This window comes from Bordetella genomosp. 7, assembly GCF_002261415.1.
GTDB lineage: Bacteria > Pseudomonadota > Gammaproteobacteria > Burkholderiales > Burkholderiaceae_B > Bordetella_A.
The window spans coordinates 391,090-446,934 of record NZ_NEVI01000017.1 but is presented as its reverse complement, the minus strand read 5'-3'; the positions used below and the strand labels follow the sequence as shown (position 1 = coordinate 446,934).

55 protein-coding genes and 3 tRNA genes (2 of these 58 cut by a window edge) are annotated in these 55,845 nt (G+C 66.4%); 29 read left to right on the top strand and 29 right to left on the bottom strand.

The annotated features are described in order from the left end of the window. Positions 1–442, bottom strand: the beginning of a protein-coding gene (locus tag CAL18_RS13845; protein WP_026638637.1) for a thiamine pyrophosphate-binding protein. Its footprint begins 1,220 nt before the window's first position; 442 of the gene's 1,662 nt are visible here — the first part of the coding sequence; the start codon lies at positions 440–442; its stop codon lies beyond the left edge, outside the window. Between the two features lie 146 nt (positions 443–588). Here CAL18_RS13845 and CAL18_RS13840 point away from each other — a divergent pair, with 146 nt between their 5' ends. The 5 genes from CAL18_RS13840 (at position 589) to CAL18_RS13820 (ending at position 4,955) form a co-directional block, all read left to right on the top strand. Next, positions 589–1,335 (top strand): GntR family transcriptional regulator, encoded by a 747-nt coding sequence (locus tag CAL18_RS13840; RefSeq protein ID WP_094797096.1) that lies wholly within the window; start codon positions 589–591, stop codon positions 1,333–1,335. A 23-nt stretch (positions 1,336–1,358) separates the two neighbouring features. Next, positions 1,359–2,282 carry an NAD(P)-dependent oxidoreductase gene (locus CAL18_RS13835; RefSeq protein WP_094818070.1) on the top strand — a complete coding sequence of 308 codons (924 nt, stop codon included), beginning with the start codon at positions 1,359–1,361 and terminating at the stop codon, positions 2,280–2,282. Beyond that, positions 2,279–2,629 carry a RidA family protein gene (locus CAL18_RS13830; RefSeq protein WP_026638634.1) on the top strand — a complete coding sequence of 117 codons (351 nt, stop codon included), beginning with the start codon at positions 2,279–2,281 and terminating at the stop codon, positions 2,627–2,629. The genes CAL18_RS13835 and CAL18_RS13830 overlap by 4 nt, the downstream gene beginning before the upstream one ends. Positions 2,630–2,658: 29 nt before the next feature. Continuing rightward, positions 2,659–3,888 (top strand): pyridoxal phosphate-dependent aminotransferase, encoded by a 1,230-nt coding sequence (locus CAL18_RS13825; protein ID WP_026638633.1) that lies wholly within the window; start codon positions 2,659–2,661, stop codon positions 3,886–3,888. A gap of 77 nt (positions 3,889–3,965) precedes the next feature. Continuing rightward, positions 3,966–4,955, top strand: coding sequence for a Bug family tripartite tricarboxylate transporter substrate binding protein (locus CAL18_RS13820; RefSeq protein WP_026638632.1), 990 nt, complete (start codon positions 3,966–3,968; stop codon positions 4,953–4,955). A 33-nt stretch (positions 4,956–4,988) separates the two neighbouring features. Here the strand turns inward: CAL18_RS13820 and CAL18_RS13815 are convergent, their stop codons facing one another. Next, on the bottom strand, positions 4,989–5,705 hold the full coding sequence (locus tag CAL18_RS13815) for a GntR family transcriptional regulator (protein WP_094797095.1): 717 nt from the start codon (positions 5,703–5,705) through the stop codon (positions 4,989–4,991). A 182-nt stretch (positions 5,706–5,887) separates the two neighbouring features. Between CAL18_RS13815 and CAL18_RS13810 the strand changes: the two genes are divergently transcribed. The 5 genes from CAL18_RS13810 (at position 5,888) to CAL18_RS13790 (ending at position 10,912) form a co-directional block, all read left to right on the top strand. After that, the gene (locus CAL18_RS13810; protein ID WP_026638630.1) at positions 5,888–6,919 is read left to right on the top strand and encodes an ABC transporter substrate-binding protein; all 1,032 of its coding nucleotides are present in this window, start codon (positions 5,888–5,890) and stop codon (positions 6,917–6,919) included. 87 nt (positions 6,920–7,006) lie between these two features. Next, complete coding sequence (locus tag CAL18_RS13805; RefSeq protein ID WP_141217771.1) at positions 7,007–7,291, top strand: hypothetical protein; 285 nt, start codon at positions 7,007–7,009, stop codon at positions 7,289–7,291. A gap of 42 nt (positions 7,292–7,333) precedes the next feature. Then, positions 7,334–8,737 carry an ABC transporter permease gene (locus CAL18_RS13800; protein ID WP_283163501.1) on the top strand — a complete coding sequence of 468 codons (1,404 nt, stop codon included), beginning with the start codon at positions 7,334–7,336 and terminating at the stop codon, positions 8,735–8,737. Between the two features lie 10 nt (positions 8,738–8,747). Continuing rightward, positions 8,748–9,833, top strand: coding sequence for an ABC transporter ATP-binding protein (locus CAL18_RS13795; RefSeq protein WP_170940349.1), 1,086 nt, complete (start codon positions 8,748–8,750; stop codon positions 9,831–9,833). Positions 9,834–9,856: 23 nt separating this feature from the next. Further along, positions 9,857–10,912, top strand: a complete 1,056-nt coding sequence (locus tag CAL18_RS13790; RefSeq protein WP_094797092.1) for a mandelate racemase/muconate lactonizing enzyme family protein — start codon at positions 9,857–9,859, stop codon at positions 10,910–10,912. Positions 10,913–10,925: 13 nt separating this feature from the next. Here the strand turns inward: CAL18_RS13790 and CAL18_RS13785 are convergent, their stop codons facing one another. Further along, positions 10,926–11,651, bottom strand: a complete 726-nt coding sequence (locus tag CAL18_RS13785; RefSeq protein WP_094818066.1) for a GntR family transcriptional regulator — start codon at positions 11,649–11,651, stop codon at positions 10,926–10,928. A 190-nt stretch (positions 11,652–11,841) separates the two neighbouring features. Between CAL18_RS13785 and CAL18_RS13780 the strand changes: the two genes are divergently transcribed. The 9 genes from CAL18_RS13780 to CAL18_RS13740 all read left to right on the top strand — a co-directional run bounded on the left by CAL18_RS13780 (position 11,842) and on the right by CAL18_RS13740 (position 19,896). Further along, complete coding sequence (locus CAL18_RS13780) at positions 11,842–12,720, top strand: fumarylacetoacetate hydrolase family protein (protein WP_094818065.1); 879 nt, start codon at positions 11,842–11,844, stop codon at positions 12,718–12,720. After that, positions 12,713–13,708, top strand: a complete 996-nt coding sequence (locus tag CAL18_RS13775; protein WP_094818064.1) for an ornithine cyclodeaminase family protein — start codon at positions 12,713–12,715, stop codon at positions 13,706–13,708. The genes CAL18_RS13780 and CAL18_RS13775 overlap by 8 nt, the downstream gene beginning before the upstream one ends. Before the next feature lie 74 nt (positions 13,709–13,782). Further along, positions 13,783–14,880, top strand: a complete 1,098-nt coding sequence (locus CAL18_RS13770; protein WP_094797091.1) for a cupin domain-containing protein — start codon at positions 13,783–13,785, stop codon at positions 14,878–14,880. 78 nt (positions 14,881–14,958) lie between these two features. Beyond that, the gene (locus CAL18_RS13765; RefSeq protein ID WP_026638623.1) at positions 14,959–15,447 is read left to right on the top strand and encodes an aromatic-ring-hydroxylating dioxygenase subunit beta; all 489 of its coding nucleotides are present in this window, start codon (positions 14,959–14,961) and stop codon (positions 15,445–15,447) included. A 22-nt stretch (positions 15,448–15,469) separates the two neighbouring features. Next, positions 15,470–16,738, top strand: coding sequence for an aromatic ring-hydroxylating dioxygenase subunit alpha (locus tag CAL18_RS13760; RefSeq protein WP_026638622.1), 1,269 nt, complete (start codon positions 15,470–15,472; stop codon positions 16,736–16,738). Positions 16,739–16,740: 2 nt separating this feature from the next. Further along, positions 16,741–17,061 (top strand): non-heme iron oxygenase ferredoxin subunit, encoded by a 321-nt coding sequence (locus CAL18_RS13755; protein ID WP_026638621.1) that lies wholly within the window; start codon positions 16,741–16,743, stop codon positions 17,059–17,061. Next, positions 17,058–18,299, top strand: coding sequence for an NAD(P)/FAD-dependent oxidoreductase (locus CAL18_RS13750; RefSeq protein ID WP_094818063.1), 1,242 nt, complete (start codon positions 17,058–17,060; stop codon positions 18,297–18,299). Before CAL18_RS13755 ends, CAL18_RS13750 begins: the two co-directional genes overlap by 4 nt. Positions 18,300–18,322: 23 nt before the next feature. Then, on the top strand, positions 18,323–18,745 hold the full coding sequence (locus CAL18_RS13745) for a nuclear transport factor 2 family protein (protein ID WP_051423656.1): 423 nt from the start codon (positions 18,323–18,325) through the stop codon (positions 18,743–18,745). 167 nt (positions 18,746–18,912) lie between these two features. Next, entirely contained in the window at positions 18,913–19,896 is a 984-nt protein-coding gene (locus tag CAL18_RS13740; protein ID WP_094797089.1) for a Bug family tripartite tricarboxylate transporter substrate binding protein, read from the top strand. 6 nt (positions 19,897–19,902) lie between these two features. Here the strand turns inward: CAL18_RS13740 and CAL18_RS13735 are convergent, their stop codons facing one another. Continuing rightward, positions 19,903–20,370, bottom strand: coding sequence for a CopD family protein (locus CAL18_RS13735; protein ID WP_026638617.1), 468 nt, complete (start codon positions 20,368–20,370; stop codon positions 19,903–19,905). Between the two features lie 145 nt (positions 20,371–20,515). Between CAL18_RS13735 and CAL18_RS13730 the strand changes: the two genes are divergently transcribed. Both CAL18_RS13730 and CAL18_RS13725 read left to right on the top strand, forming a co-directional pair. Continuing rightward, positions 20,516–20,998, top strand: coding sequence for a YajQ family cyclic di-GMP-binding protein (locus CAL18_RS13730; RefSeq protein WP_026638616.1), 483 nt, complete (start codon positions 20,516–20,518; stop codon positions 20,996–20,998). Positions 20,999–21,096: 98 nt separating this feature from the next. Continuing rightward, positions 21,097–21,480 carry a COG4315 family predicted lipoprotein gene (locus tag CAL18_RS13725; RefSeq protein ID WP_038852036.1) on the top strand — a complete coding sequence of 128 codons (384 nt, stop codon included), beginning with the start codon at positions 21,097–21,099 and terminating at the stop codon, positions 21,478–21,480. Between the two features lie 34 nt (positions 21,481–21,514). On the opposite strand, the gene CAL18_RS13720 is transcribed toward CAL18_RS13725, so the two are convergent. The 7 genes from CAL18_RS13720 to CAL18_RS13690 form a co-directional block, all read right to left on the bottom strand. Continuing rightward, a complete protein-coding gene (locus CAL18_RS13720; protein ID WP_094818135.1) occupies positions 21,515–22,309 on the bottom strand; it encodes an EamA family transporter in 795 nt (264 codons plus the stop codon). A gap of 141 nt (positions 22,310–22,450) precedes the next feature. Then, positions 22,451–23,578 (bottom strand): methyltransferase, encoded by a 1,128-nt coding sequence (locus CAL18_RS13715; protein ID WP_094797087.1) that lies wholly within the window; start codon positions 23,576–23,578, stop codon positions 22,451–22,453. A gap of 105 nt (positions 23,579–23,683) precedes the next feature. After that, positions 23,684–23,938: a formate dehydrogenase subunit delta gene (locus CAL18_RS13710; RefSeq protein WP_094797086.1), complete on the bottom strand. Its 255-nt coding sequence runs from the start codon at positions 23,936–23,938 to the stop codon at positions 23,684–23,686. A 5-nt stretch (positions 23,939–23,943) separates the two neighbouring features. Beyond that, complete coding sequence (fdhD, locus tag CAL18_RS13705) at positions 23,944–24,777, bottom strand: formate dehydrogenase accessory sulfurtransferase FdhD (protein ID WP_026638612.1); 834 nt, start codon at positions 24,775–24,777, stop codon at positions 23,944–23,946. Positions 24,778–24,785: 8 nt separating this feature from the next. Then, positions 24,786–27,662 carry a formate dehydrogenase subunit alpha gene (gene fdhF / locus CAL18_RS13700; RefSeq protein WP_094818062.1) on the bottom strand — a complete coding sequence of 959 codons (2,877 nt, stop codon included), beginning with the start codon at positions 27,660–27,662 and terminating at the stop codon, positions 24,786–24,788. A gap of 16 nt (positions 27,663–27,678) precedes the next feature. After that, the gene (locus CAL18_RS13695; RefSeq protein ID WP_094797085.1) at positions 27,679–29,247 is read right to left on the bottom strand and encodes a formate dehydrogenase beta subunit; all 1,569 of its coding nucleotides are present in this window, start codon (positions 29,245–29,247) and stop codon (positions 27,679–27,681) included. Then, a complete protein-coding gene (locus tag CAL18_RS13690) occupies positions 29,244–29,804 on the bottom strand; it encodes a formate dehydrogenase subunit gamma (RefSeq protein ID WP_094818061.1) in 561 nt (186 codons plus the stop codon). The genes CAL18_RS13695 and CAL18_RS13690 overlap by 4 nt, the downstream gene beginning before the upstream one ends. 153 nt (positions 29,805–29,957) lie before the next feature. Here CAL18_RS13690 and CAL18_RS13685 point away from each other — a divergent pair, with 153 nt between their 5' ends. Both CAL18_RS13685 and moaA read left to right on the top strand, forming a co-directional pair. Beyond that, complete coding sequence (locus CAL18_RS13685) at positions 29,958–31,073, top strand: substrate-binding domain-containing protein (RefSeq protein ID WP_094818060.1); 1,116 nt, start codon at positions 29,958–29,960, stop codon at positions 31,071–31,073. 7 nt (positions 31,074–31,080) lie between these two features. Then, positions 31,081–32,193: a GTP 3',8-cyclase MoaA gene (moaA, locus tag CAL18_RS13680; protein WP_026638607.1), complete on the top strand. Its 1,113-nt coding sequence runs from the start codon at positions 31,081–31,083 to the stop codon at positions 32,191–32,193. A 188-nt stretch (positions 32,194–32,381) separates the two neighbouring features. Here the strand turns inward: moaA and CAL18_RS13675 are convergent, their stop codons facing one another. The 5 genes from CAL18_RS13675 to moaC are packed head-to-tail and all read right to left on the bottom strand — an operon-like array spanning position 32,382 to position 35,319. Then, the gene (locus CAL18_RS13675; protein WP_094818134.1) at positions 32,382–33,587 is read right to left on the bottom strand and encodes a molybdopterin molybdotransferase MoeA; all 1,206 of its coding nucleotides are present in this window, start codon (positions 33,585–33,587) and stop codon (positions 32,382–32,384) included. A gap of 8 nt (positions 33,588–33,595) precedes the next feature. Continuing rightward, a complete protein-coding gene (gene moaB, locus CAL18_RS13670) occupies positions 33,596–34,117 on the bottom strand; it encodes a molybdenum cofactor biosynthesis protein B (protein ID WP_026639737.1) in 522 nt (173 codons plus the stop codon). Then, on the bottom strand, positions 34,114–34,602 hold the full coding sequence (locus CAL18_RS13665; RefSeq protein WP_026639736.1) for a molybdenum cofactor biosynthesis protein MoaE: 489 nt from the start codon (positions 34,600–34,602) through the stop codon (positions 34,114–34,116). Before CAL18_RS13665 ends, moaB begins: the two co-directional genes overlap by 4 nt. Beyond that, complete coding sequence (locus CAL18_RS13660; protein ID WP_026639735.1) at positions 34,599–34,850, bottom strand: MoaD/ThiS family protein; 252 nt, start codon at positions 34,848–34,850, stop codon at positions 34,599–34,601. The genes CAL18_RS13665 and CAL18_RS13660 overlap by 4 nt, the downstream gene beginning before the upstream one ends. Further along, positions 34,831–35,319 (bottom strand): cyclic pyranopterin monophosphate synthase MoaC, encoded by a 489-nt coding sequence (moaC, locus tag CAL18_RS13655; protein ID WP_026639734.1) that lies wholly within the window; start codon positions 35,317–35,319, stop codon positions 34,831–34,833. Before moaC ends, CAL18_RS13660 begins: the two co-directional genes overlap by 20 nt. Before the next feature lie 129 nt (positions 35,320–35,448). On the opposite strand from moaC, the gene CAL18_RS13650 reads away from it, so the two are divergent. Continuing rightward, positions 35,449–38,916, top strand: a complete 3,468-nt coding sequence (locus CAL18_RS13650) for a DUF748 domain-containing protein (RefSeq protein ID WP_094818059.1) — start codon at positions 35,449–35,451, stop codon at positions 38,914–38,916. A 36-nt stretch (positions 38,917–38,952) separates the two neighbouring features. Here the strand turns inward: CAL18_RS13650 and CAL18_RS13645 are convergent, their stop codons facing one another. Continuing rightward, complete coding sequence (locus tag CAL18_RS13645; RefSeq protein WP_094818058.1) at positions 38,953–39,369, bottom strand: hypothetical protein; 417 nt, start codon at positions 39,367–39,369, stop codon at positions 38,953–38,955. A gap of 195 nt (positions 39,370–39,564) precedes the next feature. Between CAL18_RS13645 and CAL18_RS13640 the strand changes: the two genes are divergently transcribed. Further along, positions 39,565–40,068, top strand: a complete 504-nt coding sequence (locus tag CAL18_RS13640; protein ID WP_094818057.1) for a peroxiredoxin — start codon at positions 39,565–39,567, stop codon at positions 40,066–40,068. Positions 40,069–40,147: 79 nt separating this feature from the next. Beyond that, on the top strand, positions 40,148–41,581 hold the full coding sequence (locus CAL18_RS13635; protein WP_094818056.1) for an MFS transporter: 1,434 nt from the start codon (positions 40,148–40,150) through the stop codon (positions 41,579–41,581). Positions 41,582–41,929: 348 nt separating this feature from the next. Here CAL18_RS13635 and CAL18_RS13630 read toward each other — a convergent pair whose 3' ends face one another. Together CAL18_RS13630 and bioB are read right to left on the bottom strand one after the other, a co-directional pair. Beyond that, entirely contained in the window at positions 41,930–42,802 is an 873-nt protein-coding gene (locus CAL18_RS13630) for a hypothetical protein (RefSeq protein ID WP_094818055.1), read from the bottom strand. Beyond that, positions 42,799–43,764 carry a biotin synthase BioB gene (bioB, locus tag CAL18_RS13625; protein WP_094818133.1) on the bottom strand — a complete coding sequence of 322 codons (966 nt, stop codon included), beginning with the start codon at positions 43,762–43,764 and terminating at the stop codon, positions 42,799–42,801. Before bioB ends, CAL18_RS13630 begins: the two co-directional genes overlap by 4 nt. 425 nt (positions 43,765–44,189) lie before the next feature. Between bioB and CAL18_RS13620 the strand changes: the two genes are divergently transcribed. Genes CAL18_RS13620 through CAL18_RS13610 form a run of 3 tightly spaced genes read left to right on the top strand, consistent with a single transcriptional unit; the run spans position 44,190 to position 47,785 of the window. Further along, positions 44,190–45,215 carry a Bug family tripartite tricarboxylate transporter substrate binding protein gene (locus tag CAL18_RS13620; protein WP_094818054.1) on the top strand — a complete coding sequence of 342 codons (1,026 nt, stop codon included), beginning with the start codon at positions 44,190–44,192 and terminating at the stop codon, positions 45,213–45,215. Positions 45,216–45,222: 7 nt separating this feature from the next. Continuing rightward, positions 45,223–46,800: a choline-sulfatase gene (betC, locus tag CAL18_RS13615; protein ID WP_094818053.1), complete on the top strand. Its 1,578-nt coding sequence runs from the start codon at positions 45,223–45,225 to the stop codon at positions 46,798–46,800. A gap of 10 nt (positions 46,801–46,810) precedes the next feature. After that, positions 46,811–47,785: a Bug family tripartite tricarboxylate transporter substrate binding protein gene (locus CAL18_RS13610; protein WP_026639727.1), complete on the top strand. Its 975-nt coding sequence runs from the start codon at positions 46,811–46,813 to the stop codon at positions 47,783–47,785. A gap of 35 nt (positions 47,786–47,820) precedes the next feature. On the opposite strand, the gene CAL18_RS13605 is transcribed toward CAL18_RS13610, so the two are convergent. The 10 genes from CAL18_RS13605 to CAL18_RS13560 form a co-directional block, all read right to left on the bottom strand. After that, entirely contained in the window at positions 47,821–48,732 is a 912-nt protein-coding gene (locus CAL18_RS13605; RefSeq protein ID WP_026639726.1) for a LysR family transcriptional regulator, read from the bottom strand. Positions 48,733–48,843: 111 nt separating this feature from the next. Continuing rightward, the gene (locus CAL18_RS13600; RefSeq protein ID WP_038852345.1) at positions 48,844–50,970 is read right to left on the bottom strand and encodes a TonB-dependent receptor; all 2,127 of its coding nucleotides are present in this window, start codon (positions 50,968–50,970) and stop codon (positions 48,844–48,846) included. Then, positions 50,967–52,586 (bottom strand): PepSY-associated TM helix domain-containing protein, encoded by a 1,620-nt coding sequence (locus CAL18_RS13595; protein ID WP_038852344.1) that lies wholly within the window; start codon positions 52,584–52,586, stop codon positions 50,967–50,969. The genes CAL18_RS13600 and CAL18_RS13595 overlap by 4 nt, the downstream gene beginning before the upstream one ends. 7 nt (positions 52,587–52,593) lie before the next feature. Then, positions 52,594–52,908: a hypothetical protein gene (locus CAL18_RS13590; protein ID WP_051423762.1), complete on the bottom strand. Its 315-nt coding sequence runs from the start codon at positions 52,906–52,908 to the stop codon at positions 52,594–52,596. Next, positions 52,898–53,191 (bottom strand): hypothetical protein, encoded by a 294-nt coding sequence (locus CAL18_RS13585; protein ID WP_094818052.1) that lies wholly within the window; start codon positions 53,189–53,191, stop codon positions 52,898–52,900. Before CAL18_RS13585 ends, CAL18_RS13590 begins: the two co-directional genes overlap by 11 nt. Positions 53,192–53,447: 256 nt before the next feature. Continuing rightward, positions 53,448–53,524 (bottom strand) — tRNA-Asp (locus tag CAL18_RS13580). Positions 53,525–53,552: 28 nt separating this feature from the next. After that, a tRNA-Glu gene (locus tag CAL18_RS13575) sits at positions 53,553–53,628 on the bottom strand. Positions 53,629–53,663: 35 nt separating this feature from the next. Next, a tRNA-Ala gene (locus CAL18_RS13570) sits at positions 53,664–53,739 on the bottom strand. Between the two features lie 180 nt (positions 53,740–53,919). Beyond that, entirely contained in the window at positions 53,920–55,560 is a 1,641-nt protein-coding gene (lnt, locus tag CAL18_RS13565) for an apolipoprotein N-acyltransferase (protein ID WP_094818051.1), read from the bottom strand. Beyond that, positions 55,557–55,845 carry the final stretch of an HlyC/CorC family transporter gene (locus CAL18_RS13560; protein ID WP_026639722.1) on the bottom strand. It continues 611 nt past the right edge of the window, so only the last 289 of its 900 coding nucleotides appear in the window; the start codon falls outside the window, past its right edge — the gene reads right to left on this strand; it ends in the stop codon at positions 55,557–55,559. Before CAL18_RS13560 ends, lnt begins: the two co-directional genes overlap by 4 nt.

Here is a 55,845-nt window from a genome sequence, read left to right as displayed (position 1 = left end):
CCCGGGCCACGAGTTCCGGGATGCGGTCGGCGCGGTCGATCTCTACCACCCACTTGGCCATGCCGCCGAACATTGCGCGGTAGTCCACTTCCTGGAAGGCTTCGCGTTCGCGCATCGACCGGTCTACCTGGCCGATGAACAGCAGCATGGGCGTGGAATCCTGCATGGCGATATGCACGCCGTGACACGCATTGGTAGCGCCGGGGCCGCGGGTCACGAAGCAGACGCCGGGGCGGCCGGTGAGCTTGCCGTAGGCTTCGGCCATCATCGCGGCGCCGCCCTCGTTGCGGCATATGACGACCTGCACGCCGCCGTCGTACAGCGCGTCTAGCGCGGCCAGGTAGCTTTCGCCCGGCACGCAGGTCACGCGTTCGACGCCCTGGCAGCGCAATTGGTCGATCAGTATCTGCCCGCCGGTGCGGACGCTGGGGCTGGTGGCCATGTTCGGGTTCCGTGTCTGAGAAAAGCAGCGCCGGGGGCGCGGATAGAAAGGCGCAGGCAGCATAACACTTGACTGTATACAAAACAATATTCATCATATGTCCACACTTGGGTGTGCAGCTTGCCGCCCGCCCGTCCAGCCGGCTTATGAACACCGTCCTCGCACCCCACCCCGCCACAGCCGCCCAGGTTTACGAGCGCATCAAGGCCATGGCCACCACGTTCCGCCTGCGCCCGGGCGAACGCGTCAACGAGTTGGAACTGGCGCGCCGCCTGGGCGTCAGCCGCACCCCCGTGCGCGAAGCGCTCAACCGCATCGCCGCGGAAGGTTTCCTGCAGGCCACGCCCAACCGTGGGTATACCGTGCGCCCGCTTGACGCCCAGCAGTTGATGGCGCTTTATGAATACCGCGCCACTGTCGAACTGGGGGTGGTGAAGCTGGTGTGCGAGCGCGCCTCCGACCAGGCCCTGGCAGACCTTGCCAGCTACGTTCAGGGCAGCCGCGACGAAATCGAAACCGATGCGCAGGCGCTGCGGCTGTTGTCGCGCGACGAGGCGTTTCACGAACGTCTGGCGGTACTGTCCGGCAACCCCGAATTCGTGCGCTCGGTGCGGTCCCTGAATGAACGCATCCGCTTTCCGCGCTGGATCGACCTGAAGGCCCGCCGCAGCCACACCCGCAACGACCATCCCGATATCGTGCGCGCCCTGCAGGCGCGCGACGTGGCGGCCGCGCAGGCCATGATGAGCCAGCACATCGACAAACACCTGGACCACGTCGTAGACCTGGCGCGCGCCGGCTTTGCCGAAATCTACATGGGCAATGCGCTGGCCGATTACGCCGAATCGCTTTTCACGCAGGCCGCCGAACCCGGCCTGGACCGATCTCTCTGAACCCCTGAACAGGAAGCTGCTTTATGAAAGCCATTTTTGTAGACGCCAACCCCACTTTGTCGGCCGTGGCCGAGCGGCTGCATCGCGCGGACGACCTGCCGCTGGTGGTCAACCGCCAGCCCGACATCACGCCCGAGCAATTGCCCGGGGTGCTGGGCGACGCCGAGATCGCCATCATCGACCATACGCACTTGCCCACCGATATCGCGCGCCAGTGCAGCGGCCTGAAGCACGTCGTATTTCTGGGTACGGGCGCGCGTTCGTACATGAACCCCGAAGAACTGGCGCAGGCGGGCATCGACGTGCACATCATCAAGGGGTATGGCGACACGGCGGTGGCCGAATGCGCCTTTGCCCTGATGTGGGCGTCGGCCAAGGGTTTCAGCCGCATGGACCGCGGCATGCGCGCCGGCAACTGGCTGCGCACCGACGCCATGCAGCTTACCGGCAAGACGCTGGGCCTGGTGGGTTTCGGCGGCATCGCGGCCGAAGTGGCGCGCCTGGCCAATGGCGCGGGCATGGAAGTCATCGCCTGGAACCGCAGCCCGAAGTCGCATCGCGGCGTGCGCTTTGTCGAACTCGACGAATTGCTGGGCGCCAGCCATGTCGTGTCGCTGCACCTGCTGCTTACCGATGAAACCCGCGGCATCATCTCGCGCGAACGCATCGCGCGCATGCGCGACGGCGCCATTCTCATCAACACCGCGCGGGGCGCGCTGGTGGACGAAGACGCCATGATCGAAGCGCTGCAGTCCGGCAAGCTGGGGCATGCGGGCCTGGACGTGTTCGTCACCGAGCCCATGCCACAGGACCATCCGCTGACCAGGCTCGACAACGTCACGCTGTCGGCGCACTCGGCGTTCCGCACGCCCGAGGCCAGCGACAACCTCATCCAGGCCGCGCTGAACCACTGCCGCCGCATCTCGGGCCAGGGAGAGCAACAATGAGCGCCATCACACGCCTGGACCAGAATACGCGCCGCTCGCGCGCGGTCATCCATAACGGCACGGTGTACCTGGCCGGCCATACCGCCGATGACCGCAGCGCCGACGCGGCCGGCCAGACGCGCCAGGTGCTGGCCAAGATCGACGAAATGTTGAAAGCCGCCGGCACCGACAAGTCGCGGCTGCTCAACGTCACCATCTGGCTGCAGCACATGTCCGACTTCCAGGCCATGAACGAAGTCTATGACGCCTGGATTGTGCAGGGCCAGGCGCCCGCGCGGTGCTGCGGGGCGCTGGAGCTGGCCGCGCCGGACATCCTGGTCGAGATCATGGTGGTCGCCGCGCTATAGCGCGCGCATTTCAGGAGCCCAGGCAATCTATGAATACCGATACATCACAGGCGCCGGCATTGCGGCGCGCCAGCCGTATCGCCAGCATCGCGGTGTCCGAAATCCTGCGCATCGGCGCGCGTGCCGCGCAGCTCAAGCGCGAAGGGCGCGACGTCATTGTGCTGGGGGCGGGCGAACCCGACTTCGATACCCCGGATAACGTCAAGCAGGCAGCCGTGCGCGCCATCGAGGAGGGCCAGACCAAGTACACGCTGCTGGACGGCACCCTGGCGCTCAAGGCGGCCATCGCGCGCAAGTTCGAAAGGGAAAACGGCCTGTCGTATGCGCCGGACGAGATCACGGTGGGGGCGGGCGCCAAGCAGGTGATCCACAATGCCCTGATGGCCACGCTCGACGAAGGCGACGAAGTCGTGGTGGGCGTGCCGTACTGGACGTCCTACGCCGACATGATCGCCATCGCCGGCGGAAAAACCATTGAAGTGCCATGCAGCGAAGAAAACGGGTTTCGCATGGCCGCGGCCGATCTCGAGCGTGCGATCACGGGGCGCACGCGGTGGGTCATGCTGAACTCGCCGTCGAACCCCACCGGCGCGGCCTATTCCGAGGCGCACCTGCGCGAACTCGCCCAGGTGCTGCTGCGTCACCCGCACGTCTGGCTGATGTGCGACGACATCTACGAACACCTGATCTACGGCGACTTTGCGTTTCGCACCATGGCGCAGGTCGAGCCGCGCCTGAAGGCCCGCACGCTCACCATCAACGGGCTGTCCAAGGCCTATGCCATGACCGGCTGGCGCATTGGCTACGCCGGCGGGCCGAAACCCCTGATAGGCGCGATGGCCGTCGTGCAGAGCCAGAGCACGTCCAACCCGTGTTCCATCAGCCAGGCGGCCGCCATCGAGGCGCTGGACGGGCCGCAGGACATCCTGGCCGAGCGCCGGCGATCGTTCCAGGCACGCCGCGACCTGGTGGTGGACGGCCTTAACGCCATTGCCGGGCTGTCGTGCCGCCGTCCGGAAGGGGCGTTCTATACCTATGCGAGCTGCGCGGGGGTCATGGGGCGGCGTACGCCGGGCGGACAGGTTTTGCATACCGATATCGATTTTTGCCAATATCTGCTTCAGGATCACGATGTGGCCGTGGTGCCGGGCACGGTGTTCGGGCTGGCGCCGTATTTCCGCATCAGCTATGCGACCTCGCAGGCCCAGCTGCAGACGGCATTGGAACGCATCGGGCGGGCGGTGGCTCAATTGGTTTAAGTCATATTCCGCCGGCCGCCGGTACGCCGGCCGCCGGCGGTTTTTCGCAGCAACTTTCACAAGGGGAAAAATCCATCATGTTGCGCATCCTCAGCATCGCCGCGTTCACCGCGGCCACATTAGCGGCCGCAGCGCCGGCAGCCGCGCAAGACAAATGGCCATCGCGGCCGATCACCATCGTCGGGGGCTTCCCGAACGGATCCGGCGTGGACCTGTACGCCCGCAAGCTGGGGCAGGGCCTGACCGGAACACTGGGCGTGCCCATCGTCGTCGAAGCCCGCACCGGCGCCGGCGGCAACGTTGCGTCCGACGTGGTGTCGCGCGCGCAGCCCGACGGCTACACCTTCCTGTTCGGCACGGCCGGCACGCATGCCATCAACGCGGCGCTGTACAGCAGCCTGTCGTTCGATGTCTGGAAAGACTTCAGCCACATCGCGCTGCTGGGCGATGTGCCCAACGTGCTGATCGTCAACCCCGAGAAGCACCCCGACATCAAGACCTGCAAAGACCTGCTCGCGCTGGCGCGCAAGAACCCGGGCAAACTGAACTATTCATCCACGGGCAACGGCACATCAGGCCATCTGGCCGGCGCGCAGTTCGCGAACCAGGCCAAGGTGGACATCATGCATGTGCCTTATCGTGGCCAGGGCCCGGCCATGACAGCCCTGCTGTCGGGCGAAGTCGACTTCTTCTTCAACCAGAGCGCGCCCAGCATCGCCGCGGCCAAAGCGGGCCAGGTGCGCGCGCTTGCCGTCACCACGTCCAAGCCGCTGGAAGCGCTGCCCGGCGTTCCCACCGTGGCCGAGGGCTGCGGCCTGCCCGGCTATGAAAGCAGCACCTGGTATGGCTTGTTCGGCCCGGCCAACCTGCCTGCCGATATCCAGAAACGCTTCAGTGACGCGGTCATCGCCGAAATCACCAAGCCCGAGTTCCAGCGCTGGCTGATCGACACGCAAGGCATCACGCCGCCGACCGACCCAAGCCCGGCTGCGTTCGAACGCGTGCACAAGGCCGACATCCAGCGTTGGGCCGACGTGGTGAAGCAATCGGGCGCCCGCGTCGACTGACCGGTCCGGGCGGCCGCACGGCGCCGCTTGCCATCAGGCGGCGGCGACGTGATGGTCGGCCATGTTGCGCATATTGCCTATCAGCTGGCGCTTGCTGTCGGCGCTCAGGCGCGCGTGTTCCCGCAGCAGCCACTCGATCCGTGCGCTGCCGCCTTCGCGCAGGGCTTCGACGATTTTCTCGTGGTCGGCCTGCGCTGATCGCAACAGCGTCGTCTCCAGGCCGGCCTTGGCGGTAAGCGCCAGCGCGCTGGCCGCGGCCAGCGGCGTCTTGTTGTTCTGGGCGATGGCCCGTGCCAGCGCGTTGCTGCCGGCGCTTGTCACGATCAGTCCGTGAAAACGGCCGTTCATGCGGCTCCATTCGTAGGGGTCCACCGAACTGCCCGGGCGGGCATCGGCCGCCTCCAGCAGCCGCCGGCCCTGGCGAACGCAGTCTTCCAGTTCGCCCACGAGCCCGGGCGGCACGCCGCTTTCGGACAGCCGCCGCGCGGCCATGCCTTCCAGGGCGCCGCGCACTTCGATGGCATCGGCAATCTCCTCGACAGAGAACGCGCGCACCTGAAACCCGCGGGTGGGCAGGCGTTCGAGCAGGCCCTCGCTCTCGAGCTGGCTGAACGCCAGGCGTATCGGGGTGCGTGACACGCCCAGCTGCGCCGCGACGTGCAGTTCGCGGATGCGATCGCCCGGTTCGAGTTGCCCGCCCAGGATCATGCTGCGCAGGCTGGACACCACATAGTTCACTTGGCTGGACATGGCTTGCCGTGCTCCGGACGATGACGCGCAAAACGCGCGAAGATTTCTTGACACCTCAATTCATTGCATGCAATATAAGCCAAAAAAACCGGTTAAGCCGGAAAATCACCAAATAAACGCTTAATTTGCATGCAATTAGCATGCTGGTATGGCATTACCAAGTTGGAATCGAGGAGAGACCCATGAAGCTGTTGCGTGGCGCGCTGCGCCGGATGATCCCTGCCGCTATCCTGGCGGCCACCTGTAGCACGGCAGCGGCCCAGAGCGCCGATGCCATGCAGGCTCTTGCCGCGAAGGCGGCCCAGGCAGAGCCTGTGGTCTGGTACGAGAGCTCGCCCGAGAGCCAGATCGTGGAAGTGCTCAAGGCGTTCAACGCACGTTATCCCGACGTCAAGGTCAAGTATGTGCGCATGGTCGGCGGCAATGAGCTTGCCTCGCGCGCCATCCAGGAAGTGCAGGCCCGCGGCCATACCGCAGACCTGCTGACGGGCGGCCCGGACCATCTTTGGCAATTGAACCAGCGCGGCCTGTTGCGCGACCTGTCGCAAGACAACCTGGGCCTGCCGTCTCAGTTGCTGCCGGTGAACTACGCAGTCCCGACCACCGCCTCGGTGTACGTGCTGCTGTGGAACAGCCGCAAGGTCGCCGACGACCAGGCGCCGCGGAACTGGGATGAGGTCATCAACGAAAAGTGGACCGGGCGCATGGGCTCGTGGGTGCGCGCGGCGGCGTTTGCGCAGCTGGCCAGCGCGTGGGGCGAAGACAAGGCCAAGTCCAGCCTGGACAACTTCGTCAAGCTCAAGCCCTACCTGTTCAAGTCCACTTTCCCGCTTGCGCAGGGCGTGGCTTCGGGCGAAGTGGACGTTGCCGTGGGCTTTTATCACTCGGCACAGCCGGTGTTCGATGCGGGCGCGCCGGTCAAGTACCGCATGCTGGACCCGACCCCCATGCACACCATCTCGTCGAGCGTCAGCAAGTCTGCCCGCAACCCCAGCGGCGCCACGCTGCTGATGCTGTGGCTGGCCACGCCGGAAGGCGCAGAAGTCTATGAGAAGGCCACCTCGCGCGGCAACCCGCTGGTGTCGTCCACCAAGACGTACCAGATGCTGCAAGGCGTAAAGGTCGCCGAATGGCCGTTTGACGACGTCGAAAAGCTGGCGACCCTGAACGAGCAATACAACGCCATTCTGGCAAAAGCCCGCCCGGCAATGTAATCGCGCGCGTCCCGCCCTGCCTGCCCGGCGCTGCCGCGCGGCAGGGCGGCGGCGCGGCCGCCCCGTTCCCATCTCAGGATCTGTTTCATGCACGCAATGAAGTCGACTGGCCTCGGCCGGTCAAATATCGCGCGCAGTCTGCCGGCGCTGGTCGTGCTGCTCGTACTTGCCTATCTGGTGCTGGTGCCGCTGGGCATTCTGGTGATCAGCAGCCTGACGCCTTCCGGCCTGCCTTTCGACGCGGGCTGGACACTGCTCAATTATCTGCAGGTCTACGGCGACCCGGAATTCTGGTCCATGGTGTGGATCACGCTGCGGTTCGCCGTGGGGTCGATGTTCTGGGCGCTGTTGCTGGGCGTGGCCCTGGCCTAGCTGGTCGAGCGTACCGACCTGCCCGCCAAGACGCCCATCAGGGTGCTCTTGACCTTGCCGATGGCCATCCCGCCGTTCCTGCTGGCCATCGGCTGGATCCTGCTGCTCAGCCCGCGCATCGGCGTCATCAATGTGTTTCTGCGCGACACGCTGGGACTGGAGCAGGCGCCGTTCAATATTTATTCGGTCACGGGGATGGTCTTCGTGCAGGCGCTGTCGCTGGTGCCGTCGACCTTTCTGATTCTGTCCCCGGCGTTCCGCAACATGGACCCCAGCCTGGAAGAGGCTGCCATGACGTCAGGCGCGAACCGCTACCGGATTTTCGCGCGCATCTTCGTGCCCCTGCTGGCGCCCGCCGTGCTGGCCGCGGCCACCTTCATGCTGATGGTCGGCTTCCTGGTGTTCGATATTCCGGGCACGCTGGGCATGCCGGTGAACATCTTCGTGCTGTCAAGCCGCATCCTGTACCTGGCCACCGATACGGCGGGCGGCATGTCGGCATATCACGTCATCAGCACAATATCGGTGTTCTTCCTCGCCATCCTGCTGCTGCAGGCCTGGGGCTACCAGAGGCTGACGCGCAACGCCAGCCGCTTTGTCACGGTAACGGGCAAGAACTTCCGCCCGCGCCTGTCGCGGCTGGGGCGCTGGAAATGGGTGGCGCTGGGATTCGTGGGCCTGTATTTCATGCTCGCCACCGTCATCCCGCTTGCCATGCTGGGCTGGACCAGCCTGATGCCCTGGATGATGCCGCCTTCGCTGGAGGCCGCCATGCAGGCGTCGTGGGCCAACCACATGGCCTTCTTTACCGATCCGCTCACGCTCACGGCCCTGGGCAACTCGCTCTTGATCGGCGTGGTGGCATCCACCGTGGTGGCCGCGTTCTCCGTGCTGATTTCGTGGATTGTGGTGCGGCGGCGCGGCGTCACCGGCAAGCTGGTGGACTTCCTGGCTTTCCTGCCCATCGCCATCCCCGGCACGATGATAGGCGTGGCGCTGATCTACGTGTATCTCAACATGCCGCTGCTGAACATCTACGGCAGCGTGTGGATCATCGCCATTGCCTACGTCACCACGTATATCCCGTTCGGCACGCGCACGACCAATGGGGTGCTGATGCAGCTGCACCGCGAGCTCGAGGAGGCTGCGCGCACCTCGGGCGCCGGCTGGTGGCGGGTCATGCAGCGCGTGGTGATGCCGCTGGCCTTGCCCGCAGCCCTGGCGGTGTGGATCTGGGTTATCGCCCATTGCATGCGCGAGCTGTCTTCGGCGCTGCTGCTGCAAGGCGGGGGCAACCAGACATTGCCCGTCGTGCTGTGGAATTTCTGGGTGGGCGGCGAGCCGAACAAGGCCGCGGCAGTGGGGATATGGCTGGTGGTGCTGGTGTTCGTGACCATGCTGGTATGGCAGTGGGCCGGTGCACGCAAGATGCGCAATGCGCAATAGGAAGGAAAACATGCTGGAAGTGTCTGATCTGCAAGTGCATTACCAGACCGATCGCGGACCGGTCGAGGCGGTGAAGTCGATATCTCTGTCGGTGCAGGAAGGGGAGTTCTGCACCTTCCTGGGCCCCAGCGGATGCGGCAAGACCACAACGCTGCGCTGTATTGCCGGACTTGAAACACCTACCCGCGGCCGCATTTCGATAGGCGGGCAGCCGGTATACGACTCGGGCGCCGGCGTGGAAATCCCCACGCACAAACGTGACCTGGGCATGGTGTTCCAGTCTTATGCTATCTGGCCGCACATGTCGGTGTACGCAAACGTGGCGTTTCCGCTGGAAACCGCGGGCGCTTCCGGCGACCGCACGCGCAGCGAGGTCACGCGGGCTCTGGATATGGTGGGGCTGGCCAGTTTCGCGCAGCGTTCGGCCACGCAGCTTTCGGGCGGCCAGCAGCAGCGGGTGGCGCTGGCCCGCGCCATCGTGCGCGGCGGCAAGGTCCTGCTGCTGGACGAGCCGCTTTCCAACCTGGATGCCAAGCTGCGCGAACAGATGCGCGACGAGTTGCGCGAATTGCAGCGGCGGCTGCGCACCACCACGGTGTTCGTCACGCACGATCAGGACGAGGCGCTGGCGATGTCCGACCGTATCGTGGTGATGAACCAGGGCGCAATCGTCGAACAGGGCACGCCGGTTGAACTGTACCAGCGCCCGCAGCGCGTGTTCACGGCCACGTTCATCGGCAAGGCCGAGATATTTCCCTGCGAGGTCGAACGAGTCGATGGCCAGGGCGTTGTTGCGCAGACGGCGCTGGGGCGCATTGTGGCCACGCAGAACGCGCACCTGGGGTCGGCCGCACGCAACGTGATGATACGGCCCGAGTCCATCGAAATCGGCGACGCGTTTGCCGACGCCGTGAACTGCTTCGACGCAGTCGTCGAGCGCAGCGTTTTCGTGGGTGCCCGGGTCGAATACCGGTTGCGCCTGGACCAGGACAGGGTCGTATCCGCCAGCGCGTCCTCGGGGCCGCTGCGCACGGCGGGCGACAAAGTGAAATTGCATTTCCCTCCCGAGCGGTGCGTGCTGCTGCCGGCAGACTGACTTTTATCTCCAGGATCTCTGCAATGACGTATTCCTTATCCATCAAACCCTACGTGCAGCAATTGCAAGTGCCCTACCGTTGGTCCAAGGGCACGCAGTATGTGCGGCGCGGCATACTGGTGCGGGCCGAATGGGATGGCGCGGTGGGCTGGGGCGAGGCCGCGCTGCCCCCGCACGTGCTGTTCGACGGCTGGGCCTATGCGGCACATTGCTCGTCCATGCTCGACGGCCTGAAACCGGGCGCCGACCTGTTGCATGAACTCGAACTGCGCGAAATTCCGGCGCGCCTGCGCTGCGGCATTTCGTCGGCATTGATGAGCGCGCAGGCTGCGCATGCAGGCCTGCCGCTGGCCAAGTTCCTGGGCGGCGAGGCCAGCAGCAAGGTGCCGGTCAACGACCTGATCGGCGATGCCGATCCGCAAGTGTGCGTCAGCCGCGTGGCCGACGCCCTGAAAATCGGGCAGGACACTGTCAAGATCAAGTGCACCACCGAACGCGAGCTCGATATCGCGCGGGTTGGCGCCATTCGCGAGGCATATCCGGACATCCGTATCCGCCTGGATCCGAACGAGTCGTGGGACGTGTCGTGGGCGCTGGAGCAGATCCGCGCGATGGAGCCCTTTGGCATCGACTACATCGAGGAGCCGCTGCCGCGCGGCACCGACCTGACGGTGTATGCGGAACTCTGCCGCGAGACCTCGGTGGCCATTGCGCTGGACGATTCCATCCGCTCGCTGTTTCACGCGCGCCGCGCCATCGAACTGAATGCCGCGCAAGTGCTGATCCTGAAGCCGCCGCGCGTAGGCGGACCGGATCGCACCCGGGAAATCATCGAAGAGGCGCGGCGCCGCAACGTGCGCTGCGTGGTGACGGCCAGCCTGGAAACATCGGTGGGCCTGCACGTTGCGCTGCACTGCGCTGCGCTGCTGCCTGGCCCCATCGAGCCTTGCGGGCTCGGCACGGCGCGCTTCTACAAGTCCGACGTGGCCGATCCTCCGCCCATCGTCGGCGGCGCCATGACCGTGCCGTCGGCGCCGGGCCTGGGCGTCGATCTGCAGGGCTGGTGGGACACGAACTGATCCGCAGTAGGCGTCAATCCTTGTCGGGCGGATGGGCGGCAGTCCTGCCCATTCGCATCGAGGCCAGCAGAATGCGCTTGTTTTCCCGGCTGCGATACGCGTGCTCGCGCATCAGGCTTTCGGCGCGGGCGGCCTCGCGGCGGGTGATGGCGCGCAGCAGATCTTCGTGGTCGGCCTGCGCGCGCAATACAAACGGCGTTTCCAGTACCGATGGGGTAGAGGGCAGCGTCAAGGCGGCCGGGCCGGCCAGCGGGGTCTTGTTGTTGTGTTCCAGCGCAGCGACCAGCGCGCGGTTGCCCGCGCTTTCGTACAGGATCTCGTGGAACCGCCGGTTGATCCGGCCCCACGCGCGCGCGTCGACGGTGACGTTGGGGTCGCGCTCGGCGGCCGCCAGCAGTTTCTTGCCTGCTTCGACCGCGTCGCGCAGCCCGTCCAGGGTTTCCTGCGACGCGCCGCGTTCGGCCAGCAGCCGCGCGGCCATGCCTTCGAGCACGCCGCGCACGTCTACCGCGTCGGCGATTTCGTCAACGGTAAACGACCGCACCCGGAACCCCCGGGAGGGCAATCGTTCCAGCAGTCCTTCTTTTTCGAGTTCGGCCATGGCGATGCGCAGCGGTGTGCGTGACACCCCCAGCCTGGCGGCGAACTGGAGCTCGATGACGCGATCGCCGGGTTGCAATTCGCCAGAAAGCACCAGGTCTCGCAGTTCGGATACGACTTTGTCGATTTGTGCAGCCATGGGAACTCCTATGCAACCGCCCAGTGTACCCAAACATTGCATGCAAACGGCAGATTAAACCGGCGCAAATCCTTGTGCGAGATCAAAATTGCATGCAATAATAGAAAAAACGGCGCTCCTGAGTCGAAAACAGCCCAGGAATGCATGCAAAAAGAACTTGCTTGGAATCTATTGTTTTCTGGGAGACACCATGAAGCTGCTTAGCTTCCTGCATCGGGGCCAGCCCGGTTGGGGCGTGGCACAGGGCGATGAAGTCGCCGTGCTGACCTCGCAATGGCCGGATCTGGCGTCAGCGCTGCAGGCCGGAAGCCAGGCTATCGGGCAGGCCTTGCAGGCCAGCCGCGAGCGCCTGCCCATCGCCGGACTGACGTTTCTGCCGCCCGTCGCGGCATCGCGAAAAATCGTGTGCGTAGGGCTGAACTACGGACGCCACGTGGCCGAAACGGGAGGCGAACTGCCCAGGCACCCGTCGCTGTTTGTGCGCTTTGCCGACACGCTGGTGGGGCACCAGGCCGATGTGTGGCGGCCGATGGCCTCGACCCGCTATGACTTCGAAGGCGAGCTGGCAGTGGTCATCGGCAAGGCCGGCCGCCGCATTCCGGCGGAGCGCGCGCTGGCCCACGTGGCGGGCTATACCTGTATGGCGGAAAACTCGGTGCGCGACTTCCAGAAACACAGCGCGCAGGTCACGCCGGGCAAGAATTTCCTGCGCAGCGGCGCGCTGGGGCCGTGGGTGACCACGTCCGACGAGATTCCCGACCCTGCAGCCTTGCAAGTCATTACGCGCCTGAACGGCGAAGTCATGCAGGACGGCCAGGTGGCCGACCTTATCTTCCCCATACCTGAACTGATCGCCTATATCAGCACTTTCACGCCGCTCGCGCCGGGCGACGTGATCGCCACCGGCACGCCGGAAGGCGTGGGCGCGCGCCGCACGCCGCCGCGTTTCATGGTGGCTGGCGATGTGCTCGAGGTCGATATTCCCGGCGTGGGCCGGCTGAGCAACCGGGTGGCCGACGAGCCGGCCGACCCCATTGAAGAATCCACGGAAGAGCACGGCAATGGCTGAACCAATGCGTTACCTGAGTGAACACGACGTAGTGTCGGTATTGGATATGCCGAGCGCGATCGACGCGCTGCAGGACGTTCTTGCCGCACAGGGGCGCGACGAGGCGCGCAATCTGCCCAAGAGCCTGGCGACGTGGGGCGACGGCAGTTCGATGCACGCGCTGGGGTCGTTGATGAGCGCCGGCGGATATGCCGGGTTCAAGACCTGGGTGCATACCAAGGCGGGCGGCGGGTCGGTGTTCAGTCTGTTCGATGCGAATGCGGGCACATTGCTGGCCATCATCGAGGCGCGCGCGCTGGGCATGTTGCGCACCGCGGCGATCAGTGGCGTGGCGACCCGCGTGCTGGCCCCGCAAGAGGCAAGCACCGCCGCGCTGGTGGGCACGGGCCCGCAGGCGCTGACCCAGCTTGCCGCCCTGGCGGCTGTGCGCGGGTTGCGATCGGTGCGCGTATACAGCCCCACCCCCGAGAAGCGTCGCGCCTTTGTCGAGCGCGTGGCGCCCAGGTATCCGTTTGCCGTACAGGCCGCGGACACCTTGCAAGAGGCTCTGGATGGCGCAGAGATCGTGACGTTGATCACGCGGGCGTCCGAGCCGTTCGTGGCGGCTGCAGACCTGACGGCATGCCGCCATCTGAACGCGGTGGGGGCGATTCTGCCCGCCAAGGCGGAGTTTGCGCAGGATGTGTTTGGCCTGGCGGACATGGTGGTCGTAGATGACATGGAAAACGCCCGGCGCGGATCGCGTGAGCTGCGCGAACGCTACGGCAGCGACGGCGCGCCTTGGCAGGGCGTGCAGGTGCTGGGCAATGTACTGGCCGGCGGCGCCACGCGCCCCGACGGCGCGCGCCTGACGATATTCAAGGGCATGGGCATGGGCCTGTCCGACCTGGCCATGGCCCGCGTGGTTTATGAGTCTGCCTGCGCCCGTGACCTGGGGCACGCGCTGCCCCGCCAGACGCGCGAAAACCTGTTGCTGTCGCGCCTGTAGGCACCAGCCCGACTCGCACATTCTTTTATAGCGCCGGCGGCCGCCGGCATGCATCGAACCGGCAAGGAGACATTATGTTTGTAGACGTCAGTGGGGTTGCCCCACGCCCGCAGGAACAGTGGGATCCGGTGTTGATCCCGAAGGAAGACATCGACCGCGAGATCGAACGCCTGATCGCGGCGCCGCGGCCGGCCAATGGCCGCCGCGCGTCGTTGATCGTGCACCCGCGCGCCACGGGGCCCGTTCTTGGCCTGACGCCCGGCACGGATGTGACCATCAATGTCGTCAACCCGGGCGAATCCACGCTGAACCTGCGCAAGAACTCGAACATGCTCGAGATCTGTATTCAGGGTTCCGGCGTGGCGGTCGTCAACGGCCGCGAACTGCGCATTTCCAAGTGGGACGTCTGGAACACGCCGTCGATGCAGGTTCATTCGTACCGCAATGACGGCAAGGAGCCCTGGGTGCGGCTGTCGTATTCAAATGCGCCGCTGCTCGAAAAGCTGGAAGTGCATTATGTGGAAGAGTTCGAGGGCGACGTGCCGCCGGCCGACGCGAATACCCGGCGGCCCGAGCCTCGTCCCGCCGGGGCGCAGCGCGCGCGCGACCTGGCGCTGCGCGAGCAGATCGGCGAAGACGGCGCGAGCCTGCTGGGCTACGAATGGCTGATCGACATCGACGTGCTGGAATCCAAGGCGCTGCACTGGCCCTGGGAAAAAGTGTCGCGGCATCTGCCCAGCGTGGAAGAGATCGCCAAGGGGTACAACGGCCGGCGGCTGTTCGTGCTGTACAACCCCGCCACCGAGCGGCGCATTGGCACTACGCACAGCTACTTTGCGACGATTTCTTCGTCGCCGCCCGATAACCACCACGTGCCGCATCGCCACAGTTCCGCGGCCATCAACTATTACCTGCGCGGCAACGGCTACAGCCAGGTGGGCAAGCAGCGGCTCGACTGGAAGGCAGGCGACCTGATCCTGTCGGCGCCCGGCTGGGCGATCCATTCGCACCATTCGGGCACGGAGACCACGTCGGCCCTGACCGTGCAGGACCATCCGCTGCAGATTGCGATGGAATCGCTGATCTGGCAAGAGCGCATGCAGGAACCCATCCTGGCGCTGGGCAGCCAGGGCGGCTTCGAGAGCAACCGCGCTCAATTGGCCGCATCGTGATAACTGGCGCGCGCTCGATCGACCTGTGCCGGCGGGCGTGCACCCGGACCTCCGGTCCGCACTATTGCTGAACTGAACATGACGACCACTGTTACCGATACGTCCGCGCTGCGGGCGCAATTGCGCGATTTCTACGATGACTACGCGGCCTGCCTGGACGAAGGCCGCCTGGAAGACTGGCCGGCCTTCTTTACCGAAGACTGCCATTACCGCGTGTTGTCGCGCGAGAACTACGACGCCGGCCTGCCCATCGGCCTGATCTATTGCATGAACAAGAACATGCTGAAAGACCGCGTCACGGCGTTGCGCGAAACCACCGTCTACGAACCGCGCGCATTGCGGCATTTTGTCAGCGGGGTGCGGGTGATTGAAGCCGGAGCCGACGAGATCGTCGCCCAGGCCAACTTCATGATCACCGAAGCCCTGTCCGACCGCGAGCCGGTGCTGAACATGGTGGGCATCTACCGGGACGTACTGGTGCGCGACGGCGGGGGCTTCCTGCTGCGCCGGCGCGACTGCGTGCACGACAACTACCGCGTGCGCACGTCTTTGATCATTCCCGTTTGAACCCGCTTTTCAAGGAACAGCCATGACCTGTCCCGATACTCCTGTGCAGGGCGCGGCCGCCGAGGCCCCCATTCACATCAAACGCAAGTGGCCCCAGGAAGGCCACACGCGCATCCCCAACTGGGTGTACACCGATCCCGACGTGTTCCGCAAAGAAATGGATGTGTTCTTTGGCGGCAAGACCTGGAACTACGTGGGCCTGGACTGCGAAGTGCCGGAACCCGGCTGCTACAAGCGCAACTGGATAGGCGACCGGCCGGTCATCATGGTGCGCACCGAAAGCGGCGATATCTCGGTGCTGGAAAACCGCTGCGCGCATCGCGGCGCGCAGATCTGCTGGCAGAACACCGGCAAAGTGAAAGACTTCACGTGCCCCTATCACCAGTGGAACTATGACCTCAATGGCAACCTGCAGGGCGTGCCCTTTCGCCGCGGCGCGATGGGCAAGGGCGGCATGCCCAAGGATTTCGATCCCAAGCAGAACGGCATACGCAAGCTGCGCAGCGTGAACCGCGGCGGCTCAGTCTGGGCGACCTTTGCCGACGATGCGCCGAGCTTCGAAGACTATTGCGGCCCGGAAGTGCTGGCCGAGATCGACCACATGTTGCCGGGCAAGAAGCTCAAGCTGCTGGGCTATACGCGCCAGTTGATTCCCAGCAACTGGAAGATGTACCTGGAAAACCTGAAAGATCCCTACCACGCCACGCTGCTGCATACCTTCTATATCACCTTCGGGCTGTGGCGCGCCGATTCCAAGTCCGAGTGCATTCCCACCGGCGGCGGGGCGCACAGCGTGATGGTCTCGCACAACGAGGGCAAGAAGAAAACCGAAGCCACGTCCGAGATGAGCCGCTTCCGCGACGACCTGGAGCTGCTGGACCTGGAAACCGTGACCCCGCGCGCGGAATTCAACCGTGGTCGCGTAGGCGGAGCCTGGGTGTTCCCGGCCGCCCAGTTCGGCATCCAGGCCAATTCGCTCAAGACGCGTCATGTCATTCCGCGCAGCCCCACCGAACACGAGCTGGTGTTCACCTATTACGGCTACGAAGACGACGACGAAGAAATGACGCGCCTGCGCCTGAAGCATGCCAACCTGCTGGGGCCGGCCGGGTTTGTGTCGATGGACGACAGCGAAATGCTGAACCAGATGCAGATCGGCGTGGGCGGATACCCCGACGGCAAGGGCATCGTGGAAATGGGCGGACGCGATACCCAGCCCACCGACTACATGGTGACCGAGGTGCTGATCCGCGCCTTCTACCAGTATTACCGCGAAGCAATGGGGCTGTAGCCATGAGCAATTGGAAACCGGTGGCGATGATCCACGATATCTCGCCCGATACGAATACGCTGCGCGTCACGCTCGATGGCGAGGCAGTGTGCCTGTACAACCTGGACGGCGAAATCTGCGCCACGCAGGATCGTTGCCCGCACGGCAATGCGAGCCTGGCCGATGGCTACCTGGAAGACGGCACCATCGAGTGCCCGCTGCACCAGGGCGTGTTCGACATCCGTAGCGGCAAACCGCAGTGCCCGCCTGTCACCACAGACCTGAAGTGCTACGAGGTCAAGGTGGAAGGCGAGGCGATCATGCTGCGGTCCGAGCCGGCATGAGCGCGGACGCCATCGTCGTCGTGGGCGCCGGCCAGGCGGGCGGTTGGGCCGCCCGCACCCTGCGCGAGTGCGGCTATGGCGGCCGCATCATCCTGCTGGGCGCCGAGGCCCACGCTCCGTATGAACGCCCCCCGCTCAGCAAGGCCGTGCTGGCGGGCGCGGCCGCGCCGGAATCAGCCGCGCTGTGGCCGGCAGACGAGTGGAGCAGGCTGGATATCGAATTTCGTGCCGGATTGGCTGCTACGGAACTGCGCATTGCCGAACAGGCGGTGCTTGCGGCGGACGGGCAGCTTTTCGCCTATGACGCGCTGCTGCTATGCAGCGGCGGCCGCGCGCGGGTGCCCGGCGTGCCGGGCACGGACCTGCCGGGCGTGCATGTGCTGCGCACCCGCGATGACGCCATGCGGCTGCGGCAGGCGCTGGCCGGCGGCAAGCGCCTGGCCGTCGTCGGCGGCGGCTGGATCGGGCTGGAAGTCGCTGCCACTGCGCGGCAGATGGGCTGCGGCGTCACCGTTATCGAGCAGGCCGATCGCCTGTGCGCGCGCAGCGTACCGCCCGGGGTGTCTGCCTATCTGGCGGACCTGCATCGCGCCAACGGCGTCGATCTGGCGATGGGTGCGGGGCTGTTGCGGATCCAGGCAGACGGCCCGGCGCTCGAACTGGTGCTGGCCGATGAACGGCGCGTGCCGGCGGATGTGGTGGTGCTGGGCGTGGGGCTGCAGCCCTGCGACGAACTGGCCCGCGCCGCGGGTATTGCCTGCGATGGCGGTGTGCTGGTTGACGAGTACTGCCGCAGCTCGGCGCCCAATGTGTACGCCGCGGGCGATGTCGCGGTGATGACCTTGCAGGCCGGCATGCGGGTGCGGCTGGAGTCCTGGCAGAACGCGCAGGACCAGGGTATTGCCGCTGCGCGAGCCGCGCTGGGGCAGGGCGCGCCTTACGTGCCCACCGGCGCGGTGTGGTCGGAGCAGTACGACGCCATGATCCAGAGTGTCGGATTCGTGCAGCGGGCAGCCGCCGAGGCTTTGCGCCCGCTGGCTTCGCAGAACGGGCTGCTTTCCGTCGGCCTGGACGCCGACGGCCGCGCGGTATCGGCGGTGGCGATCAACGCCGGTCGGGATGTGCGCCAGCTGCGCACGTGGGTGGCCGAGGCAGCGTGCCTGGATGCGTCGTTGCTGGCGCGTACGGATGCCCCGCTCGCCACGGCCCAGCTGCGTCCGGCCGCTGCGACGGCGTAAGCATTGATTTCAGGAGCAAGACCATGGACAAAAACTATCCCGACCATGCCGTGAAGGCTGACTGCGAAGCCGTGGTGCTGGCGTTCTTCCACGCCCTGGACCAGCGTCGCCATGAAGACGTTGCCGCTTTGATGGCCGAAGACGGCGTCTGGATGCGGCAGGGCAAGGCGTTGCGCGGGCCGCGGGAGGTCCTGCAGGCCTTGCACGCCCGTCCCGCCGGGCGCGCCACCTGTCATGTCATCACCAACTTGCGGCTGCTGTCGGCCAGCGCCGGTCGTGCCGAGCTGGGCTACTACCTGACAGCCTATGAAAGCGTGGCGCAGGACGGTACGGCCGGCGCGCCACGCCTGGTGGCCATTCGAGATTGCCGCGACACGCTGGTGCAGACGCCGCAAGGGTGGCGCCTGGCCGACAAGCAAAGCCGGCGGCACCTGCCGCCTGAATGAATCTGTGCTGTTTACGGTTCTTGCCGGACCAGCGCTGGCTAGACGAAGTTGCGACCCGGCAGCCGTACCGTGCCGCTTCCATAACGATCCATAACGACCGCCGTGCTGCCAAGCATGCGGCGGCGACTGGCAAACCTCGATGTGACGTTTTTACTCAGGAGACACTCATGAAGACTGCTAACGCCATGGTGCATGGCTTGCGGGCCTTGCTGGTGGCTGCCGCCGTGGCCGCCGCCCCGGCGCACGCCGACACCACTTTCAATCGACCGTTGACGCTGATCGTGCCCTTTGCCGCGGGCGGGGGCGGCGATACGCTGGCCCGCATGGTGGCGGACCCGCTCGGCCGCGAACTCGGACAGACCATCGTCGTGGAGAACCGGCCGGGCGCGGGCGGAAATATCGGCTCGGCCATGGGCGCGCGCGCCACGCCGGACGGGTACACGCTGACCTACGGCACCAACGGTACGCAGGCGATGAACCATTGGCTATACAAGTCGCCAGGCTATACGCCGCAGGATTTCGAGCCGGTATCGCGCTTTACCACGATCGCGGCGGCACTGGTGGTCAAGGGCGACGACGAACGGTTCAAGACCTTGCAGCAACTGCTTGCCTACGCTAAGCAGAACCCGGGCGAGCTGACCTGTGGATCGGCGGGCAATGGCACCACGTCGCACCTGGCCTGTGAATTGCTCAAGCAGATGACGGGCGTGGACATCCGGCACATTCCCTACAAGGGCGGAGCCGCTGCCATGACCGACCTGCTGGGCGGGCGCATCTCGCTGTTGATCGACGTAATGCCCAATGTGGCGGGGCAGGTCGGCGCGGGCAAGTTGCGTGCGCTGGCAGTCACGACGCCCGAGCGCGCGGCCTCGCATCCCGATGTGCCGACCATCGGCGAAAGCGGCGTGTCGGGCTACGAATTTTTTGCTTGGGATGGCCTGTACGCGCCCAAAGGTACGCCGCCGGCCGTACTGGACACTTTGAACGCCGCGGTGCAGCGTGCGCTGCAGCGGCCTGAAGTGCGCCAGGCCCTGGAGGCGCGCGGCGCGACGCCGGCCGCGACCTCGCGCAAGGAGTTCGCCGAGTTCGGCGCCGTGGAATACGAGCGCCTGGGCAAGGTCGTGCAGTCGGCGGGCGCCGCTGTCGACTGAAGCCGGCTATCCCAGCATGACCACCGCCACGGTGGCGAGCCCCAGCAGCAGGTTGACCGCCACCCAGGTCTTGATCGACCCCATGGCGGCGCCCGCGGCCGGCCATTGGCCGGCCTGCACGGCGGCCGACAGGCGCGGGTAAAGCGCGAAGCGGATATGTCCGAAGATGGCGGCCATGACGACCCCCAGGGCCGCCATGGCCGTCCATGACGGCGGCATGTGAAAGCTGCCGCCCGATTCGGCCGCCTGGCGGGCCGAGCGTCCGATCATCCAGGCGCCGCTGAGCAGCGTCGCGGCGACGGCCAGCATGACCGCGTTCAGAAACCTGCCGAGCGTTTCGCGCATCAGCGTCAGCCGTTGCGGGGGCTCCAGGCACGTGGCGGCCGGCCTGAGAAAACAGTATGCGAAGATCATGCCTCCTACCCACAGGATGATGGCCAGGACGTGCACGAGCTTCAAAAGGCTATAGAACATAAATGTATTCCGTTGGCGGCATGAAAGGACGGTCCTGCCGCATCATATCGCCCGCCTGGCCCCCCAAGGCCAAAACGACATAAACTTTATGCAGGAAGGGCGGCGACGGGCCGCCTGGTTTGATTTCTTTATACAGGTTACAGCCATGCCCAGTTTCGACGTGGTTTCCGAAGTGGACAAGCACGAACTCAGTAACGCGGTCGACCAGGCCAATCGCGAACTGGCCACCCGCTTCGACTTCAAGGGCACCGACGCCAAGTTCGAGCTCGAAGGGTTCGTGGTGACCCAGGTGGCCCCCAGTGCATTCCAGCTCAGGCAAATGCTCGACATCCTGCGAGGCCGCATGTCGGCGCGGGGCATCGACGTGCGCTGCCTGGAAGTGGCCGACCCCCTCGAAAACCTGGCCGGCGCGCGCCAGAAAGTCACGGTGCGCCAAGGCATCGAACAGCCTGTGGCCAAGAAGCTGATAGCCGCCATCAAGGCGGCCAAACTCAAGGTCGAAAGCCAGATCAACGGCGACAAGCTGCGCGTCAGCGGCAAGAAGCGCGACGATCTCCAGGAAGCCATTGCCCTGCTGCGCAAGACCGACGTCGACTTGCCGCTGCAGTTCCAGAATTTCCGCGACTGAGCCAGGCGCGCCCCGGGCCTGCGTTGGCCGCGCGCCCGGGAATAAAACGGTTGCGGCAGACGTCTACCTCGTGCTGTATCCCACCCAAGGAGACCACCATGATTGCCGTACGTTTTGCTGGCGCCCGCCAGGCCGCCCTGCTGGCCGCGTGCACCCTGTTTGCCGCCTCGGCCTACGCCCAGGCTCCCGTCAAGACTCAGAACGGGGTGCTGGCCGATTCGGCCGGCATGACCCTGTACACCTTCGATAAAGACAGTGACGGCAAGAGCGCCTGCAGCGGGCAGTGCGCGCAGAACTGGCCACCTCTGGCCGCTTCCGCCGACGCCAAGCCCGACGGCGACTACACCATCATCAACCGCGACGACGGCACGCGGCAATGGGCCTACAAGGGCAAGCCGCTCTATCTGTTCGTGAAAGACACCAAGCCCGGCGACATGACGGGCGACAAGGTGCGGGACATCTGGCATGTTGTGAAGCCCTGACGCAGCCGGGCCGCCAGGGGGCGGCCCGGCTGCGTCAGCGCGCGCCGGCGGTGATGCCAGCCGACGCCAGCACAATGGCCACCACGGCCGTCCATTGCATCAGGGTGAGCGTTTCGCCCAGGAACATCAGTCCCGACAGGGCGGCGAACACCGGTTCCAGGCTGAGCAAGGTGCCGAAGATGCGCACCGGCATGCGGGTCAGCACGGTGATTTCCAGGGCATAGGGCAGGGCGCTGGACAGCACCGCCACGCCCAGCGCAAAAGGCAGGAACTGCGGCGAGAAAAGCGCGGCGCCGGCCTGCGCCAGCCCGAAGGGCAGGACGGCAAGCGCCGCCACGGTGGCGGCGATGGCGAGCGCCTGTGTGCCCACGCGCACGCCCACCCGGCGGCCCAGCACGATGTACAGCGCCCAGCCCAGCCCCGCCGCCAGCGCATACAGCATGCCGGCCGGGTCCAGGTTGCGCGCATCGGCGCCATGCAGCATCAGCAGCAGCAGGCCCGCGGCGGCCAGCGCGATCCATGCAAAATCGGCCGCCCGGCGCGAGCTGAGCAGGGCTACGGCCAGCGGCCCCACGAATTCCAGCGCCACCGCAATGCCCAGCGGAATCGTGCGCAACGACATGTAGAACATCAGGTTCATGCCGCCCAGCGACAGGCCGTACGCCACGACCAGCGGCCATGCGGACGGCGCCATGCGGACGCGCCAGGGCCGGAAGTAAGCCAGCAACAGCAGCGCCGACAAGGCCAGCCGCAGCGCCGCCGTGCCCTGCGCGCCGACGGCAGGGAACAAATGCTTGGCCAAAGCGGCGCCGCCCTGGATGGACACCATGGCGGCCATCAGCAACAGAACGGGAACGAGCGCGGTAGCAGGTTGGCGCGGGGCGGACGAAGGCATGCTGCGTGGATGCCGGGCCGAAGATGGCCGGCAGCTAGGCCATTCTACGGGAGCGGCGCGGCGGGCGACGCGGCTTCAGGCGGCGGCCAGCCGCCACAGCGAGGTCACTTCCGCCGAGCGCGCGGCGTGCAGCGGGTCGCTCGCATCGGCGGCGCGCGGGTGGCTGGGGCGGGCGTCCAGGCGGCCCACCACGCGCAGCCCGGCCTGCGCGAAACGGTCGGCCAGCTCGCCGGGCTGGCGCAGGCCCAGGTGCTCGGCCAGGTCGGACATGATCAGCCATCCTTCGCCGCCGGCTTCCAGGTGCGCTGTCAACCCCTGCAGAAAGCCCGCGAGCATGCGGCTTTCGGGGTCGTAGATGGCGTATTCCACGGGTGCGCCGGGCCGCGCCGGCAGCCAGGGCGGGTTGCACACGATCAGCGTCGCCTTGCCTTCGGGAAACAGATCCGCCTGCTGCAGCGCGACGTTCGGTTGCAGCCCCAGCCGTTCCAGGTTTTCGCGCGCGCAGGCAAGGGCGCGCGGATCCTGGTCGGTGGCGACGACGCGGGGCACGCCGCGGCGGGCCAGCACGGCGGCAAGCACGCCGGTGCCCGTGCCGATGTCAAAGGCCAGCGACGGCACACCGGCCGGCAGCGGCGCGCGAGCCACCAGGTCGATGTATTCGCCGCGCACCGGCGAAAACACGCCATAGTGCGGGTGAATGCGAGCCTGCAGTGCGGCGATGGGCACGCCCTTCTTGCGCCATTCGTGCGCGCCGATCACGCCCTGCAGTTCGCGCAGCGACGCAAGGTAAGGGCCGGGCGCGGGGCCGTATGCCTGCATGCAGGCTTGCCGGGCATCGGGCGCGCGCCGCAGCGCGATGCCATGGTCGGCCTCGAACGGCAGCAGCAGGCTGCCCAAGAGGCGCGCCCGCTGGGCCTGGGCCATGCGGTGGCGGTTGAACGCATCCAGCGCATTGGCCGCGGGCTTGCGCGGCTTCTGGTCGATGCGGCGCGCCAGGGCCTGCAGCAGCTGGCGCGCATTATGGAAGTCGCCCCGCCACAGCAGGTGCGTGCCTGCGCACACATGGCGATATGCCACCGACGCCGGCATGCGGTCGTCGGCAATGTCGATGCGGGCGGGGGGTGCAGCGCCAGACTCGGAACGCCAATAGGCGCTGCAAGCCTGGCCGGATTCTGTCCAGTGGACAATAGGTAGAGACGGCATGCGGGCAGGGGGCGGGCGCTGGGACTGCCGGCACTGTAGCAGGTTCCTTGGGCTGCCGCGGCGTACGCGCGCGTTGCGGCCGTGCCGGCTATCCGGGCATGCGCGTCATCGGGCCGGGGCCGGCGTCAGGCGCTCGCGATGCTTCGTCACGGCCTCGAGCACCAGCGGGTCCAGGCGCACGTCGTCGTGCTGTCCGTCGGCATGCCGGGCCAGGGATTCCAGCAAGGCGGTGCGCATGCGCGGTTCCCACGATCTCTGGATGTGGCTGGCGATGCCCTCCAGCGCTTCTTCGCGGTCGGGCTGGGCGCCGAAAAAGTCGCCGATGCGGTTGGCCATGCGTATCAGGTTTGCGGTGTCCATGTCGGTCAGGATGCGATGCGTTCAGGGTGGGTGTACAGGGTGGCGTCGGCGTTGCGCACAAAGCCCAGCAGCGCCACGTTTGTGGTCTGCGCCACGCGGATGGCGAGCGCCGTGGGCGCCGACACGGCGGCCAGCACGCCGATGCCCGCCGCCGCGCATTTCTGCACCATCTCGAAGCTCGCCCGGCTGGACACCAGCGCCATGCCGGCGCCGGGCGGCTCGCCCAGGCGGGCGAGCGCGCCCACGAGCTTGTCCAGCGCGTTGTGGCGGCCGACGTCTTCGCGCACCAGGCGCACCCGGCCTTGCGCATCGGCCCAGCCGGCCGCGTGCGTGGCCCCCGTCAGGTCGTGCAACGGCTGGCCCGCCCGCAGGGCGCGCATGGCGCGCAACACCGAGGCGAGGGGAATGGGCCGGGCGCCGGCGGCCACGGGCGGCAACTGCCGCAGCACCTCGCCCAGGGTTTCCACGCCGCACAGACCGCAGCCGGTGCGGCCGGCCATGGCCCGGCGGCGCTGCTTCAGGCGCGCCTCGCAGGCGCTGGAAATCTCGATCTGCACCACGATGCCGTTGAACTGCGGCGCGATCTCGATGCCGCGGATGTCGCCGGGCTGGCCGACGATGCCTTCGGTCAGCGAGAAGCCCAGCGCGAAGTCTTCCAGGTCGCCGGGCGTGGCCAGCATGGTGGCGTGGCTGATGCCGTTGTATTCGAGCGCGACGGGCGTTTCCTCGGCCACCCTGTCTTGCTGCGTGGCGGCATCCGCGGCGCCGCCGCGCACGCGCACCACGGTGGCATCGGCGTAGTCCGGGCGCGCCACGCCGGCAGGAGTCTGGCAGTCCATGGCCATGTCTACTTGCCGCCGAGCACGGCTTTTGCGCCGCGTTCCCGCTCGCGCAGCAGCTTGTGCTGCACTTCGGTGAACCGCGACCACTGGCGCTGCCATTCCGACGGCTGGGATACGCGCATCACCTGCACCGCCGTCACCTTGTATTCGGGGCAGTTCGTGGCCCAGTCGGAACTGTCGGTGGTCACCACGTTGGCGCCCGATTCGGGGAAGTGGAACGTGGTGTACACCACGCCGGGCTGTACGCGGTCGGTCAGCGTGGCGCGCAGCACCGTTTCGCCCGCGCGGCTCTGCACTCCTACCCAGTCGCCTTCGGCGATGCCGCGGTCTTCCGCGTCCTGGGGATGGAGCTCGAGCACGTCTTCGCTGTGCCACACCACGTTGGGGGTGCGGCGGGTTTGCGCTCCCACGTTGTATTGCGACAGTATCCGGCCCGTGGTCAGCAGCAGCGGGTACTTGCGCGTGCTGCGCTCATCCGAGGGCACGTACTTGGTAATGAAGAACTTGCCCTTGCCGCGCACGAACTCGTCGATATGCATGATGGGCGTGCCTTCGGGGGCCTGGGCGTTGCACGGCCACTGCAGGCTGCCCATGCGTTCGAGCTTGTCGTACGACACACCTGCGAATGTCGGCGTCAGGCGCGCGATCTCGTCCATGATCTCGGCGGGATGGCGATAATTCATGGGGTAGCCCAGGGCGTTGGACAGCGCGGCCGTGATCTGCCAGTCGGCCATGCCGTTGCGCGGCTCCATGACTTTGCGCACCCGCGAGATGCGTCGTTCGGCGTTCGTGAAAGTGCCGTCCTTTTCCAGGAACGACGAACCGGGCAGGAACACGTGCGCATACTTGGCGGTTTCGTTCAGGAACAGGTCCTGCACCACGATGCATTCCATGGCCGACAGCGCTGCGGCCACGTGCTGGGTGTTGGGGTCGGACTGCACGATGTCCTCGCCCTGGCAGTACAGGCCCTTGAAGCTGCCGCCCAGCGCCGCGTCGAACATATTGGGAATGCGCAGGCCCGGCTCGGCCTGCAGCGTCACGCCCCAATCGGCCTCGAACTCGCTGCGCACCCGGGCGTCGGATACGTGGCGGTAGCCGGGCAATTCGTGCGGGAACGAACCCATGTCGCACGAGCCCTGAACGTTGTTCTGGCCGCGCAAGGGATTCACGCCCACGCCCTCGCGCCCGATATTGCCGGTGGCCATGGCCAGGTTGGCGATGGCCATCACGGCGGTAGAACCCTGGCTGTGCTCGGTGACGCCCAGGCCGTAGTAAATGGAGCCGTTGCCGCCGGTGGCATACAGGCGGGCGGCGCCGCGCACATGCGCGGCCGGCACGCCAGTCGTGGCTTCGGTGGCTTCGGGCGAGTTCTCGGGCCGCGCCACGAATTCGCGCCATTGCTCAAAGGCTTTTGCTTCGCAGCGCTGCGCCACGAAAGGCTCGTTGACCAGGCCTTCGGTGACAATGACGTGCGCCAGCGCGGTAAGCAGCGCCACGTTGGTGCCGGGGCGCACGGGCAGGTGGAAGTCGGCCTTGATGTGCGGCGCATCCACCAGTTCGATGCGGCGCGGGTCGATCACGATCAGGCGCGCCCCTTCTCGCAGGCGCCGCTTCATGCGCGAGGCGAACACCGGATGGGCGCTGCTGGGATTGGCGCCCATCAGGACGACCACGTCGGTGTGCATGATGGAGTCGAACGTCTGCGTGCCGGCCGACTCGCCCAGCGTCTGCTTCAACCCATAGCCGGTGGGCGAGTGGCACACGCGCGCGCAGGTGTCCACGTTGTTGGTACCGAACGCCGCACGCACCAGCTTCTGCACCAGCCAGGTTTCTTCGTTCGTGCAGCGCGACGAGGTGATGCCGCCGATGGCGTCGCGCCCGTGATCGGCCTGGATGCGGCGGAATTCCGATGCGGCATAGTCGATGGCTTCCTGCCAGGAAACCTCGCGCCACGGGTCCGTGATGCGCTTGCGTATCATGGGCTTGAGCACGCGGTCTTTGTGCGTGGCATAGCCCCAGGCGAAGCGGCCCTTCACACAGGCATGGCCGCGGTTGGCCTGGCCGTCTTTCCAGGGCACCATGCGCACCACTTCCTGGCCCTTCATTTCGGCCTTGAAGCCGCAGCCCACGCCGCAATAGGCGCAAGTGGTAATCACCGAATGCTCGGCCTGGCCCATGGCGATGACGCTCTTTTCCTGCAGCGTGGAAGTCGGGCAGGCCTGCACACAGGCGCCGCACGATACGCATTCGCTCTGCAGGAAAGGCTGGTCCTGGCCGGCCGACACGCGCGACGCAAAGCCCTTGCCGGATATCGTCAGGGCAAACGTGCCCTGCGTTTCCTCGCAGGCGCGCACGCAGCGGTTGCAGACAATGCACTTGGATGGGTCGTACGAAAAGTACGGGTTGGAATCGTCTGTCTTGTCATGCAGGTGGTTCGCGCCGTCGAATCCGTAGCGCACCGCGCGCAGCCCCACCACGCCTGCCATGTCCTGCAATTCGCAATTGCCGTTGGCCGGGCAGGTCAGGCAATCGAGCGGGTGGTCAGATATATACAGCTCCATCACGCCCCGCCGCAGCTCGTGCAGTCTGGGGGTTTCGGTGTGCACCACCATGCCCTCTTCGACCGGCGTGGTGCACGATGCCGGATAGCCGCGCCGGCCGTCGATCTGCACCAGGCACAGGCGGCACGACCCAAAGGGTTCCAGGCTGTCCGTGGCGCACAGCTTGGGGATATTGATGCCGGACTCGGCTGCGGCGCGCATCACCGAGGTGCCTTCGGGCACGCTTACCGGACGGCCATCTATGGTGAGCGTCACCATGTTTTCGGACACCCGGGCCGGCGTGCCCAGGTCGCGTTCGCGCTTGATGACGGTTTCGAGCATTGCGGTCTCGCTATGGTCAGGCCGGGTGCGCGGCCGCGGTGGCGGCCAGCCCGAAGTCTTCAGGAAAGTGGTTCAACGCGGACAGCACCGGGTAGGGCGTCATGCCCCCCAGCGCGCAAAGCGATCCGCCCAGCATGGTGTCGCACAGGTCGCGCAGCAGGTGCACCTGCTGCTCGTGGCCGGCGCCGCGCGCCGCGATCCTGTCCAGCGTTTCGACGCCGCGCACCGCGCCGATGCGGCATGGCGTGCACTTGCCACAGGACTCCACTGCGCAGAACTCCATGGCATAGCGCGCCATGCGGGCCATGTCCACCGTGTCGTCGAACGCCACAATGCCGCCATGGCCGACCATGGCCGAGATGGCGGCATAGGCTTCGTAATCCAGCGGCGCGTCCCATTGCGATTCGGGCAGGTATGCGCCCAGCGGCCCGCCCACCTGCACCGCGCGCAGCGGCCGGCCCGACGCGCTGCCCCCGCCGTAGTCGTAGAGCAGTTCGCGCAAGGTGATGCCGAAGGCCACTTCGACCAGCCCGCCGCGCTTGATATTGCCCGCCAGCTGGAACGGCAGCGTGCCCTGCGAACGGCCCATGCCGTAGTCGCGATAGAACGCCGCGCCGCGCGCCAGGATGATGGGTACCGTAGCCAGCGATATGACGTTGTTGATGACCGTGGGCTTGCCGAACAGGCCCGCGATGGCGGGCAGCGGCGGCTTGGCGCGCACCACGCCGCGCTTGCCTTCCAGGCTTTCGAGCAGCGACGTTTCTTCGCCGCAGATATAGGCGCCGGCGCCTTTGCGCACTTCCAGGTCGAACCCGCGGCCGCTGCCCTGAATATCGCTGCCCAGCCAGCCCGCCGCGCGGGCGCGCTCGATGGCGGCGTTCAGCGTCGCGATGGCATGCGGGTATTCGGACCGCACATAGATGTACCCGTAGGTGGCGCCGACGGCGAGCCCGGCGATGATCATGCCTTCGATGAGCACGTACGGATCGCCTTCCATGATCAGGCGGTCCGAAAATGTGCCCGAATCGCCTTCATCTGCATTGCAGACGATGTACTTCTGGTCGGAAGGCGTGCCCAGCACGGTCTTCCACTTGATGCCGGCGGGAAAGGCCGCCCCGCCGCGCCCGCGCAGACCGGATTCGGTGATTTCGTCGACGATCTGCTGCGGCGACAGGCTCAGTGCGCGCCGCACTCCCTGCAGGCCTTCGTGCGCGGCGTAGTCCTGCAGTGACAAGGGGTCGGTAATGCCGGCCCGCGCAAAGGTCAGGCGCTGCTGGTTCTTCAGGTAGCCGATTTCCTGCGTGGGGCCATGGCACAACGGGTGCGCGCCGCCTTGCAGCCAGCCTGCGTCGAACAGCCCCGGCACGTCCTCCGGCTGAACGGGGCCATACGCGATGCGTCCGGCGGGTGTGGCGACTTCGGCCAGGGGTTCAAGCCAAAGCAGGCCGCGCGACCCATTGCGCACCAGGTTCACGGCCAGGCCGCGGCGCGCCGCCTCTTGCGCTATGGCCAGGGCCACGGCATCGGCTTCCATCGCCAATGCCGCGGCGTCGCGAGGCAGATACACGGTGACGGGCGTACTCATGGCCGGGCTCCGCTGTCTTGTGCGGCACGGTCCAGCAAGCGGCCGAGTTTGTCCGCCGTCACTCGCGCATGCGGCTGTCCGTCCAGCATGATGGCCGGAGATTGGGCGCACAGCCCCAGGCAATATACGGGTTCGAGCGACACGGCGCCGTCGGCCGTGGTGCCGTGGAAATCGCAGCCCAGCGTCCGGCGGGCATGCTCGGCCAGCTGCTCGGCCCCCATGGCCTGACAGGATTCGGCCCGGCACACTTCCAGCACATGGCGGCCCGCCGGCTGCGTGCGGAAGTGGGGGTAGAAGGTCAGCACGCCGTGCACCTCGGCGCGCGACAGGTTCAGCGCCCGGGCAATGGGCGCAACACTGTCGGCCGGGATACAGCCCAGTTCTTCCTGCACGGCGTGCAGGATGGGCAGGAGCGCGCCGGGCTGGTGGCGCAGGCGCTCGGCGATGCGAGCCGCGGCGGTCGCGGCGGGCGATTCCTTCGCGATGGGAATGGCGGCTGCGCGGCCCGGCGCGGGGCCGGACTTGGCAGGGTCGGGTGGCGCCATTGGCGTGGACATGGCTATCTCCGTACAGCGGCCTTGGGCAGGCCGCCATGGTTCTTGTTTCGCGCATGACACGGACTAATATGCTAATAAAAACATATAAATCGCTTGCCATCGCCGGATGGGCGTACTCTAATCGCCAAAAGTACGGTCTTCAATAAGAAATAAATGACATATAAGTTTCGTGTCGGACTGCGCCCCGAATGGGTGCTCGAGGGTGATCCGGGTCATCCGGCCCACCCATTGCCGGACATGCTGGCCCTGCTGTCGGCGATCGACGCCACGGGGAACATCGCCGGCGCGTGCCGCGCCTGCGGGCTGTCGTATCGCCATGCATGGGGCATACTGCGGCGCTTCGAAACCCTGTTCGGTACGCAGCTGCTGATCACACGGCGGCGGCAGGGCACCGTGCTGTCGCCCTTTGCGCAGCGCCTGTTGTGGGCCAATCGCCGCATTCAGGCGCGTCTGATGCCCACCCTGGAAAGCCTGGCTTCCGAACTTCAGGAAGAGCTCGAAAAACTGCTGCCGGAACCGGCGTCCCACTTGCGCCTGCATGCCAGCCACGGCTTCGCGGTAGAAGCGCTGATGCAGCACATGAGCGGCCGCCAGCCGGGCCTGGAACTGCGCTACCGCACCGCCATCGAGGCGCTGGCCTCGCTTGAGCGCGGCGAGTGCGACCTGGCCGGCTTCCAGGTTCCCACGGGCGATTTCGAGGCGCCCATCATGGCGCGCTATGCGTCGTGGCTGATGCCCGATGACTATCTGCTGATCCACCTGGCCGTGCGCAACACGGGCTTGTTCGTCGAGCAGGGCAATCCCAAGCGCATCCGCTGCATGGCCGACCTGGCGCGGGCCGACGTGCGTTTCGTGAACCGGCAGATCGGTTCCAGCACGCGATTCCTGGTTGAAGTCATGCTGGCGCAGGCCGGCGTGGCCATTGGCGATGTCAGCGGCTACGACACCAATGAATTCACCCACATGGCCATCGCGGCGCACATCGCCAGCGGCATGGCCGATACCGGCGTCGGCGTGGAAACCGCGGCCTGGCGTTTCGGACTGGACTTCATCCCGCTGGTGCGCGAACGCTACTTTTTCGCCATCCGGCGCAACGCCCTGGATACGCCCGCCATGCAGGATCTGCTTGGCATCATGCGGGGAGACGAGTACCTTTCTTATATCCGCCAGTTGGCGGGCTACGACGCGACCGACACCGGCAAGCTGCAGACCATGGCCGCGGCCTTCCCGTCCCTGTACGGAGCACGGGCCGGGCAGGGCACGCTATGATGTGCGAATGAGCAAAGTGATCTACCTGGCTGACCGGTCCGCGCAAGGCGCGGGCCTCTTGCCGCAGGCACCGTTGCCGGCAGCGGGCCAGCCTGCTCGCGACACGCGCGCGCGGCCCATGCGCGACCTGCGCATCTCGGTCACCGATCGCTGCAATTTCCGCTGTACGTATTGCATGCCGCGCGAAGTCTTCGACGGCAACTATGCGTTCATGCCGCAGTCGGCCTTGCTGTCGTTCGAAGAAATCACACGCCTGGCGCGGTTGTTCGCGCAACTGGGCGTCGAAAAAATCCGCCTCACCGGCGGCGAGCCCTTGCTGCGCAAGAATATCGAGGCGCTGATCGCCATGCTGGCCGAAGTGCGCACCCCGGCCGGGCTTCCGCTCGAATTGACACTCACCACCAACGGCACGCTGCTCACGCGCAAGGCGCGCGCGCTGAAGCAGGCCGGCCTGAGTCGTGTCACGGTCAGCCTGGATGCGCTCGATGCGGCGATGTTCGCGCGCATGAGCGACAGTGCGTTCACCCCCGACGATGTGTTGCGCGGCATTGATGCGGCCGCCGAAGCCGGGCTTGCGCCGGTCAAGGTCAATATGGTGGTGCGGCGCGGGCTGAACGACGACCAGATCCTGCCGATGGCGCAACGCTTTCGCCATACTGGCCACGTGCTGCGCTACATCGAATATATGGACGTGGGCACGACCAACGGCTGGAACCTCAAGGAAGTGGTGCCCAGCAGCGAAGTGCTGCAGATTATCGGGCGGGCGCATCCGTTGCGGCCGCTCGAAACCGACCCCATGGGCCGCGTGGCCGAACGTTGGGGGTATGCCGATGGCGGCGGCGAAATCGGCGTGATCTCCAGTGTCACACAGGCCTTCTGCGGCGGCTGTACGCGCGCGCGCCTGTCGCCGGAAGGCAAAGTGTTCCTGTGCCTGTTCGCGACGCAAGGCCACGATCTGCGCGACCTGCTGCGCAGCGGCGCAGACGACGAGCACATTGCACGCGCCATCGCCGGCGTCTGGGCCCGGCGCGACGACCACTACTCCGAACTCCGCGGCCGCGGCACCCCCATGCCCACCCTGGGCGAACGCAAAGTCGAAATGAGCTACATCGGCGGATAGCCGAGTGTGCAGGTGTCTGACACCTTCGGAGTCAGACACCGCCACCACCCACGCACCCGCCAGCCGTCAAAACACGGTGCGGTGTCTGACTCCCGAAGGGTGTCTGACACCTCCGGAGTCAGACACCGCCACCCACGCACGCGCCAGCCGTCAAAACACGGTGCGGTGTCTGTGACCTGCGCGATGCATCAACTCAGCCAGTGCGCGACGTCGTAGTACGGCACGACGTCGCCGTCGTGCACGGGCATGCCGGCGGGCAGGCGGGCCAGGCCGGTGGCCCAGGGCATGGAACTGATCACCGACGAATCCTGGTTGGGGTAGGGGACCAGTTCCGCCGCCTGCCCCGGTTCCTGGCGCCATTGCACGCGCAGGAATTCCTCGCGACTGTCCTGGCGCGGCTGATCGGTGCGCAGCGGCGCGGCGCCCACGGGCGGGAACACTTGGGCGCGCCCCTGCATGCGGCGCACCAGCGGCGACACCAGCATGGCGTACACGGCATACACCGATACCGGGTTGCCCGGCAGGCAGACCACCGGCTTGCCGTCGATGTGCGCCAGCGCCACGGGCTTGCCGGGCTTCATGCGCACTTTCCACAAGGCCAGTTTGCCGCCCAGCGATTCCAGCACGGGCTTGACCAGGTCTTTCTCGCCTACCGATACCCCGCCTATGCTCAGCAGCAGGTCGCAGTCGGCCAGGATGGTGCCGATGGCGGCGCGCAGGTCGGGCTCGTTATCGCGCGCATGCAGCACATGCACCGCATGCGCGCCGGTTTTTTGCACCAGCGCGGCCAGCATGGGCCCGTTGCAGTTGTAGATCTGCTGGGCGGCGCGCTCGGCGCCCGGCGGCACGAGCTCGTCGCCGGTCGTCAGGATGCCGATGCGCAGGCGGTCGTATACCTGCACATGGGTCAGCCCCTGCGACGCAAGCAGCGCAATGTGCGCAGCCTCGAGCAACGTGCCGCGCGCCAGCAGGGGTTTGCCGGCCGTGGTGTCCATGCCGCGCTTGCGCACGAACTGGCCTGCCGCGGGCTCTTGCAGGATCTGCACCTGCCCGTCGGCTTCGCGGGTGTTTTCCTGGATCACCACCGTGTCGGCGCCTTCGGGGATGAGGCTGCCCGTGAACAGGCGCGTGGCCTGGCCCGGCAGCGAGGGCTGCGGCATGTCGCCCGCATAGCAGCGCTGCTGCACCGGCAGGACCACGTCGGGCCGGTAATCGGCGTGGCGGATGGCGTAGCCGTCCATGGCGCTGTTGTCGGCGGGCGGCAGGTCCAGCGTGGCCGACATGTCAACGGCCAGCACGCGGCCCACGGCGTCGGCCAGCGCAACCAGTTGCAGGCGGGTGAGCGGCTTGGCGGCTTGCGCCAGCAAGGTCTGGGCGCGGTCGAAATCAAGCAGGTCGTCTTTCATGCTGATAGGGGCTTGCGAAACAGGGTCGCGAAATTGCAGGGCTGATGGGTGCTGTCGAGCTGCTCGCGCAGGATGTGCGTCCAGGCCGCCTGGCAGGCATTGTTCGAGCCGGGCAGGCAGAAAATCAGCGTCTGGTTGGCCATGCCCGCCAGCGCACCCGACTGGATCGCCGAACTGCCGATCTCGGCGTACGACACCTGGCGGAACAGGGCCTCGAAACCGCTGATCTCGCGGTCGAACAGCGGCCGCACGGCTTCCGGTACGCCGTGGTCGTGCGCGAAGCCCGTGCCGCCTGACGTGATGATGACCTGTACGTCGGGGTCGGCGATCCAGTCGCTGAGGACGCGGCGGATCTCGTACCGATTGCTCTTGACGATGTCGCGCCGCACGCATTCGTGGCCGGCCTGCGCCAGGCTTTCCGCCAGCAGGTTGCCGGACGTGTCGTCTCCGGCTGTGCGCGTGTTGCTGACGGTGAGTACGGCGCAGGCAAGCGAGACTTTCTCGGCGGGGGAGTTCATGGCGAGTCCGCAGGCGTGCCGCCGGTTTCCCAGGCGCGGGTGCGATCATGGTCGGCGTCGCGTTGCTCTACCCAGAAGCTGCGGCCGCCCGACAGCGTTTCGCGCTTCCAGAATGGGGCGCGCGTTTTCAACGCGTCGATCATGTATTCACAGCCGCGGAACGCGTCGCCCCGATGCGCGCTGGCCGCCGCCACGAACACGATCTGCGCGCTGCGCGGCAGCGCGCCCACGCGGTGGGCGATGACGGTGCCGGCCAGCTTCCAGCGCTGCTGCGCGGTGTCTGCGATGCCCTGCAGTTCGCGTTCGCACATGCCGGGGTAATGTTCGAGAAAGAGCGTTTCGGTGGCCTGCCCCGGCGCGAAATCGCGCACGTATCCGGTGAAAGTGACGATGGCGCCAGCTTCGGCGCCTACCTGTTCGCGCAACTGCGCAAGCAGGGCCGCGCCGTCGAAGTCGGCTTCCTGAACGATGATCATGGCGTTCAGCCTCCGGTGACCGGCTCGAAAACCGCCACTTCGTCGCCCGGCCGGATCGGCGACGACGGCTTGGCATGTGTCTGGTTGATGGCCAGCTTCAGGCGCGCGGCCGGGGCGAGCTGCGGGTATCGTGCCTGCAGCGCCTCGAGCAGCTCGGCGCCGGTGGAAGGCTCGGCCAGGGGCCAGACTTCATTGCGCGTGCCTACCAGTTCGGCGATCCGCGCAAAGTACAAAAGATTAATTGTGGCGCCATTCACCGCTTTTACCTCCTGCCTTGTATTCAAGGCGTATCTGTTCAATGACGATGCCCTTGTCGGCAGCCTTGCACATGTCGTAGATGGTGAGCGCGGCCACGCTGGCCGCTGTCATGGCTTCCATTTCGACGCCGGTGGTGTAGTGTGTGCGGCACGTCGCGCGCACTTCTACGGTATGCGTGTCGTCGTCGAGCGCAAAGTCGACCCCGGCGAAAGACAGCGGCAGGCTGTGACACAGCGGAATCAGTTCGGCGCAGCGCTTGGCGGCCAGCACCGCGGCCACCCGGGCGGTGTTCAGCACTTCGCCCTTGCCCTGGCCGGGCGCCGTAAGCAGCGCGTAGGCCTGCGCGTTCATGCGCACGGCGCCGCGCGCGATGGCCACGCGGTCGCTGGCGGCTTTGTCGCCGACGTCGACCATGCGGATCTGGCCGGATTCATCCAGGTGACTGAGGGCGGGAGTAGACGAAGACATGGGGGCAGCAAATGTTAAGTATTGAAAGTACGTGGCGGCTCCGGCCGCGACTGCGGGGGCTCGCACCCTATGATAGACGAGCTGTGTCGCAGGCGCGATAATCCCCTTGCCCGTACCAGGAGCTTACGCATGGCCTTCAGAATGCCCACGTGGATTTTTACGCGGCGTTTCGGAAAAATCGTTCTGGCCACTGTGGCCGTGGTGCTCGTGCTGATGGGGCTGGCCGCCTGGCAAGTGCCCAAGGTGTTGCGCAACGCCCTGACCGCCGACGTGGCGGGCCTGCTGGGCCGGCCTGTACAGGTTGGCCACATCAGTTTCAACCCGTTTACGCTTACCGTGCGGGCCCGTGATCTTGCCATCGAACAGCCCGGCGCGGCCAGCCCGTTGCTTGATGTCGAACAACTGGAAGTCAGCGCGTCCTGGATGTCGCTGTTCTGGTTCGCGCCCGTGGTCGATTCGGTGCGGGTCCAGGGGCCGCGGCTGGCCCTGGTGCGCAACGACGCCGCAAGCTTCAACTTTTCGGATATCCAGCAGAAGCTGGCCGCGGACGCGGCGGCGCGGCCCCGGCCCGATGAGCCCGACGATGGCGCCATGGCGCGCTTCTCGCTGAACAACCTGGTGCTCGAGAACGGCGCAATTACGCTGGATGACCAGGTTACCGGGCGCCAGCATCAGGTAGACGAAATCACGCTGGGCGTGCCCTTCATTTCCACTTTCGGCTATGCCACCGATATCGACGTGCAGCCGCGCGTGCATCTGCGCATCAACGGCAGCCCTTTCGATCTGTACGGCGTGGCGCGCCCGTTCGATGTGGTGCCCGCGTCTACGCTGAATGTGCAGTTCAGCGGCCTGGAGCTTGAAAAACTGGCCGACGCGTGGCCGGTGCAATTGCCGGTAAAGGTCGAGCGCGCGCTGCTCGATTCCGACCTGCAGATCGTGTTCGAGCAGCCACGCGACGCCGCGCCCAAGATCAAGGTAATGGGCGAGCTGGGCCTGCGGCAGCTCGACGTGCGCGAAACGTCCGGCGACGCCCTGCTCCATTGGAGCACCCTGAATGTGCGCCGCATCGCGCTGGACCCCATGGCCCGACAGCTTGCCGTGGGCCAGGTCGAATTGTGGTCGCCCGTGGCGCAGACACGTCGCGATGCCAGCGCGCGCGTGAACTGGCTGCAGGTCATCGAAGGCATCCAGGCGTTGGGAGCAGGCCAGCCCCCCGACGGGACGGCGCCTGCCGGGAAGCCCGCCGAGGCTGCCGGCGATACCGCATCGGCCCCCGCATCGACATCCGCGCCAGCCGCGCCCGACATGTCGCAGGCGGCGGCGCTTGCGAGCCCGGCGCCCGTGGCGGCCGCCACGCCGGACGGCTGGCAGGTAGCGGTGGACGCCATCAATATCAATGACGCCGAACTGCGCCTGCGCGATACGCCCACCCAGCTCGACTACACGCTGGCTGGCTTGGCGCTTACTGTCGAGAACGTCCAGTTCCCGCAGCCGCCCGACCAACCCATCAATCTGTGGCTCACGATGGACAACGCGTCCGATGGCGCCTGGATCCGCGCCAAGGGGCCTTTGCATCTCAGTCCGCTGGCGTTGAACCTGGATGTCCGCGCCGGCCATCTGGCGCTGGCGCCGTTTGCCGCGGCACTGCGCAGCCAGGCGCCCATTCAGCTGCTGGACGGCAGCCTGGGTCTGCAGGCGCAGGTTCGCGTGGCCGGCCAGGAAGGGGCCACCGCCGTATCGGCCACCAATGTACAGGCAGAACTGGCCGATTTGTCGCTGCGCGACGAATCGGTGAAGCCGGCGGTGAATCTGTCGCTTGCCAGTCTGAACCTGGCGGCCGAGCGCGTGGCGCTGGACGCGCAGGCCTCGCCGTTTACGCTGGCAGCCACGGGCGTGCAGGGTGCGGGCCAATTGCAGGTACAGGGCACGCTGGCCGTGCAACCCCTGGCCGTACAGGCCCAGGTGGATCTGCAGAATCTGGACGTGGCGTCACTGGCGCCCTATGTGGCGTCCAGCCTGAACGCCACGGTGCGCAGCGTGGCCGTGGGGGCGCGCGGGCAGGCGGTATACGCCGCGCCTGCGGGCGGCAACCCCATGAAAGCCAGCTGGCAGGGCGCCATAGACATCAGCGGGCTGGATCTGGCAGACCGCGTCAACCGCGACGACTTTCTCAAATGGAAACGCCTGGCGCTGGCCAACATGCATGTGTCCGTCAATGGCGACCGCTACGCGGCCAACCTGGGCGACATCACGCTTGACGACTTCTATGGCCGCGTGGTGCTCAGCGCCGAAGGGCGGCTCAATGTGATGGACCTGGTGGCAGAGCCGGGCCAGGCGGGCGGCTCCATTACGCAAGACACGCAGACGCGCGGCCGTGCGGCGCGTCAGCCCGATACGTCGGGCCAGTTGCCCGACATTACGGTCAACAGCATTACGCTGGCCAACGGGCGCATGAACTTCACCGACCGGTTCGTCAAGCCCAATTACACGGCCGAGCTGTCGCGCATCGAAGGGGGCCTGTCGGCCGTGTCTTCGCGCAACCCCAAGCCGGCCAAGGTGAAGGTCACCGGGCGCGTCTACGGCACGGCGCCGCTTTCCATCAGTGGCGCCGTGCAGCCGTTCGCCGAGTACCTGTCGCTGGACCTGAAGGCTTCGGCCAAGGGCGTGGATCTGCCTCGCTTTACCACGTATTCGTCCAAATACGTGGGGTATCCCATCAAGCGCGGCAAGTTGTCGCTGGACCTGGAATACAAGCTCAAAGGCCGCAGCCTGCAGGCGTCGAACCATGTGGTGCTCAACCAGCTGACCTTCGGCGACAAGACCGACAGCCCGGACGCCACCAAGCTGCCGGTGATGCTGGCCGTAGCCCTGCTCAAGGACAGCCGCGGCAATATCGATATCAACCTGCCCATTTCCGGCTCGCTGGACGACCCGCAGTTCTCCGTGGGCGGCATCATCGTGCGCGTGCTGGTCAACCTGGTGGTCAAGGCCGTGAGCTCGCCGTTCTCGCTGCTTGCATCGGCGTTCGGCGGGGGCGAGGAACTGTCGTATATCAACTTCGAGCCGGGCAGCGCCATACCGGGCGCCGACGCCGACGAGCGCATCGCCACCCTGGCCCAGGCTCTGAACGACCGGCCGGGCCTGAAGCTGGACATCATCGGCCGCGCCGACCCGCAAACCGATATCGAAGGCCTGCGCCAGGCATGGGTGGATCTGCAGATACGCAAGGCCAAGGCCGCCGCCACCGCAGGCCGGGGCCGGCAGCCCGACCCCGCCGGCATCACCGTTTCCGGCCCGGAGCGCGCCAAGTATCTTGAAGAGGCCTACGACGATACCGACATCGAAGACAAGCCGCGCAACTTCCTGGGCTTTTCCAAATCAGTGCCGCCCGACCAGATGGAAGCCCTGCTGCGCCAGGCCGCGCCCGTCGGCGAAGACGACCTGCGGCGCCTGGCCGACGCCCGGGCGCAGGCGGTGTACGAGAAACTGCAGGAAACCGGCCCGGCCGACCGCATTTTTGTGGTGGCGTCCAGCCTGGACGGCGCCGCGGGCGAGGGCGAAGCCGCGCCATCCCGGGTCGATTTCGCGCTGCGGTAAGCGCGGACGGCGCCCGCGCGACCGCCGCCCGGGCGGTCAACGCCCGGGTTCCGGCAGACCGTCGGTTATCTCGCCGATGGCCTGTTTCATGGCTTCATACCCCATGGCCTGTTCCTGGCGAAAGCCTGACATCACGCCCGTGCAGCCGTCGACGCCGCGCTGCCGCATGTCCAGCATCATGTGCCGGCCTTTGTCTCGGCCCTGCTCGAATACCGGGGCCAGCTGGCCCGCGCTGTAGCCGAACTCGGCCGCATAGCGCCGCAGATTGGCCAGCATGACTTCTTTGTGGCGTGCCAGGGCCTGCGGCGTGGCGCCGCAGGCCTGTGCCGCGCCGTTGGTGGCGCCGGACGTGGCGACCAGCTGGTCGAATTCGTTCTGGGCCTGAGCCCGGGCGCCGGGGCCGCCGGCCAGGCAGGCAGCCAGCGCCAGTCCGAAAATCAGTACAGTGCGCATCGCCCGATTATGGCAAGGCCGGGCTACGGCCGTGCACCCGCCGCGGTATCCAGTCGTATCCGTGTGTGCGCGGTTTTTCCAGGGCGCAACGCGGGGCCGGGGCCTTTCCCCTTCAAGCGCCGGACTGGCACTATGATGTCGGGTTAGCGGGCGACTTCCGCCTGTTTTTGCGTTGGCCTGATCCGGAGAACAAACATGACCATCAAAGTCGGCGACCGCGTGCCCGACGGCACACTGACCGAATTTTTCGACACCGAAGCGGGCGGCTGCTCGGTTGGTCCCAACAATTTCCAGGTAGCCGACCTGGTAAAAGGCAAGACCATTGCCGTGTTTGCCGTGCCGGGCGCGTTTACGCCCACGTGTTCGGCCAAGCACCTGCCGGGCTACGTCGAAAGCGCGCAGGCGCTCAAAGACAAGGGCGTCGACGAAATCTGGTGCGTCGCCGTCAATGATGCCTTCGTGATGGGCGCCTGGGGCCGCGAGCAGAACACCGCCGGCAAGGTGCGCATGTTCGCCGACGGATCGGCGCACTGGACGCGGGCGCTGGGCCTGGAGCTCGACCTCGACGCCCGCGGCATGGGCGTGCGATCGCAGCGCTACTCCGCCCTGTTGCAAGACGGCGTGGTCAAGCAGCTGAACATCGAGGCCCCTGGCAAGTTCGAAGTCAGCGACGCCGCCACGATGTTGTCGCAGATCTAGCGTATTGTTGTGTCTTCGCCGCGCGGCGCACTAAGCGCCTCGCGGCGCCGCCGCTGGGCGGCACCCCTCTGCATTCCCCATGTTGACCACCATATCTTCCTTTTCGTCGCTGTACCTGGCGACACTGCTGATGCTTATCGGCACCGGCCTGTTCAATACATACATGGGGCTGCGGCTGACCGCCGAATCGGTCAGCGAGGTATGGATCGGCGCACTGATCGCCGGCTATTACCTGGGGCTGGTATGCGGGGCCCGCATGGGCCACAAGCTGATCATCCGCGTCGGCCATATCCGCGCCTTCGTGGCGTGCGCCGCCATTTCCACCAGCATGATCCTGGCGCAGATGCTGGTCGACTACATGCCGGTGTGGCTGGTGTTTCGCCTGGTGGCGGGCATTGTCATGGTGACCGAGCTGATGGTCATCGAAAGCTGGTTGAACGAACAAACCGAAAACCACCAGCGCGGCCGGGTGTTTTCCGTATACATGGTGGTGTCCGGGCTGGGCACCGTGCTGGGGCAGCTGGCATTGACGGCATACGCCACCCTGGACCAGGGCCCCTTGACCCTGGTGGCCGCGTGCATGGTGCTGTGCCTGGTGCCCATCGCAGTGACGGCGCGTTCGCACCCCCCCACGCCGCTGCCCGCGCCGCTGGACCTGCGATTTTTCGTGCAGCGCGTGCCGCTGTCGCTGACGGTGCTGTTCGTGGCGGGCAATCTGTCCGGCGCATTCTATGGCCTGGCCCCGGTATATGCCGCCAAGTTCGGCATGACGACCTCGCAGGCCGCCATATTCGTCGCCGCCGGCGTCACGGCAGGGCTGCTGTCGCAGTGGCCCATGGGTTGGCTGTCCGACCGCATCAACCGTGCCGGGCTGATCCGCTTCAACGCGCTGTTGCTGGTGTTGCTGCCCGTGGCGATGTGGGGCTGGCTGTCGCTGCCGTTCTGGCTGCTGGTGGTCCTGTCGTGCGTATTCGGCGTACTGCAATTCACCCTGTATCCGCTGGGCGCCGCCTTCGCCAACGACCACGTCGAGTCCGAGCGGCGTGTCGGCCTGAGCGCGATTCTGCTGATGACCTACGGCGTGGGCGCATGCCTGGGTCCCATGGTGGCCGGCCTGCTGATGTCCTGGGCGGGGCCCAGCATGTATTACGTATTCGTGTCTGTGTGTGCGTTGATACTGGTGTGGCAAGTGCGCCCTGCGCGCGTTACCGGCGTGCACCAGGTGGACGAGGCGCCCGTGCACTTTGTGCCGCTGCCCGACAACCTGCAAAGCTCGCCGGCCGTCGCGGCGCTCGATCCGCGCGTCGATCCGGATGTGGACGTCACCATGGAAATGGCGACGCCCGAACCCGGGGTCGTGCAGGCGCCGGCGCCGGCGCCCTTTGCCGTGGACGGCCGCGATGGCGATCACTCGGATGCGGCGGACGCCGGGCCGGGCCCGGATCCCGCCGACGCAGCGCCGGGCGATGAGCCCGACCTGACGCCGCCCGCCCCGCGGCCTGCCGGCGCCTGACGTGGGCCCATCCCCGCGCCGCTGCGTCGGCCGCGGTTCGAAGCATATCGGGCAGGTGTCTGACACCCTTCGGGAGTCAGACACCTGCAACACCCACCAGCACAGCCCCGGTGTCTGACTCCCGCCACAGCCCAAGTCCGGTGTCTGACTCCCGAAGGGTGTCAGACACCCACCACAGCCCAAGCCCGGTTTCTGACTGCCGAAAGATGGCAAAACACTCGCACCAGCACAGCCCCGGTGTCTGACTCCCGAAGGGTGTCAGACACCCTCCCACAGTTCCCGCAGTCGCAGCGCGCGCCGACGGGCAGCGTGGGCCTTGCCTAACAATTCCGCCTGGGCGCCTGCGCCTCACGGCATCATCAGCATGATGGCCGCCGCCGCCAGCGCCAGCCCCAGCATATTCAGCCGGCTCAAGGGTTCGCGAAACGCCAGCGCGCCCACTACGGTGCCCAGCGCAATCACCCCCATGTTCATGGCCGAGAACACCAGCGCGGGATGATGGGGCAGTTCCTGGTGCGCGCGGATGTAGGTGACGATATTGCCGAAGTTCGCCGCGCCCAGCGCCACGCCGGCGAGCAGGTGGCGCGGCTGCCAGGCGATACGGCGCAGCAGCAGGTAGCCCGTCATGCAGCATCCGGCCAGCAGGAAAGCAATCAGCAGGGCGCCGGAAAAAGCCGCGCCGGCGCGCGCCATCTGCTTGAACAGGATATCGACCGTGCCGTAGGCCAGCCACACGCCCAGCGGCCACACCCACGCGCCAGCCTGCGCCGGCGCGTCGGCTTGCGAGCCGGCCGCACGCCGGCGCAGCACGCAGAACAAGGCCGTGAAAGCCAGGGCGATGGCCGCCGCCTTGCGCGCGGTGACCGATTCGCCAAACAGCAGAAAGGCCGCGAGCAACGGCAAGAACAGCGACAGCCGTTGCGCCGCGTCGCTGCGCACGATGCCCGCGTAGCGTACCGATTGGGCCATTGCCATGAATCCGCAGGGCAGCAGCACGCCCAGGGCCAGCAGCAGCAACCATGAAGCGCCGGCCGATTCCAGCTGCGCCCCGGTCGGACGCAAGACCAGCCAGCTCAGCGCCGCGGTCACCGCGTAGTTGGCGGCGATAGCTTGCCGCACATCGATGGCGTACCGGCGCGCCAGCTTCAAGAGCACCGCCACGGTGACACTGAACGACACGCTGGCCAGCAAGAACAGCAATCCGGGCGCGAGGGGACTCATGTGCGTTCCCCGGTAGCCGCGGCCGGCGTGCCGCCATCGGGCGCCATGCCGAGCCGCTCGAGCAGGCGCTGATCGGCCTGGACCTGAGGATTGCCTGTGGTCAGGAGCTGTTCGCCATAGAACAGCGAGTTCGCCCCGGCCAGGAAACACAACGCCTGCAGCGCTTCGCTCATCGATTCGCGGCCGGCGGAAAGCCGCACGCGCGCACGCGGCATGGTGATGCGCGCGACGGCAATCGTCCGCACGAACTCGAACGGGTCCAGCGTCGGCGTGCCTTCCAATGGCGTGCCTGCCACTTGCACCAGGTTATTGATGGGCACCGACTCCGGATAGGGATCCAGGCTGGCCAGTTGCGCAATCAGCCCGGCGCGTTCGACGCGCGACTCTCCCATGCCCACGATGCCGCCACAGCAGACTTTCAGGCCGGCGCCGCGCACGTGCTCCAGAGTGTCCAGCCGGTCTTGATATGTGCGGGTAGAGATGATGCTGCCGTAGAACTCTGGCGAGGTGTCCAGGTTGTGGTTGTAGTAGTCCAGCCCGGCCTGCCTGAGCTGTTCGGCCTGGCCTTTTTGCAGCATCCCCAGGGTCACGCATGTTTCCAGCCCCAGCGCCTTCACGGCGCGCACCATTTCCGCAACCTCTTCCAGATGGTGAGGCTTGGGGCTGCGCCACGCCGCACCCATGCAGAACCGTTGCGCACCGACGGCCTGCGCAGCGCGCGCGGCCCGCACGACTTCGTCGCGCGGCATCAGTTTGCCTGCGGCCACGCCCGTGTCGAAATGGGCCGACTGCGGGCAGTAGGCGCAGTCTTCCGGACACCCCCCGGTTTTGATCGACAGCAGGCTGGACAGCTGGATGGCGTTGGCGTCGAAATGTTCGCGGTGCACCTGCTGGGCGCGAAACAACAGATCGGCGAAGGGCAGTTCATACAGCGCCAGAACCTGCTCGGGCGCCCAACGCATGGGCAGGCGGGCAGCGGGCCGTCCGATTGCGGACGCGTCAAAAGTCGATATGTGCATGGCATTTCTCCGGTGGCCCCTCGCGGCGGATAGCAAAGCGGGTCAGAAGCGGCGGATCGTAAGAAGCTGCGGCAGCTGAAGGCAATATCGAACAATGGCGTCGTTTTGGCTGTTGTTATGCGGAAATAGCGCTTTTTAGGGGATTTTGCGCATGCCGCGCTGCCAACCGGTTGTTATCTTGCCGGGCGGAGAACGTCGTCTTTTTTGTATCCAATTGAAACCAGCGGGCTAGGGCATGGCGCCTCGCCACCGGAGCCATCATTTTTTCTGATCGCTGGGCTCAGCCTTTCCTATTACCGACGCCCAGGCGTACGCGCTTACGATGCATTGCGGCACCTTGCACAACGAGAACAATGAGGGAGACGAGGATGACAAACGGCATTGACGATGCAGCATCCAGGGCGCGCCATGGCCTGCGCGATGGCGGGCGGCGGACGTGGCTGCGGGGCGCCTCGCTGCTGGCCATGCTGCCGCTGGCCGGCGCGGCGCGGGCAAGCGCGTATCCGCAACGGCAATTGAGCATGGTGGTTCCCTTCGTGCCCGGCGGCCCGGTCGACATTGCGGGCCGCGCCCTCAGCGAGCCGCTTGCGCGTCATTTGGGGCAGACCGTCATCGTGATGAACAAGGCCGGGGCTGGGGGGAATATCGGCGCGGAAGAGGTGGCGCGCAGCCAGCCGGACGGGTACACGCTGCTGCTGGCGTTGGACTCCATTCTGACGGTCAACCCGTTTTTTTATCGCCAGCGACCCGGCCAGCGCGCGCCCGCGCTATCGCCCATAGGCATGGTGGGCGAGCTGTCCAGCGTGCTGGTGGTCAGTGCCCGGTCGCCGATCAAGACGGCGGCCGACTTCCTGGACTATGGCCGCCGGCACGAACTGACCGCCGGCTCGGGCGGCAACGCCACGGCGGGTCACCTGTACGCCGAGCAGCTCAAGCGCGATTTCGGAGTAAAGCTCACACACGTCCCGTACAAGGGCTTGAGCCCGGCTGTGCAGGATCTGCTCGCAGGCAATATCGACTGCATCGTCGCCCTGATCCCTGGCGTGTTGCCGCACATCCGTGCGGGCTCATTGCGGGCGCTGGGACTGACGTCCACGCGTCCGCAGGCATTGTTGCCCGATCTGCAGCCCCTGTCGGAGCAGGGGCTGGCCGGATTCTCCGGCGCATCGTGGCTGGCCGTGATGGCGCCCGAAAAAATCGCCCCGGCGGTAGCGGACCAGCTGTCGGCCAACCTGTCGACGGCATTGCGCGAGCCCGGCGTCGTCGAACGGCTTCAATCCGTAGGTATCGACCCGTACTACGCGGACGCCGACCAGGTGCGCGCGCGCATCGCTCGCGAAGCCGCGCAATGGTCGACCTTGCTGGGCGCCATGCAACCTTCTTCACCGACTTGAGAGCCCGATGTCCTCGATTACCCGTCCGAATTTCCTGTTTCTCATGGCCGACCAGCTGACGGCATTTGCGTTGCGCATGTATGGCAACGGGGTATGCCGCACGCCGAACCTGGACCGCCTGGCTGCGCGGTCGACGCGCTTTGCCAATACCTACTGCAATTTTCCGTTGTGCGCGCCGTCGCGTGTGGCGATGCTGACGGGCCGCCTGCCAAGCTCGGTAGGGGTGTACGACAACGCGTCGGAGTTTTCTGCCGAGGTGCCGACATTCCTGCATCATCTGGCATTGGCCGGATACTCGACCATTCTGTCGGGCAAGATGCATTTCGTGGGGCCCGACCAGCATCACGGTTTCCAGGAACGGCTGACCACAGACATATACCCGTCGGATTTCGGCTGGACGCCCGACTGGCGCGAAGAAATTCCCATCGCCCCCACGGGCATGAACATGCGCAGTGTGATCGAGGCAGGTGAATGCCGGCGCAGCATGCAGATCGACTACGACGACGACGTCGTCAATCGCGGCGTGCAGAAGATCTATGACCTGGGTCGCCTGCATCGCGACCGGCCGTTCTTCCTGGCCGTGTCCATGACGCATCCCCACAACCCGTACGTTTCCACGCGCGAATTCCTGGACCTGTACCTGCCAGCGGACATCGACATGCCCGCCGTCGCGCCCATCCCTTTTGACCGGCAGGACCCCCACAGCCAGCGCCTGTGGTACATGTTCCGCCAGGACGAATACCCGGTGAGCGACGAGCATGTGCACGCGGCGCGCCATGCCTATTACGCGATGGTCAGCTACGTCGATGCGCAGGTTGGCAGGCTGCTGGATGCCTTGCACGCCATGGACCTGGACGACTCCACTGTCGTGGTGTTCACATCCGACCATGGCGACATGCTGGGCGAACGCGGCCTCTGGTACAAGTGGGTGCATTTCGACCCCGCCGTGCGCATCCCGTTGCTGATTTCGGCGCCCGGGCGAGACCAGCCGGCCGTGCGCCACGACCTGGTCTCGCTGGTCGATATATTCCCCACCATCCTGGCCCTGGCAGGCGTGCAAGTCCCCGATGACGCGGTCCATTCCCTGGACGGCCGGTCTCTCGCAGACGGCCTGGGATCGTCGCAGTCGGATCCGGCCGGCCTGGTGTATGGCGAGATGAACGGCGAAGGCGCACACGCGCCCTGCCTGATGGTGCGCGAGGGGTGGTGGAAGCTGATCGTGGCCGAGGCGGACCCCCCGCAGCTGTATCACTTGCAGCAGGATCCGCACGAGCTGCACAACCTGGCCGGCACGCCCGACGTGCGCGAGATCGAACAGCGCCTGCACGAGCTGGCGCAGCGCAAATGGGACGCGGCGCGCCTTCATCAGCAGATCCTCCAGAGCCAGGCGCGCCGCCGGCTGATACAGCAGAGCCGGCTGCAGGGTGATTTTCCGGCGTGGGACTTCCAGCCGTTCACCGATGCAACGCGCCAGTATGTGCGGGCGGGCGCGCAGTCCAGCCCTTCCGTGGTCAAGGGCAAGTTGCGGTACCCGCCCGTGGAGCCCGTACCCGCACAGCATCCGCGCAGCGCGCGCACGGAATAAGGAGAACACCATGAAGCGACGCACTTTGCTGCAGGGCGCGTTGGCCGGCGCCGCCTGTATGGGCCTGGGCATGCCGGCGCGCGCCGCGCAGTTTCCCGACCGGCCGCTGCAATGGATTGTGCCGTATCCGCCCGGAGGCGCCACCGATTCCGTGGCGCGCGCGATAGCCGGGCCGATGAGCGGACGCCTGGGCCAACCCGTGGTGATCGTCAACCGGCCCGGGGGCGCTACCAACATCGGCACCGAGGCCGCGATCAAGGCAGCGCCGGATGGCCATACGTTACTGCTTGCCGTGCCGCCGCTGGTGGTCAACCCTGCGTTGTATCCGGAACTCAGCTACCAGCCTTTGCGCGATATGCAGGCCGTGGCCCTGATTGCGCTGAACCCCAACGTGCTGGTCGTACCTGCAGAATCGCCCTATCGCACGCCGCAGCAATTGTTCGAAGCGGCGCAGACGCGTCCCGACACCATCACCATTGCCTCGCCCGGCATCGGCACGGTGCCTCACCTGGTCAGCCTGTTGATCGGCCAGGAAATGAACTTGCGCGTGGTGCCGGTGCCATACAAGGGCAGCGCCGCGCTCATGCCCGACCTGGTCAGCGGCCGCGTCGATGCGGCCATGGACAATCTCTATGCGCAAGTGGCGTCGGTGCGCGCCGGCAGGGTGCGCGCGTTGGCGACGCTGGGCGAGCATCGGTCGCCGTTGCTGCCCGATGTGCCCAGCATGACCGAGCTGGGCTTGAGCAAGCTTGCCGGCATGGGATGGATAGGGGTGGTGGCCCACAGCGGCGTCGAACCTTCGCGCATTGCCACGCTGGAGGCGGCCATCCTGGACGCCGCGCGCGATGCCGAGGTCGCCAGTCGCCTGGAAGCCATGGGCCTGATGGTGGTCGCGCAGGGCCGCGAGCCGTTCCAGCGGCGCCTGGTGGCCGAGGCCGAACTCTGGCAGGGCACGGTCCGTCGCGCGGGGGTGACGCTGGCGTAGCGCCCCGCAAGGGTTTGACTTGCCGTGCCGGCGCGTCAGGGGCGTGCCGGTTCCGCCGCCGCATCCGGGCGGCCCGCGCAGATCTCGTGCATCAATACCCGTACTTGCGCGACATCCGCGTGCGGCTCGTGCGAGCGGCGGATGGCCGTGACCAGTTCGCGGTGGAAAGCCGGATTGCAGAGCGGGGCCGCCGACACCAAGCCCTGTTCCATCTCCGGCTGATACACCATCGGCGCCAGCAGCGTGTAGCCTACGCCCTGCGATACCAGGTGCTTGATTTCGGCGATCGAATCCAGCGTGGCATGCTGCTGCAATTCGACGCCCGCGTCGCGGGCATGCGCGTGAATCAGGCGGGTCAGGCCATGCCTGGCGCTGGGCAGTATCAGGGAATACCGCGCCAGGTCGCGAAACGCTATGGGGCGTTGCGGATCCAGCGCGCCGGGCGGGCCGACCAGATCGATCGTATCCACGGCCAATGTCATGGTGTCCAGCTGGCGCAAGGGCTGGATGGCAAACAGCACGCTGATGTCGAGCCGGCCGGATTTCAGCCATTCGAGCAAATGTCCCGACATGCCCTCTACCAGCTCGACGCCGAACGTACATTCTTGCCGCGCGCGTTCAATGAGCTGCCCGGCGAAGGTGCGCGTCATGCCATTGGGTATGCCGATTCTTACGGTACGCCCCGGCTGCGCAGCCCGCGCGTGGCGGCGCTTGAGGTCTTCCACCGCTTTGAGAATGGCAGTCGCATCGCGCAGAACAGCCTCGCCGCTGGGCGTAAGGCGTACGCCGCGCGGCGACCGTTCCAGCAGTTGCGTACCCAGCTCGTCTTCCAGGGCCTTGATCTGGGCGGTAAGGGCGGGTTGCACGATGTGCAGGGCCGCCGCCGCCCGGGTGATGCTGCGGCGGTGGGCCGTTTCGACAAAGTAGCGAAGTTGGCGTAGTTCCATGGAGGACGGGCCGGCGGGCGCAAGGCGGGAGCCTGCATCGTAGCAAGTCGCGCCCGGCGGGCCCATCAGGTGTATTGCCCATGCGCGGCGATATCCGGCCCGGGCCCCGCGTCAGAACGAGATCTTTGCGCCCAGGCGCAGCGTGCGCGGCGGCGACAGCAGGGCGAAGCCGTCGGCGAAGGTGCCTTGCCAGTAGTCGCGGTCGAACAGGTTGTCCACGTTGGCGTAGAACGTCACGGGCGTGCTGGCGATCCGGGTGGCGTACTTGGCCCCCACGTCCACACGCGTCCATGACGGCATGCGCACATTGTTGGTCGAGTCCAGCCATTGCGGGCCGGTGTAGATGACCCGGCCGTTCAGGCTGAGGCCCTGCACGGGAGTCGCCCATTCCAGCCCCAGGTTGGCCAGCCAGTTGGGCGACCCGTACACCTCGTTGCCCTTCTTGCCGCCGTCCAGATCGGACCGTTGTTCGGAACGCAGGTAAGACACGCCGCCCAGCACGGTCAGCGTGCGAGTCAGCCGGCCGTTGAACATCCACTCCAGGCCCTGGTTGCGTTGTTTGCCCATGGCGAGCCGGTCGCCGGCGTCTTCATAGATTGCGCCGACAAAGTTCTTTTCGACCTGGAAGGCGCTGAAGGTATGCGTGATATCGCCACGGCGCAGCTTGATGCCGAATTCCGCCTGTGTCGATCGGGTGGGCTTGAACGTTTCTCCTTCGTTCAAATATCCGAAGCCCACCGTCTCGCCGGGCTGCAGGCCCTCGGCGTAATTGGCGTAGAACATCGTGTCTTCGCCCCATGGCTTGACCACGATGGCCGCCATGGGCGCCACGCGCGACTCGTCGTAATCCGTGTCGCGCGATTGTCGTACCCGCTGGTAGCGCGCGCCCAGGGTCAACAGCACTTTGTCATTGCCAAAGCCCAGTGTGTCGGCCAGCGCCAGCGAACTCACCAGGTTGTCGTAGCCAGCACCGTCCTTGTGATCCGGGCTGTCGGGAAAGTCCGGCTGGATGGGGTCGTAGATGTTCTGCGGGTATCCTGCATTGGGGCGGTTATAGATATCCTGCTCGTAGCTCCCGAGGTTGCCCGCCAACGTCACAGCATGTGAAATGCCGCCGGTGTTGAAGTTGCCGCGCAGGCCGATTTCGCCCACGCGCGCCTGTTCGATGCTGTCGACGTTGTACACGTATCCGAGCGCCGATCCGTCTTCCCCGGTTACCACCGTGCGGGTGCCGAACATCAGGCCGCGGCCGCGCGAGTTCGACCCGCCGAATGCGGCATATGCCGAGATCGCATCGGTGATGTCGACTTCGCCGCGCAGGGCGAAGCCATGATCGCGTTGCACGCCGCTGGTGCCAAGGAACAGGTTGGACGAGTTATTCGGGGGCGTCACCAGCTTGCCCAGCCGGCTCATCTGGTACATGGCGGGGCTGCCGTTGTGGATATCGTCGCGGCTGCTGTAGGCGTCGACGGACAGGCGCCAGCGCTCGCCGGCGTAGTCCAGACCCAACGCGCCCAGCTCGCGGCCTTTGCGCTGTCCCGACACGCCGGTCTCGCCATTGCCGTATACGGCGTTGAACCGTATGCCCAGGCGCTGCTCGTCGCCGAAGCGGCGCCCGATGTCGACATGCGCCTGGCCGTATCCCTTGGTGATATACGACGTCGTGAGCTCGGTGATGGGCTCGCGGCCCGCCCGCTTGGGCACCAGGTTGATCGTCCCGCCCAGGCTGGACGTCGGCGGCAGGCCGTTCAGCGTTGTGCTCGGGCCGCGCAGCACTTCCACGCGCTCGATGAATTCCACCGGCACGTGTGCGAACGGCATGACGCCGAACAGGCCGTTAAAGCCCATGTCGGCGCCGTCCACGTTCATGCCGCGAATGGTGAAATGCTCGTACATGTGTCCGTTGTTGGTCGTGGTGCGCACCGATGGGTCGCTCAGGAGCACATCGCCCACGGTCCGCGCCTGCTGTTCCTGGATCAGCTGGGACGTATACGACGTGGTGCTGAAAGGCGTATCCATCGTGCTCCGGTTGCCCAGGATGCCCAGCCTGGATCCCGCGGCCACCTGGCCGCCGGGGGCGGGGGCGGGCAGGGCTTCCGGGTCGGCCTGGCCCTGCACGGTGATAGGCGACAGCACGGCCGGCGAGGACTGGGCGCTTGCGATGATGGGCAAGGACATTGCCGCGCACAGCCATAGTGAAGACGGCGCGCGGCGCACGAGCACAGCTTTTGTTTTCATATTTCGCAGGTCGAAGGTAGTGACGGTTCGGCGGCAGGGGCGGGAAAAATGCGCGCCCCTTGCCGGTATCGCGCGCGGGCGCGCACCGCCAGCCAGCCCAGCAGGCCGGCTGCGATGGTGAAGAAGGCGTCCACGAATGCCAGCGCCGGCACGTATGCCGTTGGCGGCTGGGCGAAGATGAACCACAGGGCGTTGGAGGCCGGCACCAGCGCGCTCAGGGCCGCTGCGCCCCATAGCAGGCCGGCAGAAGCCCGCGCCGCGCCCTGGCGGAAGGCCAGCACAAGATACAGGCAGAAGACGGCGTAGTAGGCATAGCGTGCCGCCATGGCCTGGCCATCGGCCGCAAGCGCCAGCCAGCGCCCGGCCGACAGGCTGGCCGAAAGCCCGGCCACGCATCCCAGGCAGGCGCCCACCGTAAGCGAAGCCAGCCAGCGGACATGGCGGGGCTGTACGGCGGGGGGCTGGCCCGGGCGGCGCTTTTTCAGCCGGGCCTCGATCCACAGCAGATTGCCGGAATAGAACACCAGCGCTCCCAGCATGCCGAGCACCACATACAGGATGCGCACGGGCAGGCCGCCAAAGTTGCCGAAGTGCAGCGCAAAGAAGCTGCTCAAGGTTGCGGCCGTAGCGGTCTGCCGGCCCGGCAGATAGGTCGTGGCCCCCAGTTCGCCGGTGTATTGGTCGATGAGCGCGTAGCCCGCGCGGCCATCGCGCAGAAAGTACCGGTCGTCGGTGCCGGCAACGCGCACCCCGGCCTCTTTCACGCCCGCGTCGCCGATGCGATACATCAGGGCGTGGGGGCGGAAGCCCGGCGCCTCTTGCCGCAGGCGGGCAAGCAGCTCGGAGGGAGGCAGGGCTTGCCGGGCCTCCGAGGGGCCATCCGGCGGCGCGGCGAGATCGGCGGCATAGGGGTCCTGGCCTGGCGGATAGATCAGGTGCGACTGGGCCGAGTAGATCCATCCATGCAAGCCGAACACCGCGGCAGTCAGCGCCATCACCAGGTGAAACGGCAGGCTGGTGATTCCCAGCATGTTGTGCGCATCCAGCCACATGCGCTTCACGTTGTGAGAAATGCGCAGCAGAAAAAGGTCTTTGACCAGCGATGGCAGCAGCGCCACCACGCCCGATATCAATGCCACGGCATAGAGCAGGCTAATGATGCCTATCACGGGTTCAGCGGTGTGAGGGTCAGTGGGCAGACCGCCCGTGCGGTGCAGGTCGTCGACGAAATCCCCGACGGTGGGGCCGCTGCGCAGGTCGGCGCCTGCCGCCACCGCGTCGATGTGCCGAAGCTTGCCCTCGCCATCCAGATAAGCCAGGCGGTGTTCGCCCTGCGCCGTGTAATAGATTCGCGCGGCCGGATCGGCGGCATGGGGCAGGGCCAAGACCACTTGCCCTGCGCCGGGCGCCTGCCGGTCGAATGCCGCTGCCAGCGCGTCGATATCGGCGCGGCCCGCCGGCAACGACTGCCCGGCCTGCGTCCACATGGCGATCTCGGGCTTGAATATCGCCAGCGCGCCTGCGTAGAACGCGATAAACAACACAATGCTGGACAGAATGCCTGTCCAGGTATGCACGATCTTGAACTTGCGGACGATTTCTGCGCTGACTGCCATGTCCGCCTTATCCGATGATGCCGTAGAAAATCACTGCCGCGACCGCGCTGGCGATCAGCAAGCCCAGCCAGCAACGCACGCGGGTGCGCGCCAGAAACGCAAGCGAGATGACGGCAACCCACACCGGCACGACGCTCCACATGGCAACCTGATATTGCGCAGGGTCTTGCCCATCGCCCAGCAGGGCGTTCAGGCATCCGCTGACCAGAACCGCCAAGGGAAACCCCAGCACGGCGCCCACCAGTCCGTGATGCAGCAGCATCATGCCGGATGCCGCCGCCGGCTTGCGCGGCGCGCGGGCGCGAGACGCCTCAAGACTCATGGCGATTCCGCGCAGATGGACGACGCGAACGATTGCGATAGCCCAGCAATGCCGACACCACCGCAATTCCGGCCATCAGGTACAGCGCTGCCACCGATATTGCCACGGCAAGCGACAGATCGCGGCACAGTGCGGCGATGGCGCACACGACCAGCAGCGCCGTCAACGGCCATCCTATGGCGGCGGGGATGCGCGGCGCAGCCCTTTCAGTTGACAGATTGGCGAGTACGCAGGCCAGCGCAAGCGCCGGCAGGCTGACCGGGCCCAGCAAATTAAAAAACATAATCGATATGAGAACCAATCTTATTAAAAATTTGGCAGGACTCTATCGGTTGCTGGTGCGCGAGTCAATGCATTGATGCCGAAAGTGCCGCATGGTGAACAGCCGTGAACAGCCGGCAAGGGGCTTGCGTGCTGGGCGCGCCTGTATGGGGCGCGCAGGACGTGCTCTGGGCAGATGGCCTGATTCCGAGAACCGGAACGGAAGACGAAAAACAAAAAGGGCTAGCGAGATCGCTAACCCTTTTTGCTGAATTCTTTGGCGGAGCGGACGGGACTCGAACCCGCGACCCCCGGCGTGACAGGCCGGTATTCTAACCAACTGAACTACCGCTCCGCAGCGGTTTACTACTAGCCAGAAATTCTGGCGTCCCCTAGGGGATTCGAACCCCTGTACTCACCGTGAAAGGGTGATGTCCTAGGCCTCTAGACGAAGGGGACTTGGACTTACTGCGTTACTGCTACTTCGCCTCGACTGGTGGAGGTAAGCGGGATCGAACCGCTGACCTCTTGCATGCCATGCAAGCGCTCTCCCAGCTGAGCTATACCCCCGTATCCCTGAACACTACCTGCAAACCCCGGTGTTTTCGCACCGTTTCTTGCCGGTTTTGTTTAGTGCCGTTGGCGAAGAAACGAGATTATGCACGAGTTTTTTTTCGTGTGCAAGTCGGGCCAAGAAAAATGTGAACGCGTTGCAAAAAAGGCCGTGTGTGCAGACCACAACCCGATGCTTCACGCGCGAATTTTGCGCCGCCCCAATGCGGCTGCGGCGATCAGCCCCGCTGCGATCAATGCCAGCACCGGCGTATCGCCAAAGCGTGCGTAGGGCGTCAGCCCCGTCATGCCTTGTACGGATACCGGCATGATGCCCGCCTGGTGCGGCGGCAGCTGTGCGGCCACGCGGCCGCGCGCATCGATCGCCGCAGTGATGCCGGTGTTGGTGGCGGCCAGCATGGGCCGTGCGGTTTCCTGCGCGCGCATGCGGCCGATCTGCAAGTGCTGGCGCAGCGCCCAGGTATTGCCGAACCAGCCCAGGTTGCTGACGTTGGCCAGGATGGTGGCGCCCGGCTCGCCCTGCGGGCCGGGCCGCAGGGCGGGCAGCAATTCAATGCCGAACAGGTCTTCGTAGCAGATATTGAAGGCCACGTACTGGCCGCCCACCGCAAAGGGCGCCTGGCGGCGTTCGCCGCGATCGAAGTCGCCCAGGGGGATGTCCAGCATGTCGACAAACCAGCGGAACCCCGGCGGCACGTATTCGCCCCAGGGCACCAGGTGTCGTTTGTCGTAGCGCAGCGCGGTCGTGCCGGTACGCAGTTGTTCGAGCGGCGTATCGCGGTCAAAGCCGATGACGCTGTTGGTGTAATGCACTTTGCCGTCGGCGCCGGCGGCGCGCAGCGGCACGCCCATGGCGATGACGGCCTGGTTGCGCGCGGCGACGGTGCGCCAGGCTTGCCAGACGCGCGGATCGAGCTGGTCCTGGAAGACGGGCAGCACGGTTTCCGGCAGGATGATCAGGTCGGCAGCCGGCGCGGGCAAGGACGTCAGTTCAAGGTGGCGCCGCAGTCCCGTTTCCATCAGCGCGGGGTCGAACTTCTGCGACTGCTCGACGTTGCCTTGCACCAGCCGCACCTGCAGCGGCGTGCCGCTGGGTTGCGACCACGAGATGCCGGCCAGGGGCCAGCCCGCGATGGCCAGCGCCAGGGCCAGCGCGCAGGCCAGGCCGCGCCGGGTGTCATGGCGGCGCAGGTGCCCCGAACTGCGCACGACTTGCCACAACCCCGCCAGGGCGGCGGCCAGGAAAGCGGCCAACAGGGCCAGGCCGTGCACGCCCAGCAGGGGCGCCCATCCGGCCAGGGGGCTGTCGACGTGCGCATAGCCGATGTTCAGCCACGGAAATCCGGTCAGTACCGTGGCGCGCAGCCATTCGAACAGGCCCCACGCCGACGCCCAGCCCATGGCAGTGATCAGCAGCCGCCGCGCGGGCGCGGGATCGGGGTCGCCCGGTTGGGCCGGCGGGCACAGCCAGCGCGCCAGCACGCACGCGACCGCCGGAAACAGCGCCAGGAAGGCCGACAGCGCCAGGACGCCGGCCACCGCCAGCGGCGCTGCCAGACCGCCGTAACGGTGCAGGCTGACGAAGATCCAGTAAAGCCCCAGGGAATAGGTGGCGAAACTGAACAGCCAGCCGCGCAGCAGGGCCTGGCGCAGGCCCGGCGCCTGTAGCGTGGCATGCGCCACGCAGGCCAGCGCCACGATCTGCACGAATGCCAGCGCAAACGCGGGCAGGGGCCCCGGCGCGAATGTCAGTGCGTGTGCCGCGCCCGCGGCGACCAGGGCCGGTGCGGCCCAGCGCGAGTGCCGGCCGGCGCTCATGTGCCGGTATTGGCCATGTCGGCGTCGGGCGTGGCGGGGGCCTGGGTGCGCTTGGCGCGCAGCCACAGGGCGCGGCGCGCATCGGCGCGGATGACCTCGATCAGCATGTCGCGGTGCACGGCGCTGTCGCCGCGGCGCGGAATGCGTCCGAGCTGCCCGCCGAGCCAGCCGCCTACGCTGTCGTATTCGTCATCGGGCAGATCGGTGGCGAACGTTTCGTTGAAATGGCTGATTTCGGTGGTGGCCATCAGACGCCACTGGTTTTCGCCTTCGGGAAAGATGCTT

Coding starts and splice junctions, on each gene's coding strand:
- CAL18_RS13840 (WP_094797096.1), top strand. CDS start 589: ATGAACACCGTCCTCGCACCCCACCCCGCCACAGCCGCCCAGGTTTAC.
- CAL18_RS13835 (WP_094818070.1), top strand. CDS start 1,359: ATGAAAGCCATTTTTGTAGACGCCAACCCCACTTTGTCGGCCGTGGCC.
- CAL18_RS13830 (WP_026638634.1), top strand. CDS start 2,279: ATGAGCGCCATCACACGCCTGGACCAGAATACGCGCCGCTCGCGCGCG.
- CAL18_RS13825 (WP_026638633.1), top strand. CDS start 2,659: ATGAATACCGATACATCACAGGCGCCGGCATTGCGGCGCGCCAGCCGT.
- CAL18_RS13820 (WP_026638632.1), top strand. CDS start 3,966: ATGTTGCGCATCCTCAGCATCGCCGCGTTCACCGCGGCCACATTAGCG.
- CAL18_RS13815 (WP_094797095.1), bottom strand. CDS start 5,705: ATGTCCAGCCAAGTGAACTATGTGGTGTCCAGCCTGCGCAGCATGATC.
- CAL18_RS13810 (WP_026638630.1), top strand. CDS start 5,888: ATGAAGCTGTTGCGTGGCGCGCTGCGCCGGATGATCCCTGCCGCTATC.
- CAL18_RS13805 (WP_141217771.1), top strand. CDS start 7,007: ATGCACGCAATGAAGTCGACTGGCCTCGGCCGGTCAAATATCGCGCGC.
- CAL18_RS13795 (WP_170940349.1), top strand. CDS start 8,748: ATGCTGGAAGTGTCTGATCTGCAAGTGCATTACCAGACCGATCGCGGA.
- CAL18_RS13790 (WP_094797092.1), top strand. CDS start 9,857: ATGACGTATTCCTTATCCATCAAACCCTACGTGCAGCAATTGCAAGTG.
- CAL18_RS13785 (WP_094818066.1), bottom strand. CDS start 11,651: ATGGCTGCACAAATCGACAAAGTCGTATCCGAACTGCGAGACCTGGTG.
- CAL18_RS13780 (WP_094818065.1), top strand. CDS start 11,842: ATGAAGCTGCTTAGCTTCCTGCATCGGGGCCAGCCCGGTTGGGGCGTG.
- CAL18_RS13775 (WP_094818064.1), top strand. CDS start 12,713: ATGGCTGAACCAATGCGTTACCTGAGTGAACACGACGTAGTGTCGGTA.
- CAL18_RS13770 (WP_094797091.1), top strand. CDS start 13,783: ATGTTTGTAGACGTCAGTGGGGTTGCCCCACGCCCGCAGGAACAGTGG.
- CAL18_RS13765 (WP_026638623.1), top strand. CDS start 14,959: ATGACGACCACTGTTACCGATACGTCCGCGCTGCGGGCGCAATTGCGC.
- CAL18_RS13760 (WP_026638622.1), top strand. CDS start 15,470: ATGACCTGTCCCGATACTCCTGTGCAGGGCGCGGCCGCCGAGGCCCCC.
- CAL18_RS13755 (WP_026638621.1), top strand. CDS start 16,741: ATGAGCAATTGGAAACCGGTGGCGATGATCCACGATATCTCGCCCGAT.
- CAL18_RS13750 (WP_094818063.1), top strand. CDS start 17,058: ATGAGCGCGGACGCCATCGTCGTCGTGGGCGCCGGCCAGGCGGGCGGT.
- CAL18_RS13745 (WP_051423656.1), top strand. CDS start 18,323: ATGGACAAAAACTATCCCGACCATGCCGTGAAGGCTGACTGCGAAGCC.
- CAL18_RS13740 (WP_094797089.1), top strand. CDS start 18,913: ATGAAGACTGCTAACGCCATGGTGCATGGCTTGCGGGCCTTGCTGGTG.
- CAL18_RS13735 (WP_026638617.1), bottom strand. CDS start 20,370: ATGTTCTATAGCCTTTTGAAGCTCGTGCACGTCCTGGCCATCATCCTG.
- CAL18_RS13730 (WP_026638616.1), top strand. CDS start 20,516: ATGCCCAGTTTCGACGTGGTTTCCGAAGTGGACAAGCACGAACTCAGT.
- CAL18_RS13725 (WP_038852036.1), top strand. CDS start 21,097: ATGATTGCCGTACGTTTTGCTGGCGCCCGCCAGGCCGCCCTGCTGGCC.
- CAL18_RS13720 (WP_094818135.1), bottom strand. CDS start 22,309: ATGGTGTCCATCCAGGGCGGCGCCGCTTTGGCCAAGCATTTGTTCCCT.
- CAL18_RS13715 (WP_094797087.1), bottom strand. CDS start 23,578: ATGCCGTCTCTACCTATTGTCCACTGGACAGAATCCGGCCAGGCTTGC.
- CAL18_RS13710 (WP_094797086.1), bottom strand. CDS start 23,938: ATGGACACCGCAAACCTGATACGCATGGCCAACCGCATCGGCGACTTT.
- fdhD (WP_026638612.1), bottom strand. CDS start 24,777: ATGGACTGCCAGACTCCTGCCGGCGTGGCGCGCCCGGACTACGCCGAT.
- fdhF (WP_094818062.1), bottom strand. CDS start 27,662: ATGCTCGAAACCGTCATCAAGCGCGAACGCGACCTGGGCACGCCGGCC.
- CAL18_RS13695 (WP_094797085.1), bottom strand. CDS start 29,247: ATGAGTACGCCCGTCACCGTGTATCTGCCTCGCGACGCCGCGGCATTG.
- CAL18_RS13690 (WP_094818061.1), bottom strand. CDS start 29,804: ATGTCCACGCCAATGGCGCCACCCGACCCTGCCAAGTCCGGCCCCGCG.
- CAL18_RS13685 (WP_094818060.1), top strand. CDS start 29,958: ATGACATATAAGTTTCGTGTCGGACTGCGCCCCGAATGGGTGCTCGAG.
- moaA (WP_026638607.1), top strand. CDS start 31,081: ATGAGCAAAGTGATCTACCTGGCTGACCGGTCCGCGCAAGGCGCGGGC.
- moaB (WP_026639737.1), bottom strand. CDS start 34,117: ATGAACTCCCCCGCCGAGAAAGTCTCGCTTGCCTGCGCCGTACTCACC.
- moaC (WP_026639734.1), bottom strand. CDS start 35,319: ATGTCTTCGTCTACTCCCGCCCTCAGTCACCTGGATGAATCCGGCCAG.
- CAL18_RS13650 (WP_094818059.1), top strand. CDS start 35,449: ATGGCCTTCAGAATGCCCACGTGGATTTTTACGCGGCGTTTCGGAAAA.
- CAL18_RS13645 (WP_094818058.1), bottom strand. CDS start 39,369: ATGCGCACTGTACTGATTTTCGGACTGGCGCTGGCTGCCTGCCTGGCC.
- CAL18_RS13640 (WP_094818057.1), top strand. CDS start 39,565: ATGACCATCAAAGTCGGCGACCGCGTGCCCGACGGCACACTGACCGAA.
- CAL18_RS13635 (WP_094818056.1), top strand. CDS start 40,148: ATGTTGACCACCATATCTTCCTTTTCGTCGCTGTACCTGGCGACACTG.
- CAL18_RS13630 (WP_094818055.1), bottom strand. CDS start 42,802: ATGAGTCCCCTCGCGCCCGGATTGCTGTTCTTGCTGGCCAGCGTGTCG.
- bioB (WP_094818133.1), bottom strand. CDS start 43,764: ATGCGTTGGGCGCCCGAGCAGGTTCTGGCGCTGTATGAACTGCCCTTC.
- CAL18_RS13620 (WP_094818054.1), top strand. CDS start 44,190: ATGACAAACGGCATTGACGATGCAGCATCCAGGGCGCGCCATGGCCTG.
- betC (WP_094818053.1), top strand. CDS start 45,223: ATGTCCTCGATTACCCGTCCGAATTTCCTGTTTCTCATGGCCGACCAG.
- CAL18_RS13610 (WP_026639727.1), top strand. CDS start 46,811: ATGAAGCGACGCACTTTGCTGCAGGGCGCGTTGGCCGGCGCCGCCTGT.
- CAL18_RS13605 (WP_026639726.1), bottom strand. CDS start 48,732: ATGGAACTACGCCAACTTCGCTACTTTGTCGAAACGGCCCACCGCCGC.
- CAL18_RS13600 (WP_038852345.1), bottom strand. CDS start 50,970: ATGAAAACAAAAGCTGTGCTCGTGCGCCGCGCGCCGTCTTCACTATGG.
- CAL18_RS13595 (WP_038852344.1), bottom strand. CDS start 52,586: ATGGCAGTCAGCGCAGAAATCGTCCGCAAGTTCAAGATCGTGCATACC.
- CAL18_RS13590 (WP_051423762.1), bottom strand. CDS start 52,908: ATGAGTCTTGAGGCGTCTCGCGCCCGCGCGCCGCGCAAGCCGGCGGCG.
- CAL18_RS13585 (WP_094818052.1), bottom strand. CDS start 53,191: ATGTTTTTTAATTTGCTGGGCCCGGTCAGCCTGCCGGCGCTTGCGCTG.
- lnt (WP_094818051.1), bottom strand. CDS start 55,560: ATGAGCGCCGGCCGGCACTCGCGCTGGGCCGCACCGGCCCTGGTCGCC.